This window comes from Pseudonocardia xinjiangensis, assembly GCF_012911925.1.
GTDB lineage: Bacteria > Actinomycetota > Actinomycetes > Mycobacteriales > Pseudonocardiaceae > Pseudonocardia > Pseudonocardia xinjiangensis.
The window spans coordinates 1-56,617 of the sequence record NZ_JAAXKY010000018.1; the positions used below are offsets into that span (position 1 = coordinate 1).

Below are 56,617 nucleotides of genomic sequence, written 5' to 3' on the forward strand. Positions count from 1 at the left end.
GTGCTGGGGACGGTGGGGGCCGGCTCGTGGGCGGGCGAGCGGCCCTGCGTGTGGGCGAGCAGCGAGTCGACCACGTCGGTGAGCTCACCGCGGCGGCCGAACGCCCGGCGCTGCACGGCGGCGCCACTGCCGCGGGCCAGCGTGGCCTGCGACAGCTCCAGCACCTGCTCCCAGTCACCGAGCTCCTCCAGTTGCGGGCGGAGCTGGTTGACGAGCTGGCCCACCAGCAGCGGCGGCGCCACCAGCGCCGGCCCGACGAGGTCGACGAGGTCGCCCTCCAGGCCCGAGCGGGCCGCTCGCCAGGTGGCGGCCCTCAGCAGCTCGTGGCGCGACTCGGGCAGCGGCACCCCGGCCGCGAAGTCCTCCCTGGCCTTGCCGACCAGCGCGCGGAAGAGCCCGGCGATGAGCACCACGTCGTCCACCTGGGGACAGGCGTCACAGACCCGCAGCTCGACCGTGGGCAGGTGGGCGCTGGGCCGGATGTCGAAGTAGACCATCCCGGGGTCGCTGATCGTGCCGGACGCGATGAGGTCGGCGACCATGGCGTCGTACTCCGCCGCCGTGGACACCGTGGCAGGCGGGCCCGCGGTGGGCCAGCGCGACCACACCATCGACCGGTAGCTGGCGTAGCCGGAGTCGTGACCTCGCCAGTACGGGGAGCTGGCCGAGATGGCGAGCAGCAGCGGCAGGTAGGGGGCGACGCGGCGGACCACCTGCACGGCCTCGTCGCGGTCGGGCACGTCGACGTGGACCTGGGCGCCGCAGATGTGCTGCTCCCGCACCAGCATCTGGTACTCGTGCTGCATCTTCTCGTAGCGGGCGCCCGCCGAGATGGCGTCCCCGGCCAGCTCGGCGAGCGGGACGGTCCCCGCTGCCACCACGCCGAGACCGAGCGGCTCGGCCACCGACTCCAGGGTGGAGCGCAGCCGGTGGAGATGGCCACGCAGCTCGTCGAGGGTGCCGCAGACGGGCGTGTTCGTCTCGACGAGGGAGCGCTGCAGCTCGGGCGCGAACTCGGCGCCGTCGAGCTGCGCGAGCAGCGCCTCGACCTCGGGCGCGGCGTGGCGCGTCTCCAGGTCGACGACGTGGAACTCCTCCTCGACGCCGAGCAGGGGGAGATCGCTCATGACGGCGACGCTAGGAGACGCGTGTTACGGCCGTGCTGCTGTGGTGCTACTCCGAGGTGCCTGCACACGCTTGCACTGTGCCCGTTCGTGCGCGGGACGACACACAGCGACACCCGGTCATGCTCGTTTCGTGTGATCAGCGGTAGGCGGCGTCGAAGAAGGCGAGCTCCAGATCGACGGTGCGGGTGAACAGCTCCCGCACCCGCTCCCGGTCGGCCGGTTCGAGGCCGGTGGCCACACGGTCGAACTCGGACCGCAGGAACTCCACCCACGTCTCGAACGCGGAGCCCCGGTGCAGCTCGATCCACTCCCGCTGGAGCGGCTCGTCGGGTGCGGTGGCGTCGGGCCGGGTGGCCCAGTCCAGGTAGACCCACTCGGCGACGAGCAGCACGGTGAGGCAGGAGGCGTAGTCGGCGCTGCGCCGGGCGGTGTCCATCAGCTCGATGAACCCCACCGTGGGCGCGAGCAGCACGGGCTCGGTGCGGTCGGGGAGGGGGACGTCGAGCACGTCGAGCGCCCTGGCGAAGAAGTCGTTCTCCGGGCCGGCCACCACCCCGAGCTGGCGGGCGTGCACGATCCGGGCCTCCGGCCGGTCGGCGGTGGCGACGGCGGCCCCCATCAGCGCCACGAACGCGTCGACGAACTGGTGGTCCTGCACGAGGTACGTGGTGAGCACCGGGGGTGGGACCTGCCCACGCCAGATCTCGGTCACGAACCGGTGCCCCACGGCCGCGTCCCAGGTGGTGCCGGTCAGCTGCCGCAGCTCCGCACTGAACATCACCCCACGACCCTAGGCCGTGCCCGCCCGCAGCAGGCCGTCGACCAGCCGGGGTGCGACGGCACTCGTGTCCAGAGCCGCGGCGAGCGTGACGTCGGCGCCGTAGCCGTCGGCGACCAGCTCCCGGCCCGAGCCGGTGGCGGCGAGCACGGTGGCGAGCCCGCGGGCGTGTGCCGTGGCGAACTGGGCGGCGGCGAGCTCGGCCTCGGGCGAGCACTCGGCTCCCGGCAGCGCCGCTGCGATCGCCCCGGCGCCGAGCGCGTCCTCCACGGCGACCCGCAGGGTGCCGCCGGGCCAGCGCTCCCCGGCCGGGACCAGCCCGATCGGCCCGCCCACCGCCAGCGCCGCTGCCGCCGTGGCCGAGGCGTTGCGCAGGCACCCGGCGATCAGCACCGCCCCGCTCCCGGCGACCGTGGCGCACAGCGTGGCCCCGTTGGGGGAGGGCAGCCCCAGCTGCGTGCCGGCAGGGAGGCCGACCAGCGAGGACGGCCGCAGTGACGGCCCGGTGCCCGACCGGGGGCCTGCGGGCTGCACGCCCAGGGAGCGGGCCTGGGCCTCGGCGGCGCCGGGGCCGGCGTAGCGCTGCGGGAGAACCGCGGCGCCCCGCCCGACCGCGACGTCGACCGAGGTGCAGAACGACAGCACGTCGACGACCACCACCACCGCGCACTCGGCGGCCAGCAGCTCGGCGCCCTCGAGACCCCACTCCAACCGCACCCCGTACTCGCGCTGGCGGTGCTCCGGGCGGGCGTCGACGGGCATCGCGCCACCCTAGGTCCCGATCTTGTGGCGAGCGACCGAGATCGACGTGGTGGGGGTGGCGAGCGGGGCGGCCGCAACCCCGCTCACGTCGATCTCGACGGATGCACCTGCCCCGGGTGAGGTGGCTGGTGACCGAGGCGGGGTGCGACCACCCGCAGGAGCGGCAGGGCGATGAGCAGCGCGGCCGCAACCAGGAGAGCGCTGACCCAGACCGGTCCGAGGTCGCCGGCACCGCTTCCGAGAGCCACTGCCGCGACGACAGGGCCCCCCGCTGCGCCGATGTTGAGCGCCGCGGTCGCGTACGACCCGCCCATGGTCGGGGCGCCCGCCACCTCGTAGAGCACCCTGGCGATCACGGTGCTGCCCAGCGCGAAGGACAACGCGCCCTGCACGAGGACGAGGACCAGGAGCGCCACCGGGTGGCCGGCGAGGGTCGCCAGCGCGACCCAGCCCAGCAACAGCAACGGCCCGCCGACCACGATCACGATGCCGGGGCGCTGATCCGAGAGCCGACCCGCCGCGGTGACACCGACGAAGGAGCCCACACCGAAGAGCACCAGCGCGACCGGGACCCAGAGCTCCGGCAGGCCGGCGGTCTCGGTCACGATCGGTGCCAGGAAGGTGAACGTGGCGAAGGTGGCGGCGTTGACCAGCGCGCCGATCAGCATGACCAGGACCGGTCGGGGCTTCGCGAGCTGGGCGATCTCGGAACGCAGGGAAGGGCCCGCCGGAGCCATCGGTGCGGTCGACCGCGCGGGGACGCCCCGCACGATGCCGACGGCAGCGGGAAGGCAGAGCAGGGCGACCGCCCAGAAGGTCGCCCGCCAGCCCAGCAGGGTGCCGAGCACCGCGCCGCCCGGAACCCCGGCGACGGTGGCCACCGTGGTTCCGGACAGCAGGACCGCCAGCGCACGTCCCTTCTCGTCCGCCGCGACGAGCGTGGCCGCGGTGCTCAGTGCGACCGCCAGGAAGCCTGCGTTGGCCAGGGCGGCGATCGCCCGGGTGAGGAGGAGACCCGCGAAACTTGTCGTGAGTGCGCCCACGACATGGGCGGCGGCGAACACCAGCACGAAGCCCAGCAGGGCGGCCCGCGCAGGCCACCGGCGCGCCAGCGCCGCCATCAGCGGCGCGCCGACGATCATTCCGGCCGCGAACGCTGAGGTCAGAAGGCCGGCGGCGCCGACAGACACGCCAAGGCCGGTGGCGATGTCCGGCACCAGGCCGGCGAGCATGAACTCCGACGTGCCCATGGCGAAGACAGCCACGGCGAGCAGGTGGAGAGGAAGAGGCATCGAGGACTCCGGGGTGAGAGAACCAGAAGGAGGCGTCTCGTCACCGCGGCCAGCGCCCAGGAGGTACCCGCAGCAGCCACCCCCGTGCAGCACGGGCTGCCGGGGTGCGAACTAGGAATTCAGTGGGTTCAGGGGGCCGACGGCGTGACCGGCAGCCCCACCCTGGATGCCTCAGGGCTCGACATGCCGCAGACCGTACTCACCGCGGCCGCTCGTCGCGCAACCGGTTACACGTCGATGGGCGAGCCCAGTGACACCACCTGGTGCGGGGGGAGGCCGAAGTACGCGGCGGGGCTCACCGCGTTGCGGCTCATGACGCAGAACAGCCGCTTGCGCCAGCGCGCCAGCCCGGGCTCCCTGGTGTAGGTGATCGTGATGCGGCTGAGGAAGTAGGTGGCGTGCTTGAAGTCGAGGTCGAGGCCCTTCTGGCGGGCGAGCCGCAGCGCGGCCGGCACGTAGGGCTTGTCCTGGTAGCCGAACCGCACGGTGAGGTGGAAGATCCCGTCGTCGGGGACGCAGGCGTCGTCGATCTCCAGGCGTTGGGACCGGGGCACGTGGGGGACCGCCACGTTCTGCACGTTGAGGACCAGGACGTGCTCGTGGAGGACGTGGTTGTAGCGGACGTTGTGGCGCAGCGCGAGCGGCGTGGTGCCGGCGTTCGCGTTGAGGAACACCGCGGTGCCCGGCACGCGGATCGGGGGGTCGTCGGAGGTGGCGACCCCGCGGACGAAGTCCTCGAGCGGGCCCTCCTGCTCGGTGCGCTTGCGCGTGACGATCTCGCGGCCGCGGTGCCACGTCATCAGGATGACGGCGACCGTGATGCCGATGATGAGCGGGAACCAGCCGCCCGAGAGCACCTTCGTCAGGTTCGCCGCCAGGAACGCGAGCTCGACGATGAGCAGGCCACCGGCGCCGATGACCACGAGCCACATGGGCGTGCCCCAGCGCCGCCGGGCGACCACGAAGAACATGACGGTGGTGATCGTGAGGGTGCCGGTGACGGCGATCCCGTAGGCCGAGGCCAGTGCGGTGGACGACCCGAAGCCGATCACCAGGCCGATGACGGCCACGAACAGCACCCAGTTCACGGCAGGCACGTAGACCTGCCCGGCCTCCTTCTCGGAGGTGTGCCGGATCGTGAGGAACGGAAGGTAGCCCAGCTGCACGGCCTGGCGGGCCATCGAGAACGTGCCCGTGACGACGGACTGGGAGGCGATCACGGCGGCCGCCGTGGCCAGTATCAGCAGCGGGTACTGGCCCCACGATGGCGCCAGCCGGAAGAAGGGGTTGTCCGCGGCGCGGGGGTCGGAGAGCACGATCGCCCCCTGACCCAGGTAGTTGAGGATCAGCGCGGGGAACACCACCGCGAACCAGGCGTTGCGGATCGGACGGCGGCCGAAGTGCCCGATGTCGGCGTAGAGCGCCTCCGAGCCGGTGATCGCCAGCACGACCGACCCGAGCGACAGGAACGCCGTGGGGAAGTCGTGGAAGAAGAAGGCAACGGCATAGGTCGGCGACAGTGCCCGGAGGATCCCGGGCTGTGCGATCACGTGGACGAGCCCCAGCACGCCCATCACCACGAACCAGAGCAGCATGACCGGCCCGAACGCCTTCCCGACCGCGCCGGTGCCGAAGCGCTGGCAGTAGAACAGGGCGGTCAGCAGGACGATCGCGATCGGGACGACCCACATCTTCAGCCCCGGACTGGCCACCTCCAGGCCCTCCACGGCGCCGAGCACGGAGATGGCGGGCGTGATCATCCCGTCGCCGAAGAACAGCGCCGCTCCGAGGACGCCCAGCCCGATCAGCAGCCACCGCGTCCGGGCGGCGAGTCGCTTCACCTGCTGGATGAGCGAGATCAGCGCCATCGTGCCGCCCTCGCCGTCGTTGTCGGCCCGCGTGACCAGGCTGACGTACTTGACGCTGACGATGATCGTGATCGTCCAGAACACGAGTGAGAGCACGCCGTAGACCGTGCCGGGGTCGGGTGTGAGCCCGCGGGTCTCGGTGAAGGTCTGCTTCAGCGCGTAGAGCGGGCTCGTGCCGATGTCGCCGTAGACTATTCCCAGCGCTCCGAGCGCCAGCACGCCCGCCCCGGTCTTCCGCGCCGCGGACGACGGTCCCTGCGGCGGAGCGGGGCCGGGCGAGTCCGGAGCGGTCTCCGGGGTCGAGACCATCAGGCGAGGTAGCGGGTCAGGTGGTCCATGTGCGCCCATTCTGCCCCTCTGACGTGCGCAAAGGGACTGAGCGATCCGTCACCGGATACGGTGACCGGTTTCCGCGCAGGAGTATCCGCCGAGCGCTTCCACCTCGGCGCGGAACGCGGGGCGCTCCAGCAGGGCCCACAGCGGCGCGAGCATCGCGTCGTCCAGACCCGACGTGCGCAGCACGAGGTCGTAGGGCTCCCGGGCGACGGGCACGAAGTCGAGGCCGAACGCCCGGGCGGCGGCCAGGATGCCGAGCCCGGTGTCGGCCCGGCCCGCTGCCACCGCGGCGGCCACGGCGAGGTGGGTGTGTTCCTCCCGGGAGTAGCCGGTGACGGCGGCGGGGTCGAGGCCGCGCTGGGCCAGTTCGTGGTCGAGCAGCGCGCGGGTGCCCGCCCCCCGTTGCCGGTTGACGTACCGCACGTCGGTCCGCACCAGGTCGTCCACGCCGGACAGGCCGAGCGGGTTGCCCGGGGCCACGATCAGCCCCTGGTCGCGGTGCACGAGCCGGATGACGGCGATCTTGTCGCCGTCGAGGATCTTTTCCACGTACGGCAGCGTGTACTCGCCGGTGGCCGGGTCCAGCAGGTGCGAGCCCGCGATGTGGCAGAGGCCGTCGCGCAGCGCCACGAGCCCGCCGAGCGACCCGACGTTGGACGAGGCCAGCGTGACCAGCGGGTCGTCGGCCCGCAGCGCTGACGCGGCCACGTCCAGCACCAGGTCGTGGGAGCCGATGGCCACGATCGTGCGGCCGATCTCGCCGAGGCCGCGCAGCAGTTCGACCCGCACGTGCTCCCCGGCGTGGTGGCCCTCCAGCCCGGCCGGGACGACCAGCAGCCCGTCGGCGCGGACCAGCGATGTGAGCACCCCGGCGCCGCGGGGCAGCGGGGTGGCCACCACCTCGCCGCCGACGCGCCCGAGCCGCACCCGCACCCAGTCGTCCATCCCGACGTTCGAGGCGAGCTTGCGGGCCAGCCGGGCCGTGGTCGAGGGCCGTTCGCGCGGTGCGGCCCCCTCGAGCGCGGCGAGCAGCGGGACGGCGAAGATGTCGAACGTCAGCGAGGCGGACACCGGGTAGCCGGGCGCGCCGAGCACCGGCGTCGCGTCCACGGCGCCGAGCACGACCGGGTGCCCGGGCCGGACTGCCACGCCGTGCACCGCGAGCGTGCCCGCGCCCGCGACGACCCGTGCCGTGTAGTCGTCACGGCCCGCGCTGGAGCCGGCGACGAGCACCACCAGGTCGGCCTCGGCGGCGGCGGCCCGCAGCGCTTCGGTGATCACCGCGGGGTCGTCGCGGACGATCGGCGTCACCCGTGCCTCGCAGCCCAGCTCGCGCGCCTGCGCCGCGAGCATCAGCGAGTTGGTGTCGAGGATCTCGCCGGGGGCGGGCTCGGTGCCGATCGGGCGGATCTCGTCGCCGGTCGGGACGATCACCACGACGGGCGCACGGCGCACGGTGAGCTCGACGGCTCCCGCGGCCGCGGCCGCGGCCACGTCGACCGGCCGCAGCCGGTGGCCTGCCGGGAGCAGCAGCTCAGTGGCGCTGATGTCCTCCCCGATCGAGCGCACGTGCTGGTACGGCGGCGTGGCCGCGCGCACCTCGGCGGTGCCGTCGGCGCCGCGGTGGACGTGCTCGCGCATGACGACGGCGTCGTAGCCCTCGGGCAGCGGGTCGCCCGTGTCGACGACGGCGAAGTCGGCGAGCAGCACCGGTGTGGTCTCCGCCGCGCCCACCGTGTCGGCGGCGTGGACCGCGATGCCGTCCATGCCGGCGGAGTCGAACGCGGGGGAGGAACGGTGGGCCCAGACCGGCTCCGCCGTCACGCGCCCGACGGCGTCGCCGACGGGCACCCGCACCACGTCGACGCGCGCCGGACAGCCCGCGGCGGCGCAGCCCTCACGCCAGGCGTCGAGCGCCGCGGCGGCGGGGACGTCGGACACGAACGGCGAGTCGGCGACCACATGAGCGACGGTACGACCCTGCGGGACGGCGCCGCAGGTCGGGGACCGCCCGGGAGGCGCGCGCCCCGTCAGGTCGCCGGGGCGACCGCCTCGGCGACCAGCTGGTCGAGCAGGACACGCAGCCGGGCCAGCGTGTCCTGGGCCTCGGTGAGGTCGTAGCCGGCGACCAGCGCCCGCGGATCCCGGAAGGCGACACGCGTGGCGTCCGCCCCGGCCCAGACCAGGATCCGCAGCGGAAGCTCGATCCCGACCCGCGGGTCGGCCTGCATGAGCCCGGTGCCGACCGCGGGGTTGCCGAAGATCAGGACGACCTCGTCGGCCAGCTCCAGGCCGGCGTCGCGCGCGGCCCCCGCATGGTCGACGACCGCGAACAGCGCCACCCCGCGGCGGTCCAGCCCCGCGCGGATCCGCTCGACGGTGGCCGGGACGTCATGCGGCGAGGTCTCGACGATCAACGCGTCCACCTGCATGTCCTCAACGGTCCTCGGCGCTGGGCTCGGGCACGACGTGGACCGCTGCCTCCTCGGCCGAGGCCCCGGCCCCGTCGGGACCGACGTCGAGGGCGAACAGCTCGTCGTCCTCGTCGGTGGCCTCGCCCTCGTCCTCGGCAACGAGCCGGCCCGACCGGGAGTCCCCGACCTCGTCGTCGACCAGCTCACCGTCGGTGTCGCTGCTGTCGCCGAGACCGTCTCCCTGCAGCGGCTCGACGTCCGGCAGCTCCCTGGCCAGTCGCCCGCTCAGGCTCTCCCCGGTCTCCTCCTCGCTCGCGGTCGTCCCCCAGTCGTCGACGGCCCACGGGCGCTCCGGAGGCGAGTAGCCCTCGTCGAGCGGGTCCGCCGGGCCGGTGGTGTCGAGGGTGTCCTCGGCGTCCAGTTGCTCGAAGACGTCGTCGTCCAGTTCGTCCGGGTCAGCCATCTCGTCTCAGTCCTCTCGTTCGCACCGTGGTCGGAGCCCATCGTCGCCCCGTGGGACCACCGCCACATCGCCTGGCCCCGCGATATCCGGTGAATCGTCCGCATTCGGGGGAAGCAGGTCGCTTCTTCGGGGGATGTCGGTGGCAGCAGGACCGACGAGGCTCGGGGCATCGAGTGAGAGGAGGTCCGCGTGATGTCGGGTTGGCTGAGTCAGGTCATCGACCAGGACTACCTGCTACAGGCACGGCAGATGCAGGCGTTGTCGTTCGCCGTGCACATTCCCCTGGTCTGTTTCGGCATGGCGCTGCCCACGCTGATCCTGTTCCTCGAGTGGCGGGCGATGCGCACCGGCCAGGAGGTGTACCGCACGCTGGCCCGGCGATGGAGCCGCATCCTGGTGGCGTTGTTCGCGGTCGGGGTGGTCACGGGCACGGTCCTGAGCTTCGAGATGGGGCTGCTGTGGCCGCAGTTCGTGGGCACGTTCGGATCCGTGTTCGGCCTGGGATTCGCGATCGAGGGGTTCTCGTTCTTCGTCGAGGCGATCTTCATCGGCGTCTACGTGTACGGCTGGGACCGGTTATCGCCGCGTTGGCACTTCGCGAGCGGGATCCCGATCGTGCTGACCGGCGTGACCGGCTCCTTCATGGTGATCACCGTCAACGCGTGGATGAACAACCCGTCGGGTTTCCGGCTGCAGAACGGCCAGGTGGTCGATGTCGACCCGGTACGGGCCCTGTTCGCGAACCCCTTTCTGTGGCACGAGTTCGTCCACATGTACATCGCGGCGTTCATGGTGACCGGGTTCCTGATCGCCGGGTGCTACGCGGTGAGCATGTTGCGCGGCCGGACGACGCCCTACCACCGGGTGGCGCTGGCCGTGCCGCTGACGGCCGCGTCGGTGGCCGCCCCGGCCCAGATCGTCGTCGGGGACTGGGCCGCCCGGACGGTCGGCGAGCAGCAACCGGTCAAGCTCGCTGCGCTGGAGGGGCTCGGCGCCACCACCAGCGGAGCGCCGGTGCATCTGCTCGGCTGGTACGTCGACGGTGAGGTCCGGTACGGCATCGAGATACCGAGGCTGCTGTCGTTGCTGGCCTACCACGACCCGGACTCGACCGTCCGCGGGCTGCTGTCGTTCCCGCCGGAGGACCTGCCGCCGGTCAACGTGGTGCGGATCGCCTTCCAGACGATGGTGGGCATCGGTTCGGCGCTGGCACTGCTCGCCGTGATCTTCCTCTACATCCGGATCCGTGCGCACCGCTTGCCCGCCTCGCGCTGGTTCTACCGGGCGGTGGTCCTGGCAGGCCCGGCAGCGGTCGTGGCGCTGATCGCGGGCTGGGTCACCACTGAGGTGGGCCGCCAGCCATGGGTGGTCTACGGCGTCATGCGCACGAACGAGGCGGTCACGGCGGCGAGCGGGATCCCGATCGGGTATGCGGTCCTCGCCGCGATCTATCTCGGCGTGGTGGTGGGCGTCGGCTGGATCCTGCACCGGCTCGCCATCCGGCCGCTGCCTGCCGACCCGCCGCCGCGCGAGCTGGTGGAGGAGGGGGTCCCGTGACAGTCCTCCAGGTTTTGCCGATGGTCGCCGTCCTCGTCGGCCTGGTCCTCTACACCGTGCTGGCCAACGCCGACCTCGGAACCGGGGTGTGGCAGCTCACGGCGGGAAGCGGGGAACGGGCGCACCAGGTCCGCGCCCACATCTACCGCGCGATCGGGCCGATCTGGGAGGCCAACCACGTCTGGCTGATCTTTGTACTGACCGTGCTCTGGACCGCCTACCCGCAGGCGTTCGCCTCGCTCGCCTCGACGCTGGTGGTGCCGCTGTTCATCGCCGGAATCGGCATCGTGCTGCGCGGCACCGCGTATGCGCTGCACGGCGCCACGAACGGCCCCGGCGACCACCCCGAGGTCGACCTGGTGTTCGCGCTGTCCTCGCTGATCACGCCGTTCGCGCTCGGAGCAGCGGTCGGTGCGGTCGCGTCGGGACGGGTGCCGGCCGGTCCGGTTCCGGGAGACATCATCACGAGCTGGCTCGGCCCGACGTCGTTGCTCGTCGGGGTGCTGGCTGTGGCGGGCGGCGCCTTCCTCGCAGCGGTGCAACTGGCGGCTGAAGCGGCCCGCCTCGGGGAGGTGGAGATGGCCGAACGGTTCCGGTTGCGGGCCCTGCTGAGCGGGGTGGTGGCCGGGATCGTCGCGATCGCGGGAGCGTTCGTCGTGTCCGTGGACGCGCCGGCGCTCGCCCACGGTCTGCTCGACGGCGCCGGTCGGAGCGCCGTGGTCGTCTCCGCCGTCGCGGGCGTCGCGACGCTCGTGCTGGTGTGGACCAGGCGGGCGCATGCGGCCCGTTTCGTGGCCGCGGTGGCGGTGGCCGCGCTGGTCGCGGGCTGGGCGCTGGCGCAGGGGCCGACCCTGCTGCCCGGCCTGACCGTGCAGCAGGCGGCTGCGCCGTACAACACATTGCTGGCGGTCACGGTGTCCATCGTGGCGGGGGCGGTGATCGTCGGGCCGTCGCTGGCGTTGCTGTTCGGGCTCGTGCTCGGGGGCCGGATGGACCGGCCGGTCGACGTCCCCGAGACGGCCGTCCCGGCCCGTCCGCCGCGGGACCGGCGGATGCTCGGCCGGGGCGCCGTCGGGCTGTTCGTCGCCGGTGCCGTGCTGGTGGTGTTCGCGTCCGGAGCGGTCCTGATGACCGTCGGCCTGTTGCTCGTCCTCGTCGCGGTGGTGGCCGGTTTCGTGGCCGTCGGTCCCGCTGACCTCGGTCTCGACACCGATGACGGGACCGGTTCAGGGACGCTCTTTACCTGACCTCCCGGACGTACAGTGGGGAGATGGCGGAGTTCCGCACGACGATCCACCTCCCCTCGATCACGTCGATGCTCGGGCAGGCCGGCCGGCCGCTGCTGGAGTTCACGCTGATCCCGCTGGCCCTGTTCTGGGTGCTGTTCACCCAGGTCGGGTTCGACGGAGGGCTGTTCGCGGCCCTGGGCTGGTCGGCGCTGGCGATCGGCCGGCGGCTGGTGCAGCGGCAGAAGCTGCCCACCATCCTGCTGATCACCACGGGGTTGCTGGTGGTCCGCACCGCGGTGGGGCTGTGGACGGGGAGCGCGTTCCTGTACTTCCTCCAGCCGACCGTCCAGAACTTCGTCTTCGCGCTGGCGTTGCTGGTGACGATCGGCCTCGATCGGCCGCTGCTGGCGAAGCTCGCCGACGACTTCTGTGCCTTCCCGGAAGCGTTGAGCTCGCACCCGGGAATCCGGCGGTTCTTCAAGCGCGTGTCGCTGCTCTGGGCGGTGGTGTTCCTGGTCAACGGGGCCACCACGATCGTCGTGCTCGCCACGCAGACGGTGGGGAACTTCCTCGTGGTGTCCACCGCAGGCTCGTACTCGGTGGTCGCCATGGGCATCGTGCTGTCGCTGTGGTGGTTCCGCCGGTCGCTGGCAGGGCACGGCGTGCGGCTGCGCATCGGGGCGCCCACGGCGGCCTGAGGCCCCGCTCGCCGGTCATTCCTCCGGAGCCGACTTCCCCGCCAGCGCGGGCCACGCGCGGTGGACGATCGCCGCGACCGGAACGGCGACCACGGCGCCGACGAGGCCGCCCAGCACGGTCCCGGTGGCGAGCACGAGACCGATCGCCAACGGGTGCAGCCGCACGTACCTGCCGACGATCAGCGGCTGCAGCAGGTGCGCCTCGAGCTGGCCCTCGGCGATCAGGACCGCGATCAGGATCAGCCCCGCCAGCAGGCCCTGGGTGCCCAGCGTGACCACCACGGCCACGCTGCCGGCGATCAGCTCGCCCACGATGGGGATGAAGCTGCCGAGGAACACCAGCACGCCCAGCGGGATCGCCAGTGGCACGTGCAGCAGGGAGACCACGAGCCCGATCACGACGCCGTGGATGGTGGCGATGATCGCGGTGCCGTGGACGTACCCGGTGAGTGTCGTCCAGGCGATGTGCCCGGCCCGGTCCGCCCGGGCGGCGGCACGGGGCCGTAGCGGCCCGAGCAGCCAGCGCCACACCCGTTCACCGTCGTAGAGCAGGAAGAACGTGATGAAGACCGTCAGGACGAGAGCGGTGGCGATCTCCACGGCGAAGCCGGTGCCGGTGGTCAGGTAGGCGAGCAGCTGGCTGCGGTTCTCCTGCACCCACCGCACCAGGTCCCCCTGGAGCTCGGCCAGCTGGGGTTCGCCGACGCCGAGACGCGCCAGGGTGGCCCCGAGCTCGCGGATCGTGTGGAGGAACTCCCCGGTCAGCGACGGCAGCTCCTGGGTGAAGCGCAGGTCGATCAGCCACCCGAGACCGGCGAGGCCCAGTAGCGCCACGAGGAGGGTCAGCAGGGCCGAGAACGGCCCGGGGAGGCGACGTTGCAGGAGCACGGCCAGCGGGCGCACCAGCGCGGTCACGAGGAGCGCCACGACGATCGGCACGAGCACCAGCCAGAGCAACGCGAGCACCCGCACGACCAGGTAGGCCACGACACCCAGTACGAGCAGCCGCCACGACCAGCCGGCCGCCAGCACGAGGCTGCGCGGGACCCCTCGACCAGGTACCGGCCGAGACGACGCCGCTCCGCTGCTCCCAGCCGTTCGCGGAGATCGGAGCCGGGCCGCCCTGCGGTCGTTCATGCAGCCAGTTCACGCACCTCGGTCACGGTGTAGACCATCGATGAGCGGAAGCCCGCGCCGGTGCGCACCGGCGCGAGATCAGCCAGTTCCTCACCCCGGGCCGGGAACAGCTCGATCTCGCCGGTGCCTGCCCACACGTCGGCGACCTGCTGCCCGCTGGACACCATCATCACCAGCTCGTGCACGGCGGGCTTGTCGTACTGGCCTGCGGCCAGCTTCTTCGGGAAGCCCTGCACCCACCCGCGGGCCAGTGCCAGGTCGTTGTCGACGTAGATGTACGGGCACCAGGAGACCGGCTGGTCCTTCCACCCGGCGTCGACCAGCACGAAGAACTCGCGGTACTGGCTGCGCACCGGGTCGAGGTACTCCTCGTTCTCCCCGGAGAACTGCCAGTCGACGAACAGCGCCACGACGTGCCCGGAGGAGTCCAGGTCCGGGCTCAGCCCGTCCGGGAGTGTCGCCTCGGCCGCCGCCGGATCGGTCCAGAACTCCACCGCGACGATGTCACCCGCATAGTGCCACGGCGGAGCGGAAGCCAGGTTCGCGTCCCCGCGCGGCGACAGCGGAACCGTGTAGCCCTTCACCATGTGCACCTCCGGCGCAATGAATCGGCCTTTCCGGGCCGCCCAAGCCTGCCCACCGATCAGCCGCAGGACATCCCACATGCGGGGTATGGCCGGTCAGCCACGCCACTGACGAGGGCGTGGCCGACCGGCGATGAAGGGTCGAATCTCCCGCTCCCCAGTGGAAGGTCCGACCGTGGCTCAGGCACCCCGGAGGCCCAGTTGCCATTGAATCTGCCTGCGTAGCAACTCTCCGACATCACCCATGCGTGGTATTCGCCCGAGCCCAGGTCGGACGCACATATACGGTCGCCGGCATTGGTGCAGGAATGGCAATAGCGACGCAAAGGGCCGACCATGAATGTGCGGAACGGGCCCGAAGGCGCTCGGGAATGGTCGCGGTCAGCGGTAGAGCGTGACCTGAACCGGCGAGCCCGCGGCCAGACCCGTGGCCGCCTCCGGCACCACGAGGCAACCGTCGGCGCGGGTGAGCACCGACAGGAGTGCTGACGGGCCGAAGATCGGGGTGGCTGTGCCGTCCTGCACGGCGACCTGCACCACGTCGAGCCGGCCCGCGGCCGATGGCAGGTCCCGGGAGAGGCGGGCGGGGGTCGACGGCTCGGGCGGCGGCACCGGGCAGCCCGCGAGCCGCCACACCAGCGGCACGCCGACCAGCCGGAACACCACCAGCGCGGAGAGCGGGTTGCCCGGGAGCCCGATGAGGGGAACCCCGCTGCCGCACTCGGCCTTGCACTCCGCGAGCAGCGTGGGCTTGCCGGGCTTGATGGCGAGCCCGTGGCACCAGATTTCGCCCAGCGCGGCCACCGCACCTGCCGTCTCGTCGCGGGCTCCCACCGACGACCCGGCCGAGACCACCACGAGGTCCGCCTCGCGCAGCGTGTCGCGCAGCGTCGCCTCCAGCGCGCCGGCGTCGTCTGGCACGATCCCGGCGAGCACCGGCTCACCTCCGGCGTCCCGCACGAGCCCGGCCAGCGCCGACGCCGTGGCGTCGCGGACCTGGCCGGGACGCAGCTGTGCCGTGGACGGGGGCACCACCTCGTCGCCGGTCGAGATGATCGCCACGCGCGGGCGGGCGTGCACCCTGACCGTGGTGACGCCGGCCGCGGCCAGCAACCCCAGGTCGGGGGACCGCAGGGGTCTTCCGCCCGGCACCAGCGGCGCCCCGGCGGCCACGTCCTCGTCGGCACGCACGATCCCGTCGAGCGGCGCCACCGGCCGGGTCACCTCGATCGTGCCGGGCATCGTCTCGGCGGTGTGCTCCACCATGACCACGGCGTCGGCGCCGTCGGGCAGCACCCCGCCGGTCGGCATCGCGACACAGCCGCCCGGCCGCACGGCCACGGTGGGAGCCATGCCCATGCGGACCGCCCCCACCAGGTCCAGGTACGACGGCAGCCCCTCGGACGCGCCGTAGGTGTCGGCGGCGCGCACCGCGAAGCCGTCGACGGTGGACCGGGCGAAGCCCGGCAGCGCCGCGGCGGCGGCCACGTCCGCCGCCGGGACCCGGTGCAGGGCCTCGGCGAGCGGGACGTCCTCGAGCGCGGTGCGGCGGGCGGGCCGGAACCCCGCCAGCGCCTCCGCGACCGTGCGGGTGGTGAAGAACTCGCGGCCACTCACCTGTCTGGCTGAGCCGCCGAGCCGTTCGGCCTGGGCTGGTCGCGCGCCGCCGCCCCACCCTTGTCGATGCCGAGCACGCTCACGACCGGACCGAGGGCCACCTGCCCGAGCCCACAGATCGACGTCTTGCGCATGGCCTCCTCGAGCTGCAGGATCCGGCCGCGCTGCGTCTCGTCGAGCGTGGAGCTCCCCGACTCGATGACGCCCCGGAGCAGCTCGTGCGCCTTCGTCGACCCCACGCGGCACGGCACGCACTTGCCGCACGACTCGTTGCGGAAGAACCGCAGCACGTTGGTGGACGCCGCGAGCAGGTCGGTGCCCTCGGCCAGGACGACGAGCGCCCCGGAACCGAGCATGGTGCCCGCCTCCGCCGCGGTGCCGAAGTCGAGCCGCAGGTCGAGCTGGTCGGGGCCGATGAAGTTGGACGACGCCCCGCCCGGCTGCACGGCGCCGACCTCCGCTCCGCCCGTGACCCCGCCTGCGAGGTCGATCAGCTCGCGGACCGTGGTGCCCATCGGCACGCAGTAGACGTCGGGCCGCTCGACATGGCCCGACACGGCGAAGAACTTCCAGCCCACCGAGTCGCCGACGCCCTGGTCCTTCCACCACTGGGCGCCGCGCTGCACGATCACCGGCACGTCGGCGAACGTCTCCACGGAGTTGATCAGCGTGGGCCGGCCGTGCAGGCCGTAGTTGCCGGGGAACGGGGGCTTGTTGCGCGGCTCGCCGCGGTGGCCCTCCATGCACTCCAGCAGCGCGGTCTCCTCACCGAGGATGTAGCCGCCGGGGGAGACGAAGATGTCGATGTTCAGCCGGCGCCCGCTCCCACACGCGTCCGGCCCGACCACACCGGCGGCCCGCAGCGCGTCGATCTCCTCGCGGAGCACGTGCTCCTCGGGGCCGTACTCGTGCCGGATGAAGACCCAGCCCTCCTCGGCCCCGACCACGGCCATCCCGAGCAGCAGGCCCTCCAGCACGAGGTGGGGCTGCTGGGCCAGGATCTGGCGGTCCTTGAACGTGCCGGGCTCGGACTCGTCGGCGTTCACGATGGCGTACTTGGTGGTGCCGGGCTGGGCACCGCGGACCAGGCTCCACTTCTGCCCGGTGGGGAACCCGGCGCCACCCATCCCGCGCAGCCCGGAGTCCTTCAGCGTGGCCACGATGTCGTCGGCGTCGAGCTCGCCCGCGAGCAGCGCCCGCAGGGTGGCGTAGCGGCCGTCGACGCCCGACCCGGCCGGGTAGGGGTCGTTGGGCCACGGCTCGACACGGGTGGCCGCGGCGGCGTCACCCACCCCCGAACCGCGGGCGGCGTCGACGAGCTCGTCCACCTCGGCGACGGGAGCCGGCCGCTCGTTCACCGCCACCGCGGGCGCACTGTCGCAGCGCCCCAGGCAGGACACCTCGACGAGCTCGACGTCCGCGTCGGCGCCGTAGCGCTCGCGCAGCTCGGCCGTGCGCGCCTCGCCGTCGCGCAGCCAGCACGGCAGGTCGTGGCAGACGTGCAACGCCACCTTCACCGGCGGCTCGGTGCGGAAGTGCGGGTAGAACGAGATCAGGCCCTCGATCTCGTACCGGGGCCTGCGGGCGTCCCGGGCGAGCTCCTCCAGCTCCTCACGGGGCAGCCAGCCCAGCCGGGCCTGGATCGCGTTGAGCGCCGGGATGAGCGACGGTCCGGGGAACTTCCCGGCCCGTGCCTCCACACCGGGGACCCGCTGGGAGCGGACCTCGGCCGCGCGGTCGGACAGCTCGGTCATGCACGTGCTCCTGCGGTCGACGGGGTCTCAACGTGCGCTGCGCCGAGGGCCTCGACCTGCACCGCGCAGAACTTGAACTCGGGGATCTTGCCGGTGGGGTCGACCTCGTCGATCGTCAGGAGGTTGGCCGCCGCCTCGCGGAAGTGGAACGGGATGAAGCAGTTGCCCAGCTGCTCGCGGTGCGAGATGCGCACGAGCAGCTCGATCGCGCCGCGCCGCGACCGCGCCCGGACCATCTCCCCGTGGGCGAGCCCGCGGTCGGCGGCGTCCTTCGGGTGCATGTACACCTCGGCGACCGGGGAGATCGCGTCGAGGGCGTAGGACCGCCGCGTCATCGAGCCGGTGTGCCAGTGCTCCAGCAGCCTGCCGGTGTTGAGCACGAGCGGGAACTCGCTGTCGGGCAGCTCCCGGGGCGGCAGCCACTGCGCAGGCACCAGGTGGGCCAGTCCGTCGTCGGTGTTGAACTTCTCGTCGAACATGACGACGGTGCCGTCGGTGTGCTCCGGGTCGTCGTTCGGGTAGAGCTTCCCGGACAGACCGAGGTTGTCGTACGCGAGGTTCTTGTACGACGGCATCAGCGCCACCATCTCGTCGAACACCTCGCTGGGGCTCTCGTAGTTCCAGTCGAGCCCGATGCCGCGCGCGATGTCCTGCACGATCTCCCAGTCCGGCCGGGCCTGGCCGGGAGGGTCCATCACCTTGCGGCCGAGCTGCACCCGCCGGTCGGTGTTGGTGTACGTACCGTCCTTCTCCAGGTAGGAGGTGGCGGGCAGGATCACGTCGGCGAACTCGGCCGTCTCGGTCAGGAAGATGTCCTGGACGACGAGGAAGTCCAGCGCGGAGAGCGCCTTGCGCACCTTGTTGATGTTGGGGTCGGACAGGAACGGGTTCTCCCCGAGCATGTACATGCCGCGGACGCCGCCGGGCTGCAGTACCGACTTGATGATCTCGGTGACCGTCAGGCCGCGGTTCGGGTCGAGCGTGGTGCCCCACGCCTCCTCGAAGTGCCGCCGGGTGGCCTCGCGGTCGACGCCCTGGTAGTCGGGGTAGAACATCGGGACCAGCCCGGCGTCGGACGCGCCCTGCACGTTGTTCTGGCCGCGGAGCGGGTGCAGGCCGGTGCCCGGCCGCCCGACGTTGCCGGTGATCGAGCACAGCGCGATCAGGCAGCGGGCGTTGTCGGTGCCGGTGGTGTGCTGGGAGATCCCCATCCCCCAGTAGACGACGCCGGCGTTCGCCTCGCCCCACGTCCGCGCGACCTCGCGGATGAGGTCGGCGTCGACGCCGGTGATCTGCGCGGCGCGCTCCGGCGGGTAGTCGGCCACGGTGCGCGCGAGCTCGTCGTAGTTGGACGTGCGGCCCGCGATGAACTCGCGGTCGATCAGCCCGAGGCGGATCACCTCGTGCATCACCGAGTTGTAGAACGCCACGTCAGTGCCCGGCTTGAGCTGGACGAAGATGTCGGCGTGCTCCGCCACGGTGGACGCGCGCGGGTCGACGTAGATGATCTTCGTGCCGCGCCGGCGGGCCTGCTTGAAGAACGAGCTGGCCACGGGGTGGTTGGCCGTCGGGTTGGAGCCCGTGATGATCACGACGTCGGCGTTGGCGACGTCCCCGTAGGTGGTGGACACCGCGCCGGAGCCGACGCCCTCGAACAGCGCCGCCACCGAGGAGGCGTGGCACAGCCGCGTGCAGTGGTCGACGTTGTTGGTGCCGAACCCGGTGCGGATCAGCTTCTGGAAGAGGTAGGCCTCCTCGTTGGAGCACTTCGCCGACCCGAACCCGGCGATCGCGCCGGGGCCGCCCTCGGCGTGGATCTCCTTCAGGCGCCGGGCGATGAGGTCGAGCGCCTCCTCCCAGGTGGCCTCCCGGAAGTAGGGCAGCACCTCGTCGTAGTCGACGAGCCCGCCCGGCTTGCGGCCACCGCCGCGCTTCCCGCCCGGGTCGTCCTTGCGGCCGCCGCCGCTGCGGTTGCCGCCGTCGCCGCCGCGGCCCCGGTCGTTGGTCGCCCCGGTGGCCGAGCCCTTGCCCTCGCCGCGCACGTCGGCCGACAGCGCGCTCTTCGGGTAGGCGGAGTCGATGCGGATCAGCGGCATCGTGAGCCGCTGCGGGGAGGCGGCGTAGTCCCAGCCGTAGCGGCCCTTGACGCACAGCCTGCTCTGCGAACCGGGCTGGTCGCGGCCCTCGGCGAAGGCGATGGCGCCCCGCTCGCGGTCGACGTAGTAGGTGAGCGCGCAGCCCACGCCGCAGTAGGGGCACACCGAGTCGACCGCGTCGAGCTTCTCGCGCGGCTGGATCGGGATGTTGCGGATCGACTTGTTGGTGAGCGCGCCGGTCGGGCAGGCCTGCACGCACTCGCCGCACGTGACGCAGGAGCTCGCGCCCATCGGGTCGTTCAGGTCGAACGCGATGCGCGTGGAGTAGCCCTTGCCGGAGCGGCCGATCACGTCGTTGCCCTGGATGTCGTCACAGGCACGCACGCACCGGTCGCAGAGGATGCAGGCGTCGTGGTTGACGTCGATCACGGGGTTGGACGAGTCGACCCCGCGTCCCGACCCGCACGGCAGGTCGGTGGTCTCGCGGGCGACGCCGAACCCGTCGGCCAGCGAGAGCAGCAGGTTGTCGCCCGTGGTGGTCTGCTTGGGGTCCTCGGCGCGCGGCGGCTGGTCGGACACCAGCAGCTCGGTGAGCGTGGCGCGGTTGCGCTCCAGCTCCGGGGTGGAGGTCTTGACCTCCATGCCGTCCTCGCAGGGGCGCACGCAGGCCGCCGCGAACACGCGCCCGCCGGTGTCCACCACGCACATGCGGCAGACACCGACGGGGTCGTAGCGCTCGTTGTGGCAGAGCACCGGGATGTCGACGCCGACCTGCTTCGCCGCGTCGTAGATCGAGGTGCCCTCCTCGACGGTGACCTCCCGGCCATCGATCGAAGTGGTGACCGTGCGTAAGCTGGTTGCCGGTTCCTGCACCGCTGTCATCCTGGGCCTCCATCGGTCAGGTACGTGACACCGACCTTAGTCGACTGTATGCAATCCGCGCATCCCCGGCCTAAACCGACCGGGTTGCCACAATCGAGACTAGTTGCACCGGCACCGGACGGCTCCCCGCGAGGCCGGAAATCATGGCAGGAGCAGGCCCCAGTACGCCGCCCACGGCACGAAGGCCGCACCTGCCGCGAGCAGCACGCCGAGCCGTGCCCGGTCCCCGCCGATCCCGGCCCGTCGCCGCTTCGCCACCACGGCGCCCGTGGCGATCCCGGCCCCGACCGCGACGACGGCGAGTAGCTGAAGAGCCAGCCACGCGACAGGTCGCCCGACGAGCAGTGGACCCGGATCCACGGTCCGGCCCGCGGTCACCTGGAGGAAGCCGAGGTAGCCGAACATGCCCACCACGGCGGTGAGCCCGGCACCGGCCAGCACCCGGGCCGGCCAGGCCGCACGGGGCCCGGGCCTGCCGCGCAGCCGCCGCCAGCCCGCGGTCAGGCCGAACCCCGCGAAGCCGGCCAGCATCAGGGCCACCACACTCAGCTGCACCCCAACTGACTCGTACCAGGCCAGTGGTGCGACCTCCACCGTCGGCCGGGTCTGCTCACCGGTGCCCGCCACGGAGGTCGGGGGCGGCCTGCCGTCGGCGACGTCCGCGATCCAGGACGACACCAGGTCCACATAGCCCGGAGCGAACTGGCCGCCCTTGTCGAACCCGGTGGACGTCGTGCGCAGCGAGTGCTCGGCGCCCTCCACCGTGCGGAGCGTGTAGTGCCGGTTGCCGGCCTGGTCGAGCGCCGCCCGGTACGCCTGCACGCTCTCGACGGGCGGGGTGAGCCGGTCCTGCGCGCCCCAGATGCCGAGCACGGGCAGCGTGCAGCTGCGCAGCGGAGGGCCGGGGTCGTAGTAGGGCTCGGGGAACATGCCCATGCCCGTGATCAGCCGGTAGGGCGTGCGGGCGTGGGCGTCGACGAGCGACCCCCGCACACCGGCGTGCTCGATCTTGATGGTGTCGGCCCAGCTCTGCTGGCGCAGCGGCGCCACCCCGTTGGCGCCCACCACCACGAGGAACGCGATCTCGGGCGAACGCGACGCGGCCAGCGGTGCGACCCAGCCGCCCTCGCTGAACCCCATGACGCCGACCTGGGCCGGGTTCACCTCCGGGCGCCGTCGCAGCTCGGCGGCGGCGGCCACGGTGTCCTCGGCCAGCCGGGTGTACGAGCGCTGCAGGAGCGAGTAGCCCTGCGTGCGCTTGTCGTAGGTCAGGGTGGCGACGCCGGCACGGGTCAGCGCCTCCGCCTCGGCGCGGTACTTCTCCCTCGGGCCGGGTCCGGCGCCGTGCACCAGCACCACGCCGGGCAGGCCGGGCCGGGCGGCCGTGGGCACGCGCAGGGTGGCCGGGAGGACCAGGCCGTCGCTGGTGGGGATGCGCAGTTCGGTCTCCTGGACGCCGGCCGGCGCCGGCGGTGGTGGTGGCGGGGAGGGGAGGGTCGGCGCCCCGGGCAGCACGATGGCTGCCGCGGCAGCCAGTGCGGCGAGTGCGCGTCGATAGGGCGGCATGGTCGGGCTCCTCGGCTTGCAGCGGATAGTGTGCAAAGAAATCTGTGCACATGGAACTCTGCTAGCTTCGGCGCCGTGGTGGATCAGGGAGAACCCCGAGAACTCACCGATCCAGCGGCCCTGAGAGCGTTGGGGCATCCGCTGCGGCAGGCGATCCTGCGCCGGCTGCGCCGCACCGGCCCGGCGACCTCGACGTCGCTGGCCCGCGAGCTGGGCGAGAACACCGGTGCCACCAGCTACCACCTGCGGCGGCTCGCCGAGCACGGGTTCGTGGAGGAGGTCCCCGAGCGCGGGCGCGGCCGGGAGCGCTGGTGGCAGGCGCGCTCCGAGGACCTGCGGTTCCCGCCGCGCAGCCGGATGTCCGAGGAGGTGCGGGCGGCGTTCGACGAGCTCGGCCGGCTGAACGTGGCCGACGACGTGGCGGCGTTCGCCCGCTTCCAGCGCCGGCGCGACGACCTGGGCGAGTGGGGCGACGCCCTGCTGTTCGCCCGCGGTGCCCTGCGCCTCACCGCGCCGGAGCTGCGCCGGTTCTGGGAGGACTACATGGCTCTCTACGAGCGATACGCCCGTGCCACCGACCCGCCGGGCGAGGACGCCCGCCGCGTCCTGGTGCGGTTCGTGGCCTTCCCCGACGTGGAATGAGCGGTCCTCGCCGGCGGGGCCGGTCGGTCGTCAGCGCAGGCGGTACCAGGTCCCCTCCGCGCTCGTGCGGTACCGCACGTAGTCGCGCGCGAGGACCTGCTGCAGGTCCTGGCCGCGGTCGGCGACCCACTCCCTGGCGTCTGCGTCGACCATGACGACGGCGGGCTCGACGGCGCCGACCTCCGTGGCGACCTCCCGCCACTGGCCGTCCGTCATCAGGTCGTAGGTCCAGCCGTCGAACCGCACGACGAGCGGGGCTCCGGCGAGCATGTTGTAGAGCGGGTCGCCGACGACGTACAGGCTGCCCCCGGCCCTCACCCCGGCCGCGGCGAGCTCGGTGCGGATCGTGTCGTACCCGGCCACCCGCTCGTCGATCCGGTCCCGGCTCGCCGCGGTGAACCCGCCGCCGTCGAGCACGGTCGGGAGTGCCCAGCTCGCGGCGTGGGCGAGCATGGGCAGGCAGAGCGCGGCCAGGAGCACGGCCCACCGGCCCCACAACCGCGGGGCGAGCACGTCGAGCCTGCGCAGCGCGAGCACCACGAGCGGGGCGCTGACGAAGTACCACTGGTACCACCAGGCGAACTGGGTGGCGATCGCCAGCACGTCGAGCAGCACGAACGCGCCCATGGCGAGGTCGAGCGGATCCCGGCGGCGCCAGGCCGTGGCCGCCTGCCAGGCGGCGAGCACCACGACCGGGAACATCCACAGGACGTACCGGCCAAGGCCTTCGAGCACGCGCGCCGGGTCGCGGGATCCCGGGGCCGATCCCATCTCGAGGGCCTCGACGAGCCAGACGTGCAGGGCCGCGCCGAACGCGCCCTGCGTGGCGAGCCAGGCCAGCGTCAGACCCACCGGGACGAGCGCCGCCGCGACGACCACGGGCACCGCGGCGAACCGCCTGCGGCCACCGAGATGCAGCACGAGGTACACGAGCAGGGCCAGCCCGACCACGCCTGCGAGCAGCAGCTTGAACACGCCGACGACGCCGACGCACAGCCCGGCGAGCACGATCCGCCGCCAGGTGGGGGCCCGCCGCGGCTCGGCCGCGACCAGGGCGAACGCCCCGGTCGCAGGCACCAGGCAGAGCATCTCCAGCTGGCCGAAGTCGCCCGGGCCCGCGGCGAGCAGCAGCACCGCCGTGGCGAGCGCGGTCAGCATCCGCCGCACCCACGGGGTGGTGAGCCTCCCGCGCAGCAGCACGTGGACGCACGCCCCGAACGCGAAGGCCGCGACGACGTCGAGGGCCCGGGTACCGATCTCGCCCAGCCCGGTGAGGTCGGCCAGCCCGTACCAGAGGAACACGCCGGGCTGCTTGATGTCCCAGATGTCGGTGTAGAGCGCCTGCCCGTGCAGGATCTGCCGGCCGATCAGCGCGTACACCGCCTGGTCGCCGCGGAACGGCCAGGTCACGACGATCCAGCTCAGTGCGCCGAGAACGATGAGGGTGAGGGTGACCTCGGCTCGCCGCCGCTCCGCCCGCCGGTGGCGCCCGCGCCCCGGTCGCGTCCTGGGGGACGTGCTGCGGATCGGCCCACCGGCCGGTTCCATGGCCGGCACCCGGATCGGGCCCGTGACGGGGTCGAGGCCCCGCTGCAGCGGTATGTGGGAGCCCGGGCGTGCTGCCTGCCGGAGCGCCACCGCCGCGCCCTGGCCCGCGGACGCCCGTTCCACAACCGTGGATCTGTCCTGCTCCATGGGTCTCCCGATCTCGCCGGCGGTGCCTCTCCCGGGATCGGTGCCTGAGAATCCACCGTTTCGAAGATCGGTCCGAATGACCGAGGGATCACCTGACCGTACGAGCGCGGCGCCCGTCTCCTTTGTCCGGATGGAGACCTGCGGACCTGGTGGGCGGGGTGCGGGCGCAAAACGGACACGATCACGCATCGGCGACAACCTGAGAGCGGACGCACCGATCGCCGAGCCGCTGTGCTCGTCGCAGGATCCGGGGACCCTGCGACGAGCACACCCCTCGGCGCGAACGGCCTTGCGGCCGCTCCTCTCAGCCCGCGGCCAGCGCCACCGGGACGGCTCCCGGCTGGTCGAACTGCGTGCTGTGCAGCTCGGCGTAGCGGCCGTTGCGGGCTATGAGCTCGGTGTGAGTGCCCCGCTCCACGACCTGACCGGCCTCCAGCACGAGGATCTGGTCGGCGGCGCGGATCGTGGACAGCCGGTGGGCGATCACGAGTGCGGTGCGGCCCTGGAGCGCCTCGCCCAGCGCCTCCTGCACCGCCGCCTCAGAGGTGGAGTCGAGGTGGGCGGTGGCCTCGTCGAGCACCACGACCCGGGGCCTGGCCAGCAGCAGCCGGGCGATGGTGAGCCGTTGGCGCTCCCCGCCGGAGAGCCGGTAGCCGCGCTCACCCACGACGGTGGCGAGGCCGTCGGGCAGCGACGCCACCAGGTCGGCGAGGCGGGCCCGGCGCAGCACGTCCCACAGCTCCTCGTCGTCGGCCTCGGGGCGGGCGAGCAGCAGGTTGGCGCGGATCGACTCGTGGAACAGGTGGCCGTCCTGGGTGACCAGGCCCAGTGCACCCCGGATCGTGTCGAAGGAGAGGTTGCGGACGTCGACGCCGCCCAGCCGGACCGCTCCGGCGTCGACGTCGTAGAGCCGGGGGAGCAGCTGCGCGATCGTGGACTTGCCGGCGCCGGACGAGCCCACCAGCGCGATCATCTGCCCGGCCTCGGCGGTGAACGACACGTCGTGCAGAACCTCCTCGCCGCCCCGGCGGTCGAGCTGGGCGACGTCCTCCAGCGACGCGAGCGACACCTTGTCGGCGGCCGGGTAGGAGAAGCGCACGCTGTCGAACTCCACCGACAGCGGGCCGTCGGGCAGCGGCAGCGGGCGGGCGGGCTCCGCGATGAGCGGCGGCAGGTCGAGCACCTCGAACACCCGCTCGAAGCTCACCAGCGCACTCATCACCTCGACCCGGGCGCTGGCCAGCGCCGTGAGGGGTGCGTAGAGGCCGGTGAGCAGCAGGGCGAGCGCGACGACGTCGCCGGCAGCCATCCCGCCGGTGATCGCGAAGTAGCCACCGAGCCCGTAGACCAGCGCGAGCGCCAGCGCGGAGACGAGCGTGAGCGCCGTGACGAAGACCCACTGCACCATCGCGGTGCGCACGCCGATGTCACGCACCCGGGCGGCCCGGGCGACGAACTCCCGCGTCTCCTCGGCGGGACGGCCGAACAGCTTGATCAGGGTGGCGCCCGGCGCGGAGAACCGCTCGGTCATCTGGGTGCCCATGGACGCGTTGTGGTCGGCGGCCTCCCGCTCGAGGTGGGCGAGCCTGCGCCCCATGTGCCGGGCCGGGAGGACGAACACCGGCAGCAGCACGAGCGCCAGCAGCGTGACCTGCCACGACAGCGTGAGCATCACGATCAGCGTGAGCGCGAGCGTGACGAGGTTGCCGACCACCCCGGACAGGGTGTCGCTGAACGCCCGCTGGGCACCGATCACGTCGTTGTTGAGCCGGCTGACCAGTGCACCGGTGCGGGTGCGCGTGAAGAACGCGATCGGCTGGCGCTGCACGTGGTCGAACACCGCGGCCCGCAGGTCGAGGATCAGCCCTTCACCCAGCGACGCGGAGAGCCAGCGCTGGATGATCCCGCTGATGGCCACGGCCACCGCGATGACCGCGATGAGCCCGGCCAGACCGACCACCGTGCCCAGCGGGCCCCGGTTGACGATGGTGTCGACGACCCGGCCGGCGAGCACCGGCGTGGCGACCGCGAGCACCGCGCCGACGATGCTGACCAGGAGGAACGCCCCCATCCGACGGCGGTGTGGCCGCACGAACGCGACGATCCGGCGCAGGGTGGCCATGGAGAACGGCCGTTTCTCCTCCTGCGCGTGTGCTGCGTGGTACATCGACTGCCACGCGACCATCTCCATGCTCATGAACTGCTCCTCGCTCCGGTCGCGGCACCCGCTGTGCACACGTAGGACATGGGGAACCGCCGGAACTCATCGGTGCGGCACCACTTCGCGTCGTGAGTGTGGCGAACCGGTCCGACAGTTTCGTCCGGTTTCCCGTGTCCTGACCGACACTAGAAGCTGAAGTCAGGTTGAAGTCAACTGCCCCGCCACCCTTGACCGGCACGGCCCCGAGCGGGACGATTGTGATCTGCGTTACAGAACACTCGGGGAGTTGTCATGACCGAGGTGGAGCGCACGGCCAATACCCGCCCGCTGGGCGTCAGCAGACCCGATCTCGCCGTGGTGGACCTCCCCACCCCGGAGGAGGTGTTCCGGGTCCCGCGGATCGGTGCCCGCCAGCTGGTGATGTACGTGGTGGGCCCGAGCCTCATCGTGCTCGGGATCTCGATCGGCAGCGGGGAATGGCTGCTCGGACCGCAGGCGGTGGGGCAGTACGGGTTCGTCGGCGTCGGCTGGGTGATCGTGGTGTCCGCGGTGCTGCAGACCTTCTACAACGTGGAGTGCGCCCGCTACGTGGTGGCCACCGGGGAGGCACCCGTGGTCGGCTGGGGTCGGGTGCCGCCCGGCAAGGCGCTGTGGATCCCGCTGTCCGTCTTCGTGGTGATCTTCGCGTTCATCGCGGGCGGCTGGGCCGCATCTGCGGGCCAGGGCCTCTTCGCGCTCGTCAACGGGCGGGTCGCGACCGCTGCCGAGGTGCAGCAGACCCGCTGGTACGCCATCGGGCTGCTGGTCGTGGTCTTCCTCATCACCGCGGCGGCCCGCCGGATCAGCAGGGCGTTGGAGCTGTCCAACTGGGCGATGGTGGGCTTCATCCTGGTCGCGCTGGTCGTCATCGATCTGGTCGTCGTTCCGTGGAGCGTGTGGTGGGAGGGCATCCGCGGGTTCGTCACGCCGGCGGCCCCACCGGCGGGAATCACCGCCACTCAGCTCGGCGCGCTGGCCGGGTTCACCGCGCTGGCGTCGGGACTGAACTGGTACGTCATGGGCCACTACCGCGACAAGGGCTACGGCATGGGCCATCGCACCGGCTACATCGCCGGGATGCGCGGTGGGCAGCGCGAAGTGCTGTCGGTGGGCGTCACCTTCCCCGACGACGAGCGCAACACGAGCCTGTGGCGGCGCTGGTACCGGCTCCTGATGGTGGACATGTGGGGCGTGTTCTTCGTCGGGGCGATGCTGGGAATGCTGCTCCCGACGGTGCTGATGTCGCAGGCGGTGGCGTTGTCGGGCGAGCAGCCCACCACGGCCAACGTACCGACGTTCGTGGCGAGCGCGCTGCAGCCCGAGTACGGCTCGGGCATGTTCTACCTGCTGCTCCTGCTGGGCGTGCTCATCCTGTTCTCCACCCAGCTGGGGATCTTCGAGGCCATGGTGCGGGTGGTCACCGATGCCGCGCCCGCGGTGAGCCCGCGCATGCGCGCGCTGATCGAGGGCGACCCACGGCGCTTCTACTACCCGTTCATGATCGTGCTGCTGGTGGCGATATCGGCGATCCTGCACCTCGCGGTGCCGGTGACGCTGGTCCAGTTCTCCGCGAACATGTCGAACCTCGGTGCGCTGATCTACCCGTTCCTGCTGATCTACCTGAACAGCAGGCTCCCGAAGGCGGCCAGGCCGCGGCCGTGGCACTACGTGATCCTGCTGCTCAACTTCCTGTTCTTCGGGTTCTTCTTCGTCAACTTCGTCGCCGACGCCTTCGGCGACCCGCTGATCACGTTCTGACGGCAGGCAGTACCGAGGTGGCCGTCCCTGTCGTCAGGGGGTGAGCAGCAGGTCCGCCACGTCGGAGGGGTCGGGGCGGCCCTCGACGTCGAGGCCGCGGCCGGTGTAGTAGCCCTCGACCATCGAGCGCAGGCGTTCCGCCGTGAGCGTCGCGGTGCGGCCGGAGCCCAGCTCGAGCGGCGTGTCGAGCATGCGCCGGGGGAGCGTGTCGTCGTCGGTCGTGGCGCCCTCCCGCAGGTTGAACACCCGCTTGGCCAGCACGATCCGGCGGGCCACCGCCCGCAGCTCGTCGGCGGTGACGTCCCATCCGGTGACGGACCGCAGGAGCGTCGCCCACTCGTCGAACGGCTCGGTGAACACCCCGCGCAGGAACTTGCAGAGGATCATCGAGTCCATCACGGCGGCGCGGTCCTCGGTGCCGATCGCGGCGGCGACGTGCGCGGAGCCGCCGGTCAGCCGGTCCAGGTCACCCGACAGGTCGGCCTCGTAGGCGCCGGAGCGGTTGTGGTCGGCCCCTCGCGCGTTGACCGCGAGCCCCAGCGCCATCGACTGCAGCGACCGCGGCTCGTACCCCGGCAGCTCCAGGCCCTTGACCTGGGGTGCGAAGTCGATCGACCCCTGCCCGACGACCGATGCGGCCGCGCGCGAGCCGAGGGACAGCAGCTCGCCGAGCCCGTCGGACCGGGAGCCGATCAGGTCGAGCGCCCGCAGCAGCGCGGGGCCGTCGCCGAACCTCAGCCACGGCGCGTCGATCAGGCCGCGCTCCACGCACTCCATGGCCCACGCGATCGTGCCGCCCGCCGAGATCGTGTCGATGCCGAGCTCGTCGCAGCGGGCGCTGGCGGCGAACACGTCGTCGGGGTCCGACACCCCGCACAGGGGGCCGAGCGCGAACACGTTCTCGTACTCCATGCGCTGGCTGCCCCCGCCCTTGCGGGAGTAGATGTGCTCGCAGCCGATGGAGCACGACGCGCAGCTGTTGCGGGCCACCCCGCGCATCTCGTGCAGCTCCTCGGCGGCCAGCCGGGGCGCCTCGGCGAAGGTGGCGGCGGTGAAGTTGCGGGTCGGGAGCGTGGACACGGCGTTGAACGCCAGCAGGTTGGCCAGCGTGCCCAGCTCGCGGTACTTGGCGGTGGCCGGGCCGAAGCTGCGCTCGCGCAGGCTCTTGGCTGCGGCGAGCACCGCAGCGGGATCGGCGACGTCCACCCTCGTACCGGCCTTGACCAGCACCGCCTTGATGTTCTTCGCGCCCAGCACGGCACCGAGGCCGCCGCGCCCGGCGTGCCGCCCGTCGTGGCTGATCGTGGCGTACCGGACGCCGCGCTCCCCGGCGGATCCGATCGCCGCCGTGCGCCACCCGCGGCCGAACCGCTCGCGCACCGCCGACTCGGCCTCCGCCGCCGGCATCCCGGCGAGCTCGGGCGCCGCCTCGAGACGAGCGCCCGACGCGTCGACCAGCACCACCGACAGCTCGTCGGCCCGCCCGCGCACGACGATGGCGTCGTTGCCGGTGAGCTTGCCGGAGATCGCGAACTGGGACGACGCCAGCGCGTCGGTGATCATCCCGGTCAGCGGCGACTTGGCGAGCACCGCGAACTTGGCGCTCGTGGTCAGCGGGGTGCCCACCAGCGGTGAGAACACGAACGCGAGCGGGGCCTCGGGAGCCAGCGGGTCGACGCCGGGGGGAGCGAGCCGGTGCAGCAGCCAGGTGCCCAGCCCGACCCCACCGAGGTACGCGCGGAGGACCTGGTCGTCCAGCTCGAGTGGTGTGCCTGTGGCGCCGGCGCCGCTCACGTCGACGACCATGGCCCGTCCGAAATATCCGCCTGCCGTCATGGTGAAGACTGTATGCCGATGTTGGCGCCGCTGCTCGCGCGTTCGGTGCCGGGGGACGGGTCAGCCGCCCGCGTCGGCGGACAGGAAGGCGACCGTGTCGCCTGCCACCAGCGGCATCTCCGCGTCGCGGGTGATCTGGTCGCCGTTCAGGGCGGCGACGACGTGCCGGTCCAGCGGTAGCCCGACGGCGGCCGCCGCGGCGCCGAGAGTGGCCGCCTCCACCACGGTGGGGCCGCGCTTGCCACCGGACGCGAGCGCCCCGAAACGCTGGACGGTGATCTCCGGGGCGGGCCGGGCCCGCGCGACGCGGTAGTCGTCGGGCTCGTTGACGTTCAGCACCGAGTCCAGCTCCGGGTCCAGCGCGCGCAGCCGGGGGTCGGCGAGCAGGCCGGCGTCGTCGATGCGGCGCACCCGGCAGTGGTCGAACAGCATCGCGAGCTTGAGCTGCCCGTGCGTCACCATCCCGGCGACGACCGGCGCGAGCGCCGTGCGGTACGCGGCCGCCAGCGGCTGGCGGTGCCCGCCTGCGTGCGGCAGCACGACGTCGACCTCGGCGTCGAGCGCGGACAGCACCCGCCGCACGTATGCGGGGTGCAGGAACGGCAGGTCGGTGGAGCAGACGAACGCGATGCGCGCGCGGTCCGACAACGCGGCGAGCCCGATGGCGATGCCCTGCATCGGCCCGCGGCCCTCCACGGGGTCGTCCACCGTCTCGACACCCGCCGGCAGTGCGGGAAGGGCCTGGCCCGGCGCCCGGACCACGACGACCGGCCCGTCGACGGTGCGCGCCAGCAACCCGGTGGTGCGGCGCAGCAGGGTGGAGCCGTGCCATTCGAGCGCGGCCTTGGACTCACCCATCCTCGAGGAGCGGCCGCCGGCGAGCACGATCCCCGCGGCCGACCCGTCGTCGGGTGCAACGCTGTGGCTGCTCACCCCCACGATCGTAGGCGGTGCGACGTCCGGTGGAGATCACCGATGTCTGAGAGCCTTGTCCGCGGGTACGGCTGCACTGCCCGGCACCCACCCCCGTGCGGCATCGGCAGAACGAGACAGAGGAGTTGGCGTGACGACGACCGAGCACCCCCGCCGTGGTCGCGGCACCGCGATCGGCGAGGGTGTCACCTGGGCAGCGCGATGGAGCCTGCGGCTGCTCCTGGTGTCCGCGGGCGCCTGGCTGATCTGGATGGTGATCGGGCTCCTGTGGTCCGTCATCTTCCCCGTGATCCTCGCCGTGATCGTCTCGACGGTGCTGTGGCCCCCTGTCGGGTGGCTGCGCAAGCACCACTTCCCCCCGGCGCTCGCGGCGGCCACGGTGCTGCTCGCCGGGCTGGTCGTGCTCGCCGGGCTCATCGCATTGATCACCACGTCGGTGGCGGGCAGCATCCCGGAGATCACGCAGAGCGCCAGCAGCGGCATCCAGTCGATCCAGCAGTGGCTGTCCGGGCCGCCGCTCAACCTCGCCCAGGGCCAGCTCGACGAGGTGCTGCGGACCGCGACCACCGAGCTGCAGCAGAGCATCTCGGCGATCACCACGAGCGTGCTCACCGGGATCGGGAGCGTGGCCTCCGGTGTGATCACCGCGGTGCTGACCGTGGTGCTCGTGTTCCTCTTCCTCAAGGACGGGCCCCGCTTCCTGCCGTGGCTGCGGGCCGTGGCGGGCGAGGGCGCGGGCGGTCACATGGCCGAGGTGCTGCGCCGGGTCTGGAAGACCGTTGCCGACTTCATCCGCGTGCAGGCGATCGTCGCGCTGGTGGACGGTGTCCTGATCGGACTGGGCCTGCTGATCCTCGGGGTGCCCCTGGCGATCCCGCTGGCCGTGCTCACGTTCCTCGGCGCGTTCGTCCCGATCGTCGGCGCGATCGTGGCCGCCGCGCTCGGCGTGCTGGTGGCGCTGGTGAGCAACGGGTTCACCACGGCGCTGATCGTCCTGGCGATCATCGTGGTCGTGCAGCAGCTGGAGGGGAACGTGATGCAGCCGATCCTGCAGGGGCGCAGCCTCCGGCTGCACGCCGCGGTCGTGCTGCTCGCCGTCACCGCGGGCGGCACCCTGTTCGGCATCGCGGGGGCGTTCCTGTCCGTGCCGGTGGCCGCCACGGGCGCGGTGGTGCTGCGCTATCTGAGCGAGCGGATCGACGCGCGGGCATCGGGTGCGTCACCGCCGCCACGGGTGGATCCGCCGTTGGAGACCGTGCAGACCGTCCTCGCGATGCCGGGTGGCCTGATGCCGGACGGGTCGGCGCCCGACCCGGACGCTCCCGTCCCCACCGCTCCCGCCACCCACACCGAGGACGTCGCCCCCGAGGACGAGGCCGAGGCCTCGAAGAAGGACGAGCAGCGCAGCTGACGCCGCCCCGTTGCAGCAAAGCCACTTTCACGCAACGAGGTTGCCGCAACGTGGCTTTGCTGCAATCCCCCGGGCGCGCAACCCCGTCGACGGCGGCTGTTGCCGGCATGGGGCAGTATTTCTCGTGTGCGCGTCTACCTCGGTTCCGACCATGCAGGCTTCGAGCTCAAGGCCCATCTGGTCGCGCACCTGACCAGCCTGGGCCATGAGGCGATCGACGTGGGGCCGGCCACCTACGATCCCGAGGACGACTACCCGCCGTTCTGCGTGGAGGCGGCCCGGCGGACCCTCGCCGACCCGGGCACGCTCGGCGTCGTCGTCGGCGGTTCGGGCAACGGCGAGCAGATCGCGGCCAACAAGGTGCCCGGCATCCGGGCCGCGCTCGCCTGGAGCGTCGAGACCGCGACACTGGGCCGTCAGCACAACGACGCCCAGGTCGTCGCCGTGGGCGCGCGGATGCACACCCTCGACGAGGCGGCGGAGTTCGTGGCCGCGTTCGTGGCCACCCCGTTCTCCGGGGAGCCCCGCCACCAGCGGCGCATCGACCTGCTCGCCGACTACGAGCGCACCGGCACCCCGCCCCCGCTGCCGCCCGGTCAGGTCCCGGCTGCCCCGTAGCAATGCCCGAAGGCCACACGCTCCACCGGCTCGCCCGCCTGCACCGTCGCCGCTTCGCCGGCCTGCCCGTGGCCGTGTCGAGCCCGCAGGGCCGCTTCACGGCGAGCGCCGCCGTTCTCGACGGCCGGGTGCTGGTGCGCGCCGAGGCGCACGGCAAGCACCTGTTCCACCACTACGGTCCGGATCTGGTCGTGCACGTCCACCTCGGCCTGTACGGGCAGTTCAGCGACGAGCCGCTGCCGGCGCAGGCCCCGCGTGGCCTCGTCCGGATGCGGATGGTCGGAGCCACGCACTACGCCGACCTGCGCGGACCCACGGCGTGTGAGCTGATCACCGCGGCCGAGGCGAGGGCGATCCGCGCCCGGCTCGGTGCCGACCCGCTGCGTCGCGACGCCGACCCGGACCGCGCCTGGGAGCGGATCTCCCGCTCCCGCGCCCCGCTGGCCACCCTGCTCATGGACCAGTCCGTGATCGCCGGGGTGGGCAACGTCTACCGCGCCGAGGTGCTGTTCCGCCACGGGCTCGACCCCCAGTTGCCCGGCCGCGCGCTGGACAGGACGCAGTGGGACGCACTGTGGGCCGACCTGGTCGCCCTGATGCGCGCGGGCGTGCGCCGGGGCCGGATCGACACCGTCGCCCCCGAGCACGACCCGCGCCGCACCGGCCGCGCGCCCCGCCAGGACCGGCACGGCGGGGAGGTCTACGCCTACCGCCGCGCGGGCAGCCCCTGCCTGGTGTGCGGCACGCCGATCGCGCACGTCGAGCACGCGGCCCGGAACCTGTTCTGGTGTCCCACCTGCCAGCCCGCGGTGAGCGCCTGACCCGCAGGTCAGTCCGCGAGCAGGGCCGTGAGCTCGGCGGGCGCGGTGATCATCGCGTCGTGGCCTGCGGCGATCTCGTCGAGCCGCCAGGACGGGTCCGCGCCCGCGGCGGCGGCGAACCCGGCGAAGCTGTCGTGGCCGGGCTTCACCGTGCAGTGGACGAAACGGCGCGGCACCTCAGGCACCGGGCCGGACGGCAGCGGGTCGGCCAGTGCGCGCAGGGGGTGCGGGCGCAGCCGGGGTCGCACCCAGTCGCGGTCGGCGGGATCGGTGACGGCCCAGCCGTCCATCCCCGTGTCCGGGTCCAGGACGATCCGGTCCAGCGCGTCCACGACGGAGGTGAAGAACTGGCGGCGTTGCGGGGCGAGCGTGTCCAGGATCGACTGCCCGGGCTTCGGCACGAACGCGTCGAGGTACACGAGCTCGCGGAGCCGGTGGGCGCAGCGCTGGGCCACCCCGGTGATCACCGCGCCGCCGGCGCTGTGCCCGACGAGCACCACGTCCTGCAGGTCGTCGATCTCCAGCACCGCCACGACGTCCTCGACGTGGGTCTGGAGGCCCGTGTCGGGGCCGTGGAGGTGAGCGCGGTCGCCCACTCCGGTCAGGGTCGGGGCATGGACCTCGTGCCCCTTCTCCACCAGCAACGGTGTGACCCGCCGCCAGCACCAGCTGCCGTGCCACCCGCCGTGGACCAGGACGAACGTGGTCATGAGCGCCGACCGATCATGGCGACCATTGTGCGCTCGTCACCACTTCGGGGGCCCTGGCAGGCTTCAGCGGTGCCGACGGAAGCCCGGACCACGGACAGAGTCGCCCGCTATCTCTATCTCGCCCGGCACGGTGAGGCCTCGGCCGACGAGACCGCGCTGACCGAGAAAGGCCGCCGCCAGGCCGTCCTGCTCGGCGAACGGCTCAGGAGCACACCGCTGTCCGCCATCCATCACGGGCCGCTGCCCCGAGCGGAACAGACTGCCCGGCTGATCGGCGAGCAGTGTGCCGACGTCCCGCTGCGCTCGTCGGAGCTCGCGGGGGACTACCTGCCCTACCTGCCGCAGACACAGGAGCTGCCCGAGGACGCGGCCGGCTCCCTGCTCGGCTTCCTCGCCGGCTTCACGGAAGCAGAACGCGAGCACGGCCCCGCGCTGGCCACGCAAGCGCTTGCGGCGTTCACCGGACCGGTCGAGGGCGACCGGCCCCGTCACGAGCTGGTCGTCACCCACAACTTCCTCGTCGGATGGCTGGTACGAGCCGCCCTCGACGCGCCCGAGTGGCGCTGGATGGGCCTCAACCACGGCAACGCCGCTCTGACGGTGATCCGCTACGCGCCCGGCAGGCCGTCCTCCGTGCTCGTTCACAACGACATGCGGCACCTGCCCGCCCACCTGCGCTGGACCGGATTTCCCCCCGAGATCCAGGTGTGACGGCGTTCGTCACCCCTGCTGGTGGACCCTCGATCGGCTGGTTCTGACGGGCAGCTCGGCCATCGCGTTCACCAGCAGGGAGGGATGGCGGGCGGGGTCGGCCGCCCCGTCGGCCAGGTGCAGGTCGGGGAAGCGGGCGAGCAGCGAGCCGATCGCGATGCGGCCCTCGAGCCGCGCGAGAGGTGCACCGAGGCAGTGGTGGATGCCGTGGCCGAACGCGAGGTGCTGGGCGGCTTCGGCGCGGGCGATGTCGAACCCGCCGGGGTCCTCGAACCGGGCCGGGTCGCGACCGGCCGTGAAGAGCACCGGGACCACCACCTCGCCTGCGGGGATCGTGACGCCGCCGACGTCGACGGGTGTGGTGGTGACCGACGGGATGGCCACCTGCAGCGGCGGGTCGTACCGGAGCATCTCCTCGATCGCCACGGGCAGCCGATCCGGCTCCGCGCGCAGCAGTTGCCGTTGCTCGGGATGCGAGAGCAGCGCGTGCGTACCGAGGACGATCAGGCTGGCCGTCGTCTCGTACCCGGCCACCAGCAGCAGCTTCACCATCGACGTGAGCTCGTCCTCGGAGAGCCGATCGGTCCCGTCGCGCACGGCGATGAGGTCGGAGAGCAGGTCGTCGGCGGGAGCGGCCCGCTTCTCCGCGATGAGCCCGCGGACGTACCCGACCAGCTGCTCCACCGCGTCGACGTAGGTGTCCGCGGGATACACCGAGCCGTTGATGACGATCGTGGTCCAGTCCCGGAACGCCTCCCGGCGCTGCTCGGGCACCCCGAGGAGCTCGGTGATCACGGCGATCGGCAGGGGGTAGCCGAACACCGCGGCGAGGTCGACCGGCTCACCGGCGCGTCCGGCGGTGGCGACGTCGTCGAGGAGCGCGTCGGTGATCGCCTGGATCCGGGGCGCCATCGTGTCGATCCGCCGACGCGTGAACGCGGCCGACACCAGCCGCCGCAGCCGGGTGTGGTCCGGGGGATTGCTGGTGAGCATGTGCGTGTTCTGCGCCGCGTTGAGCTCCGCGGGGGTCTGGTCGAAATGCGGACCGCCGGGACGCTTCGCGATGCCGGGGTGGGCCAGCAGCGCCCGGGCCTCGGCGTACCCGGAGACCAGCCACACCCGGACACCGGTGAACAGCACGGTCTCCTGCACCGGACCGGACGCCGTCAGCTGCTCGTAGGCGGCGCGGCGGGCAGAGGTGGTGGTCTCGGTGAAGGGCGATGGGCCCGTTCCGACCGTCATGATCGCCGACGCTACCGCCCCGCGCGGCGCCGGAGCGACCATCTCGCCCTGGTCAGAAGTCGCCGAACCCGCCGCCGCCGAAGTCGCCTCCGCCGTCGAAGCCGCCGAAGTCGCCGCCCCCCGGATCGCCCCCGTCGATGCCGCCGCCGTCGTCGCCCCCGACGTCACCCTGGGCGTCGTCGTAGCCGGCGCCGTCGGAGAACCCATCGGCGTACGCCACGCCTGCCATGCCCGAGAACATCGCGCTGAACAGCAGTGCCGAGCCGATCCCCCAGGCGCCGGCGACCAGGGCCGGGCGCCACCACGGCTCGGAGTACCAGCCGCGCGGCACCGGCCGACCGGCGACGTCCCCGCCGGGGTAGTAGTGCCGGTTGCGCTCGGACGGTGCGGGGGAGGCGCTGTAGGAGTGGCCCTCGAGCTCCACGTCGCGCTCCTCGGTGACGGCGCCCGCGCGCTGCTGCCCGGGCAGCGGGGGCAGCTCGGGTCCGGGATCGAGGTCCATCGCGGTGCGGGCCGCGCGCACGTAGTAGAGGCCCTCGTAGGCGGTCTCGGTGACCTGCCTGGTCTGGGTGGTGCTGCGCGCCTGCTCCATCTGGGAGCCTGCCGCGGTGTAGCGCTCGGCGGCGTCGGCCAGCGCCTGCTTCGCCGCCTCGTTGGTGCCGACGAGGTTGAGCACCTGCCCACCCAGCCGTTCCACCCAGCGTCGTGCCTCGGACTTCGCGTCCTCGAGCTCCCGCTCCCGGGCGGCCGCGCGCTGCCGGATGAGCCAGGCGGCGCCCGCCACGATCAGCACGAGGACGACCACGGTGAGGATCGTTCCCGCCATGCCAACCAACTCCCTCATAACGCCTCAAGCTGGACAACGCCGGTAGGAAAGGCATCGTTCCCCTAGGCTCCCATCGTGGGAGACCCCAAGGCGATCGACTGCTGGATGACCGACATGGACGGCGTGCTCGTGCACGAGGGCAGGCTCATCCCTGGAGCCGACGCGTTCGTCTCGCGGCTCCGCGAGGTCGGCAAGCCGTTCCTGGTGCTCACCAACAACTCCATCTACACCCCACGTGACCTGCAGTTCCGGCTGCGCACGAGCGGTATCGACCTGCCGGTGGAGTCGATCTGGACCTCCGCGCTGGCCACCGCCACGTTCCTCGACGACCAGCGGCCGCAGGGCAGCGCGTACGTGGTGGGCGAGGCCGGCCTCACCACGGCGCTGCACGAGATCGGCTACGTGCTCACCGACAACTCGCCCGACTACGTGGTGCTCGGGGAGACCCGCACGTACAGCTTCGAGGCGGTGACCACGGCGATCCGGCTGATCGCGGCAGGCGCCCGCTTCGTCGCCACCAACCCCGACGCGACCGGCCCGTCCAAGGACGGGGTGCTGCCGGCCACCGGTGCGGTGGCCGCGCTGATCAGCCGCGCCACCGGCGTCAGCCCCTACTTCGTCGGGAAGCCCAACCCGCTGATGATGCGGGCGGCTCTCAACCGGGTGCAGGCCCACTCCGAGACCACCGTGATGGTCGGTGACCGCATGGACACCGACATCGTCGCGGGACTGGAGGCCGGGATGCGCACGATCCTGGTGCTGACCGGGATCATGCAGGCCGACGAGATCGACCGCTTCCCCTACCGACCGTTCCGCGTCGTGCCCTCGATCGCCGACCTGGTGGACGAGATCTGAGTCATCGTCACGCTGCAAACCCCCCGGTCACAGCGGTACGGCTACTTGCGGCCCGGAAAATGACAGGCTTGTGATTTAGCATCGGTCGCATGGACACGTCGAACACAACCGGCTGGTGGAACTGCCTGGGCTGCAGCGTCGAGGTGGAGCTGCCGGTCACTGCAACCTCCGGGTTCCAGGTGCCCTGCCCCGACTGCGGCGAGGCCATGACCGAGCAGTGGCAGTGGGACGCCGCCGCCTGAGGCGGCACGAGTGGCCCGGCCGTCAGGCCGGGCACAGCTCGAGCTCGTAGTCCTGCTCCACCACGTCCACGCCGAAGCTGCGGTTCGGCTTCTCGGCCACCATGCGGAAACCCGCCGCCAGGTAGATGTGCCGGGCGCCGGTGAGCACGTCGTTGGTCCAGAGTCGCAGCCGCCGGTATCCGGCGTCACGGGCGAACGTCACGCAGGTGTCGACCAGCCGGGAGCCCAGCCCGTGGCCGCGAGCGTCGGGATGCACGAGCAGTACCCGCAGCTTGGCCGTGCCCGGTTCGTCGTCCGCCACGCAGAGCACGCAGCCCACCCGCTGGCCGTCAAGCTCGGCGATCCACCCGCGCTCGCACCTCTCGTCGTTGGCGAGCGCGAAGTCGGCGACGATCTCCGACACGAGTGCCTCGAGGGAGGTGTCCCAGCCGAACTCCTGTGCGTACAGCTCGCCGTGCGTCTGCACCACCCAACCCAGGTCGCCCGGCTCACCGAGCGGCCGGATCCGTACGTCTCTCATTGGATCCCTCTCACTGAAACGAGTGTTTCAGTACAAGACTGAGCCAATGACCGCCGATCCGCAACCCCCCTCCGCTCGACGTGAGGAGCTTCTCGAACTCACCTACCGCTACGCGCTGCGCCACGGCCTGACGGGGATGTCGCTCCGGCCGCTCTCGGAGGCCATCGGGTCCAGCCCGCGCGTCCTGCTCTACCTGTTCGGCTCGAAGGACGGACTGGTGCAGGCGCTGCTCGCACGGTCCCGCAGTGAGGAGCTCGACCTGCTGGCCTCGGCCTCTCCGACGGGTCGCCCTGTCGAGGTGATCGGCAGGCTGTGGGACTGGCTGGCCGATCCTGCCCACCGCGACCTGCTGCGGCTCTGGATGGAGGGCTACATACGCTCGCTCGTGGAGCCGGACGGCCCGTGGAGCGGGTTCGCGGCCCGCAGCGTCGAGGACTGGCTCGACGTCCTGCGTACCGTGCTGGGCCCGGACCGGACGGCCGCCACCGCAGTGCTCGCCGTGCTGCGGGGAGCGCTGCTGGACCTGCTGGCCTCCGGGGACGTGGATCGCACCACCGCCGCCGTCCACCGGCAGTTGGCGCTGCTCAGCTCCTGACGGGTGACCACCGTCGACCACCACCTCGACCGGCTGTTCAGGCCGTCGGGAAGTGCGACTTCGAGATCGCCCCGTGCACCCCGACCGTCCGGTCCACCACCTGCGAGACCGTGAAGTTCGCCGCCGCGGACAGGTATGCGTAGGCGGTGGGCCGGTCCATGCCCTGGTCGTGTTCGAGGAAGTCGAGGGCGTTCACCACGGCACGGCGCATGGCGACGTTCAGGTCGGTGCCCTGCCCGTTCGCCGAGCCGTCCGGGTCGGACAGGCCGATCGGCACCCACACGTCGGGCGTCTCCGCGAACGGGTAGCGGTAGGCGACCGAGGGAGCGTCCCCGGAGCCGGGCTTGCAGACGGTGAGCCGGAAGGTCGCCCGCAACGACCCCTCCAGCGCGGTGAGGGCCACCTCGCCGTCCCCCATCGCCAGGTGCGGGTCGCCGACGTAGAACAGCGCGCCCTCCCCGTGGACGGGCAGGTAGAACGCCGAGTCCGGGCCCAGCAGCCGGATGTCGATGTTGCCGCCACCGAGCGTGGGCGGGATCGAGTTGAGCTCGGGCGCGGTCTCGCCTGCCGCAGTCGTGTGCGCCACGCCCATCGTCCCCATGAACGGTTGCAGGGGGAACACGACCTCGGCCCGGCCCGACCCGAACGGCATCACGCCGACGGCTCCGCCCCCCTTTCCCGTCCGGACGCTGGTGAAGGTCGAGACGTTGCCGTAGCGCAGGGGGTCCTTCGTCGCCCGAGCGTCCGTGGCGACGGGCGGCATCACCTCCTCGACGGTGATGCCGGCGGGGGCGCCCCCGTCGGCGGTGCGGGCCAGCGCGCCCTTGCCGTGCCGGCTGGAGACCACGCCGTAGGGCACGCGCGGGACGGCCGACAGCGTCTCGACCTTGAGCACGTCGCCCGGTTCCGCCCCCTCGACGAAGATCGGCCCGGTGATCACGTGCGGGCCGTCGACGTCGAAGTTGCGCGGCGTGCGGTTGTAGTCGCGGGCGATCGCGACGGCATCGGTGAGCACGCCCTCCGGCGCCACCTGGTGGCGCCCGAAGTACGCGATCGGGTCGCGGCCCTGGTCCTCCAGGATGCCCTCGTGCGAGACCGTGTCGATGGTCACGGTCTCGCCCGACGCGATGCGCAGGGCCGGGGTGGCGCCGATCGCCGGGACGTACCCCCAGCGCACGGCCTCGGGCGTGGAGGGCAGGTAGTGGTCGCCGTCGATCGGGCCGGTGCCCGGCTGCAGCGGGGCGGCCGGCACCGATGACCGGGTGCCTGCTGCGGCGGGCGAGGCTCCGAGCAGGGAAGATCCCATCGTTGCGGCGGTGACGGCGGTGGCGGCCCGCAGGAACCCCCTCCTCCCGATGCCTTCGACGATGAGTGCGCGTGCGACGATCGGATCGGGCGAGATCATCGGGTGATCGTCATGTGGTCCCGTATCGGTGGAGTTACCCGAGGTGTCGGCGATGTGAAGTGTCCCGATCGCCCCACGTCACCCGACGGAACGCGGCGTGTCGCGGGGGCGCGGGACAGAACCGCCTGCGACGTGGTTGGATGGGTGCAGGTCGTTCAGTTTCGGTGTTCGTGTGATGCACGCTCGCGGGAACAGGTTGGTGGGGGAGTCGGCGTCGACGTGACGTTGATCAGCCCATCAGGGTCGGCCGGGACGCGCACGGTGCGGGTCCCACCGTCTGCTAGGAGCACATCGCATGGCGCAGGGAACTGTGAAGTGGTTCAACGGCGAGAAGGGCTTCGGCTTCATCTCGGTCGACGGGGGCGGCGCTGACGTCTTCGTTCACTACTCCGAGATCGACGCCTCGGGCTTCCGTAGCCTCGACGAGGGGCAGCGCGTGGAGTTCGAGATCGGCCAGGGCACCAAGGGCCCGCAGGCCACCGGCGTTCGCGTCGTCTGATCCACCTCGCTCACCAGGAGCCCGTCTTCCCCAGGGGAGGCGGGCTCCCGGCGTTGCGGGGCTAGGGGGGTGTCCCGCGGATCTTCGATCGCGATAGCCGCGCCCAGGCGGCCCCTGGCGACACCGCAGAACCGCCCGAATACGCCCGGTATGAGGGCGATCCAGCGGCGCCGCCAGGAACCACCTGGATCACGGCTCTCATCGACCAAGATCCACAGGACACCCCCTAGGGGCCGATGTCCTCGGCGGTGATGGGCTGCCCGGGCAGGGGTGCGCCGGAGGACGGCGCGCGTAGGCCGTCGAGTATCAGCGCCATGCAGCGCTCTGCCGCCAGTCCGGCGACCGTGTCGTGGGTCTTGGGCACCTGCCGCACCAGCAGCGCGAACACCATTGCGACATCACCGGTGTCGATGTCGCCGCGCAGGGTGCCTTCCGCCTGTGCGGCGTGCACCACGGTGTCGAGCACCTCGATCAGCGCCCGGCGGAGCTCATTGCGCTCCTCGTCGTCGCGCAGCACGATCCTCGGCGGCGACGTCATGGCGAGCTGCATGGTCAACCGGAGCTCCTGGGACTGGTGCAGGAAGCGGACCAGCGCTTCCCACGCCGTGGGTTCCTCCGCCACCGCCGCACGTGCCTCGGCCAGCGCCTTCTCGAAGCTGTCCCGGGCCACGGCCTGGATCAGCGCCTCCCGGTCGGGGAAGCGGCGGTAGAGCGTGCCGATGCCGACGCCGGCGGCACGCGCGATCTCCTCCATCGGCACATCCGGCCCCTGCACGGCGAACCACTGCTTGGCCGCGGCCAGTATCTGGTCACGGTTGCGGCGTGCGTCGGCCCTCAGGCCCGTCACCGGATCCGCGGTCATGCAGATCACCCCCCGTAATTCGCCCGGATTGTTGCACGGGGTCCGGTTGGCTCCGTGGACGTGCTCCGACTAGGTGGACGAAAATCCTCCGCTTGCGTACCGTGGACAGCGTAACCGGAGGTCAATCCTCCACATGGTAGGCGTTCCGATGGGGGTACCGCGATGACCGAACTGGTCGACCAGCAGGTTCCGACGTTCCCGATGCAGCGCACGTGCCCCTTCTCCCCGCCTGCGGCGTACGAGGAGCTGCGCGAGCAGTCGCCGATCGCCCGCGTCCTGCTGCCCACCGGGCGCCACGCCTGGTTGGTGACCAAGCACGAGGACGTGCGGACGGTCCTGGCCGACACCCGGTTCAGCTCCGACCGCAACCACCCCGACTTCCCGCGGTTGATCGAGCTGCCGCCGGACAGGCCGATGTTCTCGCCCTCCCTGATCTCCATGGACCCGCCCGAGCACGGTCCGGCCCGCCGCGCCGTGGTGGGCGAGTTCACCGTCAGGCGCACCCGGGCGTTGCAGCCGCGGATCCAGCAGATCGTGGACGAGAGCATCGACGCGATGGTCGCCGGCCCCCGGCCGGCGGACTTCGTGCAGGCGTTCTCGTTGCCCGTGCCGTCACTGGTGATCTGCGAGCTGCTCGGTGTGCCCTATGCCGACCACGAGTTCTTCCAGTCCCGGTCGAAGCTGCTGATCACCCGCACCACGAGTGCCGAGGATCGGTTCCGTGCGGTGGAGGAGGTGCGCAACTACCTGGACGAGCTGGTCACCTCGAAGGAGCACGAGCCCACCGACGACCTCCTCGGCCGGCAGGTGTTGAAGCAGCGCGAGAACGGCACGGTGGACCATGCGGGACTGGTGGGGATGGCCTTCCTGCTCCTGATCGCCGGGCACGAGACCACGGCGAACATGATCTCGCTCGGCACCATCGCGCTGCTGCAGAACCCGGACCAGCTCGCGATCATCAAGGCCGACCCGTCCAGGACCCCGGACGCCGTCGAGGAGCTGCTGCGGTACTTCAGCATCGCCGACACCGCGACGGCCCGGGTCGCCACCGCCGACATCGAGCTCGACGGAGTCCGGATCAAGGCTGGTGACGGCGTGTTCGCGCTCAGCTACGCCGCCAACACCGACCCGGAGGTGTTCGACGACCCGGACAGCCTGGACGTCGCGCGCGGAGCCCGTCACCACGTGGCCTTCGGCTTCGGCCCCCACCAGTGCCTCGGGCAGAACCTGGCGCGGGCCGAGCTGCAGATCGTGTTCGACACGCTGTTCCGCCGGCTCCCCGACCTGCAGCTGGCCACCCCCATCGAGAAGCTGACGTACAAGGACGACGCCGTCGTCTACGGCGTCGAGCAACTGCCGGTGACCTGGTAGTCGTCATGACCGACATCGCCGTGGTCACCGGAGCCAGCCGGGGGGCGGGCAAGGGGATCGCCGTGGCGCTCGGCTGCACCGGTGCGACCGTCTACGTGACCGGCCGGAGCCGGTCGTCCACCGACTCGGCCTACGGCGGCACGATCGGGGAGACGGCGGCGCTCGTGGACGAGGCCGGTGGCACGGGCGTCCCTGTGCCCGTCGACCATTCCGATGACGAGGCCGTGGCAGCGCTGTTCGCCCGCATAGGGCGGGAGCACGGGCGCCTCGACATCCTCGTCAACAACGCGGCGAAGGTGTCGGGCATGTTCGCCGGGGGGTTCTGGGAGAAGCCGCTCGACGCCGCCGACCTGATCACGGTCGGCCTCCGTTCGCACTACGTGGCCGCCTACTACGCCGCGCCCCTGCTGATCGCCAACGGGCGCGGCCTGATCGTAAACACCGGGCACTACGGCGCCGTGGCCTACCACCACGGTCCCGCGTACGGGGCACAGAAGGCCGGAAGCGACAAGATGGCCGCCGACATGGCGAAGGAACTGCGCCCCTACGACGTCGCTGCCGTCTCGATCTGGATGGGCGGGCTCGACACCGAGCGCGCCCGCGCCGACATCGCCGCTCTGCCTCCCGAGGCACGACCGGCGGGCCGGCGGGAGTCCCCGCAGTTCACCGGCCGGGTGATCGCGGCCCTCTACACGGCCGAGGACCTCATGCGCTACTCGGGCAGGGCGCTGATCGGCGCCGAACTGGGCGCCCGGCTCGGCGTCACCGACGTCGACGGCAGCGCGCCGCTCTCCCTCCGCTACGAGAAGGGTGGCCCACCGGAGCTCCACCCCAGCCTCTGGTGAGGCCGCATCAGCGGCCCTCGCCGTGGAACCGGCGCAGGGCCGCCAGCGTCTCGGCCGGCTTCTCCTCCGCGAGGAAGTGTCCGCTGTCGAGCGCATCACCGGTGACGTCGTCCGCCCAGCCGCGCCAGATCGTCAGGGGGTCGTAGCCGCCGCCCAGCCGGCCCTTCGCGCCCCACAGGACCTGGATCGGACAGGCGATCCTCCGGCCCGCGCTGTGGTCCTGCTCGTCGAGCAGCCGGTCGTACGTGGCGCCGGCGCGGTAGTCCTCGCAGATCGCATGCACGACCGCGGGGTTCCGGGCACATCTGACGTAGTCGGCGCGGGCCTCGGGCCGGAAGTTCGGCGCGTCGGCGCCGAACTGGGAGTCGAAGAAGAACCATTCCGGGTCGTGCCCGATCAGGGTCTCGGGAAACGGATACGGCCGGGCCAGGAACGGCCAGTGCCAGTAGTCGAGCGCGAAGTTCCGGTCGGCGTGGGCCCACGCCTCGCTCGTGGGGACGATGTCCAGGACGGTGAGCCGGCGAACGGCCTGCGGGTGGTCGAGGGCCAGACGGTAGGTGACCCGGCCGCCGCGGTCGTGGCCTGCCACGTCGAAACTCTCGAACCCGAACTGGTGCATCAGGCCTGCGACGTCGCGGGCCATGGCGCGCTTGCCGTAGCTCGCGTGGTCGGGGACGGACTCGGGCTTGCTGCTGTCGCCGTAGCCGCGCAGGTCGGGCGCCACGACCGTGAAGTCCTCGGCCAGCCCGCCCGCGACCTGGCCCCACATCATGTGTGTCTGCGGGTACCCGTGCAGCAGCAGGAGGGGAGGGCCGGAACCACCGTGGCGCACCCGCAGGGACACCTCGCCCACGGTGATCTGCGACAGCTCGAAGCCCGCGAAGGCTCCGTCCTCTTCGGACGCCAACGTCATGCGTGCTCCCTGGAATTCGTCATGCGCGATGCCGACGCAATTCTACGCGGGAATACATGGGGCCATTCGCGACAATAGTGGGAACTGTCACGTGCGCCGTCAGGTGCTGCCTTTCGCGCCCGTTGCCCGGTAGCGGCCGTCGAGAAGCTCGGCGAAGACGGCTGCCGCCGCGTCGACGCGAGCGGGGTCGGTGGCCACGAGCCGGTCGAGCGCCAGCCCGTCGAGGGTGTCCAGGATCAGGTCGGCCACCGGTGCCGCCCGCTCCGGCGCGATGCCGAACGCGACCAGGCCGGACTGCAGGGGCGCCCGCCAGGGTCCGCGCAGCCGCTCGGGGGCTGCGCGGAAGCGTTCCGGCTCCTGCACGGCGAGCACGCAGATCTCGAGATACAGCCGCGTGACCCGGGCCGCCGCCGGGGTGCTGAGCGCGGCCCACAGGTGGTGCACCAGGTCGGCGAGACCGCGCACGTCCGGCCCCGGTGGCTCCAGCGACGCGGCGAGGCGCCGTTGTGCGAGGGCCAGGACCTCGCCGACCAGGCGCTCCTTGCTGCCGAAGTGGTAGATGAGCATCCGGTCGCTGGTGCCGAGCGCTGCCGCGAGGGGCCGCAGCGACAACCCGACGAGCCCGTGGACCAGCACGTAGTCCAGGGCACCCTCGGCGAGCTCGGCGCGACGATCCACCGCTGAACCGTAGCAACCGCTTCACCCGTCGGCGTAGCGTCTGCTACGTTTCGGCTGTAGCGACCGCTACGTCGGGCGAGTCGATCGGCGGGGCCGCGATGACGTACAGCTGGTGGGGCGCCGCTCTGGCCCCGGTGACGTGGGGCGTGATCGCCGGCCTGACCACCCCACGGGGCCCACTGACCCCGACCGAGGCCCTGATCAGCGTCGGCGTCAGCCTCGTGGTCGGCGGCGTGGCCGGCCGGTGGAGCCGGTCGCGGTGGGCGATGCTGGTCGCACCGGCCCTGTTCGTGATCACGGTCGAGATCGTCCGAACCGGTGCCGTCGGGCCGACCGTCGACGCCCCGCACGCCAGCATGCTGGGTGCGGTCGCGCTGGCCGCCGGGCGAGGGGTGCACGGGCTCCTGACCGTGCTGCCGATGGTCGTCGCCGCCGCCTACGGCGCCGGACCGGCCCGCCGCGGCCGCCTGGGCCGCTACCTCGGTCGGGCCATGATCGGCGGGCTCGCCGCCGTCGTCGTACTGGTGACGGGCGCGGTGGCGCTGCCGGCACGAACGGACCCGATCCCCGGCGACCGCGGCATCGCCGAACTCGCGAGCGTCGACGCCGGCTCTCATCAGCTCGGCCTGATGATCCGCGGCGCCGACACGACCGGGCCGGTCCTGCTGTTCGTGCCCGGTGCGCCGGGGGCAGCAGAACCGGGTGCGGTCCGCGCGCACCTCTCCGGACTGGAGCAGCACGTCGTCGTCGCCACCCTGGACCGGCGCGGCGGCGGCAGTTCCTACCCGGCGATCGAACCCACGCCGACCATGACGCTGGACGACGAGATCGACAACGTCGTCGCCGCCACGCACCACCTCAGGCGGCGGTTCGACACCGACCGGATCTACCTGCTGGCCCATTCCGGAGGGTCGATCCCGGCCGCTTTCGCGGTGCAGTGCCACCCCGAACTGTTCAGCGCCTACATCGGCGTCGGCCAGGCCGTCGACACCACCGAGGCCGACCAGGCGCAGTACGCCGCGACGCTCGACTGGGCTCGCCACCACTACACCGATCTCGCCGCGGCCCTCACCGCGGTGGGCCCACCCCCGTACGCCCGGATCTACGACTACGAACCGCTGATCCTCGCCGAGAGCAGGGTCTTCCCCCACGCCGGTGGGCAAGGCGGACTCGACGAGAGCCTCGCGGCGTCGGAGTACACGGTTCTCGACAAGGTCCATCTCTTCGCGGGCCTCGTCGACGCCCACGACGTCTACTACCCGCGGATCCGGGACGTCGACCTGCGTACCGACATCCCGCGGCCTCGAGGTGCCCGTGTACTTCGTGGACGGCGTCGACGAGGTGCCCGGCCGCGTGCCGCCGATGCGGCAGTGGTTCGCGGGACTCCAGGCGCCGCACAAGGAACATGTCCTCATCAGCAGCAGCGGGCACCGGTCGTTGTACGAAAGACCCGCGGAGTTCACTGACATCCTCGTCAGCCGCGTGCTCGGCGGCCCGGCGACATAGGGCGCCGGTGCTACCTCAGCTCGCCTTCGAGCAGGCCCATGACGACCATGTCGTACCAGGTGCCGTCCCGCCGGAACGCCTCGCGCAATCTGCCTTCCTCGACGAACCCCACCTTCTCGTAGACATGGCGGGCGGCGTGATTCTCGGCCACGACACTCAAGAAGATCCTGTGCAGGCGCATCTTGTCGAAGCCGTACCGGCACATGGCACGCATGGCCTCGGTGGCGTAGCCCTGGCCCCAGTAGGACTTCTCGCCGAGGTAGATGTCGAGCTCAGCGCAACCGAGTTCGGGTTCGGCGTCGCGCAGCCGGACGATCCCGATGAGCTTCCTGTCGGCAACCACCTCGACGCCGAAGAGTACGTCGCGATAGGAGTTCGGCTCCCGGCTTTCCATCCGTCGTCTGGTCTGCGCGAGTGACGAGCCGTATCCGTCGTTCATCCACCGCATGACGTCCGGGTCGTGGTTCCACCGCCACAGGTCGTCGGCGTCACCAGGCTCCATCGCCCTCAGCCGGATCCGAGCTTCCTGTCGTGCTCCCATGCCCTGCCTTTCAAGGTGTCGCCCAAGCTGAAGGCCACGGTCAGCAGCAACGTGAGGATTCCCCATCCGGTCCAGACGATCACTTGTGCTCTTTGCGTCGGCAAGAGTGATCGAGGAGGGTATAGACCGCATCCACCAACCTTCGCACCGGGTGATCAACTCGGGCGAGGAAAATCGTTCGACTTCTCAACGGCTGCGAACTCGACCTCGATTCGTATTGATGTCTGAGGACACGCCCGCCACCACGCCAGGCGTGCACGCGTCCGTGTCATTGCTGGCGACCATCGGAGGAGGCGGCGGTAGCGCACTGTCCGAGTGCTGCAACGGGAACCGGGGCTGCTCGACTGCTACCTACCGCTGGTCCGAGCGGCCCACCTGCCTATCGGACCACGTCTGACCATGGTCGGGGTGGCGGGATTTGAACCCACGGCCCCTCGCTCCCAAAGCGAGTGCGCTACCAAGCTGCGCCACACCCCGTCGGGTGAAGTCTAGGCGGTCGTCCCGGGACTCGTGACGCGGAGTCCTCGGACCTGCCCCAGCCGACCGTCCTGTTCGGAATCCGTTCCGAGCGGCGGGCTCAGGACCGACCGTGGATCCCAGAACGGGGGCGGCCGGCGGGCCGCACGACGGCGCCGCTGGTCGGCGGTGACTGGTGACCATCGAGGCGCGGGACGGGGGCGTTGCGGAGTCCGCTACGCTGGGCAGGTCCCCGAGTCGATGGGGGACACGCGGGCGTAGCTCAATGGTAGAGCCCCAGTCTTCCAAACTGGCTACGCGGGTTCGATTCCCGTCGCCCGCTCAGCGTCTCTACCAGCAAGAACAGCCGCCCTTCCCGATCTTGGGAGAGGCGGCTGTCTGCTTGCGTGCAATTAGCGTGCAATTAGTTCGCGTCGGACCGGGCGGCTGTCGGGGGCGCGGACGACGTGACGATGGTGCTCAACCGATCGGCGATCTGGCGGTCTCGCTCGCGTGTGGCGTGCTGGTAGATCAACGCGGCGCGCATCGAGCCGTGGCCCATCCGGTGCATGAGTTCGCGTGTGCTGGCTCCGGCAGCGGCGGCGAGCTGGTTACCGGTATGGCGCAGGTCGTGGAAGTGGAACCCGCGTGGCAGTCCCGCCCTGACCACCGTCTGCGTCCACGCCGTGCTGCGGTGGAAGTTGCCTCGACGCAGTGGGCCGTCCCGGTCGCCGAGGAACACCAGACCCTCGGCTCCTGACTCGGCGAACGAGTCCAGGTGCTGGCGAAGCTCGTCGACGAGTACGTCCGGCAGGGCGATCGACCGGGCGCCGGCCACGGACTTCGTGGGGCCGGGCACCATCTGACCGCGTCGGGTCTGCGCGATGCGGCGGTACACGTGCACGACGCGTCCCTCCAAATCGAGGTCACAGCGCCGGATCGCGATCAGCTCTCCCCAGCGGAGCCCGGTCAAGGCGGCGGCGAGGACGAGCACGCGGTACCGGGCAGGGACGAGATCGGCGAGGCGGTAGACCTGCGCGACGGTCGCCGTCGGGCGCTCCGGCGTCCGGTGCTGGCCCGCGCCCTTGATCCGGCACGGGTTCCGCTTGATCCGGCCGTCATCGGCCGCAGTGTTCAAGATCGCGCGGAGTAGCCGGTAGGCCTTCGCGGTCCGGTCCTCCGAGCGCCCGTCACGGAGCAATGCCGCCGCCAGGACCGCACCTGATCAGTGGTGAGCTGCCCGATCTCCACAGCACCGAGGTAGGGCTCGACATGATGCCGGAACAGGCTGTCGTACTCCTCTCGCGTGCGCAGACTGATCTTGTGCTCGCTGATCCACTGCTCGCCGAACTCCTGGACGGTCCCCGTGCTGAGGTCCGGGTCGGTCCACTCGCCCTGCACGAGTTCGGACTCCGCCATCGACAGCCACCGTTCGGCATCCTTCTTCCGCCCGAAGGTCTCCGGCGCTGGTCGACGGCGCCCATCGGGTGCCAGGTAGGAGGCCTGGAACCGGCCGGACGGGAGCTTGCGGATCAGCCCGAAGCGTCGGTGCCTGGGCTTGTTACCCCGTGCCATCAGACGACCCCCCGCACGTGCCGCCGGACCGACTGCGCAGTGATCGGCTCGACGCATCCTTGGGCCACGAATGCCCGAAGGTCGGCGACGGAGAACCGGATGTGGCGACCGACCCGGTAGAACCGGATGCGCCGTTCGGCGATCAACCGCCTGACGAAGCGTTCGGATGTCGACAGGTACGCAGCAGCGCCCCGCACCGTCAGATACTCGCCGCCGTCGTTCCTCATGCCGCCCTCCTGGTTCGGGTGCTGCGTCGCTGCTGTCGGTTCCGTTCGGCGATGGCCACGGCGAGCTCGCGTTCGGCGTGGGTGTGGTGTCCGATGTGGACGAGACGCCAGTCGTTGACGACGGTGACGGTGGACAGATCGAGCGGGATGGTGTTGGGGTCGTCGGTGTCGCGGTCGAGCTGGGCCAGGTCATCGGCCAGCCGCCACGTCCTCCGGTCGGCTCGGAGCGCGCCGAAGGTGGTCGAGTACCGCTGGCTGTCTAGTCCCAGTTGATGCTTGACGTTTCGGTCCCAGCTGATGCTTGTCAGTGGATCTAGGAAACGTGGGTGGTGGTGCGGGGCCGGTAGGCCTTGATGCTGCGGACGGGTTGGTCGGTGGCGCGCCGGTAGGTGCGCTGCTGTCCGTCGGGGGTGTCGACGGTCAGGGTGGTGTCGCTGACGTGGACGGTGACCACGGCCCCGGCCTGGGCTCGGCCCAGGCTGATCGGTTGGCTGGCCACGGTGATCACGCCCGAGGCGGAGACGCGGCGTTGGACGGTGACCGGTTCGGTGCGGGGGCGTGGTGGTGGCTCGGCGGGGCGGACGCTCTGGACGCGGTGGGCCTGGTCCCAGGTCAGCGGGTTGGGGCGGGTGCGCAGAAGCTCGCGGGTCTGGGGGTCGAACACCAGCAGCACGGTGGGTTCGATCCGGACGCCGACCCGGCGCCCGGCGAGGATCTCGGCGATGAACACGCTGTGCTGGCCCAGGGTGATGTTGCCGTTGCGGTTGACGGTGCGGTCGACCTCGAGCGCGGTGGCGGCTGGGTCGAGGGGCGGCAGTGGAGAGGGGCCGGCGGGGCGGCCGCCGCGGGCGGCGAGCGCGGTCAGGTCCGCCGACGACAGGTGCGAGCGGACGGTCTTGATCCGGGTCCCGGCGGCGAGCAGGTGGATCAACTGGTGGTCGGCCCAGAAGGTGATCGTCTGCCCGACCCGGGCTGGTCCGAGCCAGAATTGTTTGCCGCGGACTCCAAGGTTGCCCCCGGTCGGCACGACGCGTTCGAACTCCACCGGCCCACCCCGATAGAGCAGGTCGGTTCGTGGGGCGGTGGCGTTCTCGCGAACCGCGCCATCCTCCTGCGCGACTGCCAGCTCAGCTACCGATTCGGCTGCCGGTTCAGCTGCCAGGTCGAGTGTTGGTTCGAGGGCTGGGGTGAGGATGGCTGGGACGCGCAGCGGCAACCCCGCGTGCACCGCAGCTGTTGCTGCAGCGCGTTCGGTCTGGCCGGTAGCGAACCGGGTGGCGGGGTAGGCGTCGCCGATGCCCTGGTGGGGGCGGTCGCAGTTGTAGTCGGTGACCCAGGTGTCGATCGCGGCCTGGACCGCCAGGACGTTCTCGAACGGTGGGCGGTCGTTGAGCAACTCCGGGCGCAGGCTCTGGTGGAACCGCTCGACCTTTCCCGTCGTGGTCGGGGAGGCGGGTTGGGTCAGGCGGTGGGTGATGCCGTTCTCCCGGCAGATCCGGTCGAACAACACCTCCCCACCGCGGCCGAACCGGTCGGTGAACTGCTTGCCGTTATCAGTAAGGATCTCCTCGGGCATCCCGTAACGGCGCAGCGCCTCGATCAGAGCCAGACACACCGCCCGCCCCGTCGCCCGCGCCACCACCGCGGCGATCACGCAGAACCGGGAGTGGTCATCCACACCGGTCACGACTTTGACCTCGGTGCCGTCGACCAGCAGGATCCCGCCGACGATGTCGATCTGCCACAACGCCATCGGCGCCGACCGTTCCCACCGCACATAGTCCGCACGCTTCTTGCGGCGTGACCGCGGCTCGATCAGACCGTGACGGACCAGGATCCGGTGCACCGTCATCCGCGACGGCACCGGATCCACCCGCCCGCCACGACTCAGCTCGTGGACCAGCCGTCGTGGCCCCCACCGCGGGTGCTCCCGGCGCAGCTCACACACCACCGCCTCCACCTGCGGCGGCGCCTGATGCGGACACGAGGCCGGCCGCCGGGACCGGTCGGCCAACCCGCTCAGACCATCAGCGCGATACCGCGCCAACCAGGTGTGCACGCTCTGGCGCGACACCCGGTGATGCGCGGCGACATCCACGACGGCTTCTCCTGCCAGCACCGCCAACACCGCGCGATACCGCTGCTCAACGACCGACAACTCGACCAGGGCCAATCCCGGCCTCCCCGCACCCCGACATCACACGACAGGGCACAGCGAAGCCGATCACGACCACCGTCAAGCATCAGGTGGGACCGGAGTGTCAAGCATGTCCCGGGACTACACAGTCAGTCATCGAGCGTGCGTGTTCAGACTCTCCATACCTGTTCAAGGCGGCGCCTCCGGCGCCGCACGGCGCTGTCCCGTTGCAGCCGCAAGCGCTCGCCCGGGGCGTGCGGCCTCCGGCCGGTCCCCGCGCGGCGCGCGGCTGGCGGGACGTCCGGCCGACGCCGAAGGCGTGCCACGACGCCATGTTGAGTGCATCCACTACGCTTGGATCGTGGCTTATAGCGCGACCGTTCGACGACTTCTCATCTCATGTCCGGGAGATGTTCCTCCGGAGGATTTGCGGACGGTGCAGAAGGCGATCAATCGATGGAACGGCATCTACGGCCCCAGCTTCGGAAGCGCTGTGATACCTATTTCGTGGGGCAGCCACGCGGCCGCAGAATTTGGCCGTGCGCCACAAGCCGTACTGAATGATCAACTAGTCGACGGATGCGATATCTGCGTCGCACTCTTTGCTAATCGGATGGGAACTCCGACCGCTGTCGCAGAATCGGGCACGGCGGAAGAGATTCAACGTCTGCATCAGTCTGGCCGCTATGTCGGCATTCTCCGCTCGCGGCGCTTCGTTGATCCAGCAACCGTGGACCACACGCAGGCACAATTGCTGGATAACTACCTTCTTGGCATCCAGCAACAAGCATTGGTCTTAGAATACCGAACGGATGCCGAGCTCGAGAATCATATTGACGCAATTCTTGTCGCCGCGATCACGCGCGATCGCACGCGCTCCGATGATCAGGTAGACGCAACCTTTGATGTAGCTGCAGGCGATTCCAATTACGCTGCCGAGGTATGGCCACGAGTAGAGTCGGCGGACCGGGTAAGCACGTCAAGTAACGGCCGGGTCCGCACCCGGCGCAATTGGTATCTCGTCTTATCAAACACGGGCAAGCGTCCTGCTCGTGAGGTCCGATTCTCTCTTGAGAGCGATAGCGCGGACGGCGAGATTTGGCACGTGCACACAGATAATGCCGAGGGAGTGCCGAACATCGAGGTCCTTGCTCCCCATGGCCATGACGCGCGATTTCCAATCCTTGCAACTATGGGAAGTGCTTCACAAGTTCGATGCAGAGTTACCTGGATTGACGACCGAGGCGAGCAGGAAAACATTGCAACTTTGCGCCTCAGTTAGCTCCATGCATTCACCTTTACTTAGTCACCCGTGCGACCGCCAATGATCGCGTCCGCGGGGCCATCTCCCTTGATGCGCCATCCCAGCCGCCAAAAACGACAGGTCGTCGGTGGGTGCCGAAGCTTAGAAAGGGCGTGCATGCAGCTCTCAGATGCCGGGCTACCAGGGCTATTTCATGCCGCAGACCAGGTATCACTTTCCGCGCAGCGCCAGTTCCTGTTGGCATCCCGCCTCAGACTGTTCTTTCTGATCGCCGCCGCCGCAACCGGTGCAATGTCGATACAGGGCGCACGCGGCGTTGACTATGCAGCCGTTGGTACTGTAGCAGCGTTGGTGGGCGCGATACTTGTCGAAGTTTGGCTGCTTGCAGAACGCCCGGAGCGGCGTTGGTATGACGGTCGCGCTTTGGCTGAGTCAGCAAAGACTCTCGCGTGGCGCTTTGCAGTGCACGGTGCACCTTTCGATTCGTCCATCGACAGCTCGACGGCAGAGCGACTACTCGTCGAGCAGCTGAGCGCCTTGGTGCGCGATGCACCCACCACAGCAATCGCTCCGGGTGACGGACCTCCCGTAACTACTCTCATGAGGACGCTTCGCGCGGCCGACTTCGACCAACGACGCGAAATTTACATCCGCGAGCGCGTCGTCGGTCAACGCTACTGGTACAGCAATAAGGCACAGCAAAACGCCAGTCAGGCTAGTCGGTGGCGGGTAGGCCTGCTCGTTATCGAGTGCATGGGCGTACTTGCCGCGCTCTTTCGCGCAGTCGGCTTGCTCGCGATCGATCTCGCCGGCATTGTCGCCGCACTTGGTGCCGCAGGCATCGCCTGGCTGTCGATCAGGCAGCACGAGTCGTTGGGTCGCGCCTACTCATACGCAGAAAATGAGCTAGCGATCGCCGCCATACGCCTGCAAGAGATAAGTGACGACGCACTGTGGCCCGTCGAGGTTGATAACGCTGAGGAGGCAATAAGTCGCGAACACACCATGTGGCGAGCATCCCGATCGACGATATGATCCGAATTAGGACGCGCAAGAACCCTTCTGAGGACGCAAGGCCTCGCTATCGCGACTGACTCACTGCCGTCCGGAGGCGATTAGAACGGCGGCTCATCGGGCCCGTAATACTTCGGAATGATAGCGCTTATCCATTCACTCAAATTCTTTGAGCCTTTATGTCTGTACATGAGTTCGCGGAGATCGTCGGCGGTAATCTTGCCACTTTTTGCGAGGCTCTGGATGAAGTTGCGCAGCGCCATTACGTCAGTCCGCGCCAAGCTACTATGCCGGACAGGCCCAGCATCTGGGTCATTGGTCCGCAGAAGTTGCTTGAGTCCCTGTATCTCGGAGATAATATCCGCGATGCCGCGCGCTTCGGAGTCGTCCGACTGCGATAGAGTTTGAAGATTCAGCGTGTAGGTGAGGGGAGTCTCGACGGGCTTCCCGTTTCGCATGCTCCCGACCATCCCCACCAATGTCTCCTTGGCTTCATGAACAGAGTCCAGGTCGCGGTGATCCAAGAAAATAGTACGAAGTCCTTGGATGTCGAAGGGTAGCGTCTGCCCCTCGGCTATCAATTGAATGAATGGCTTAGCGACTGCATGACGAATGGCGAGCTCATAGAAGACGTTAGGGTTATGGTCAGTCAAGTCTGCGATAACAAGGTCGCTTTGTAGTAGACCGTCGATTATCTGCGACGTGATCGTGCCTGATTGATCCATCTGATCCGCTCGCTCAATTGAGAAACCAAGCGGCTCAAGGGTGGAGCTGACGACGTGCTGATAAATCTGGTTACTTCGCCTACGAATAGCAGACTCGGGCGGTCCAATAGGGCAAATATAGAAGCACGATTCAGGCCGGTCGCTCGTCTGGCCTCGACTATCCACCCCCAGATTGTGCACCACCGCTCGCCGAGAAGTTCTCGGTGCCCACCGTGCGACGACGGGGCAGAGATCACGACGTGGCGGCGAGGACGGGGCAGGTGTGCGATTGGCGTGCAACCGTCGGGCGTAGAACAAGCACGCCCTCGCCGGGCGGCAGGTCTCCGGGATAGCCGGTCGAGCAGACGCGCGGGGCAGTGCGGCGAAGGCGGGGTGCGGTATCCCGTCGACCTCCCGAAGGGCTACCACACGACGGCCCGGGGGCAGAGCTGCACCGCGTCGGCCACCGGTTGCGACGAGGGTTGCCCCCGGGCCGCCGCGCGGTCGGGCTGCGCCAGGTCGACGGGATGCCGCACGAGTCTCAGCGCGGAAGGTCAAGTGCCGGGCCGGATGCACCTAGAGAGGCACCGCCGCACCCGGCACCAGACCCCGAGGGCTGACACGGACCGTCACGACGACCAGCAGGAACACGCCCGCTGGCTACCGGCTGAGCGGAGACGGGCCGCATTGACACGGACGTCCTCACCCGCGGGGTCACCCGGTACAAATCCGGTACAGAAGGCAGCTGACATGCCGCGGTATTCCGCGACACCGGCCGGTATTCAGGGACAGGTCACGGCATGATCAGCAAGGAAACGCCTGGCCAGACGCAGTTCACCAGCTAT

At 71.0% G+C, this 56,617-nt stretch carries 50 protein-coding genes, 2 tRNA genes and 1 pseudogene; 19 read left to right on the plus strand and 34 right to left on the minus strand.

Annotation, left to right across the window (positions count from 1 at the left end):
* The 8 genes from HF577_RS08235 to HF577_RS08270 all read right to left on the minus strand — a co-directional run.
* Positions 1–1,127: carboxylate-amine ligase (locus HF577_RS08235; protein ID WP_169395159.1), on the minus strand; the 1,127-nt coding region annotated here is incomplete at its 3' end.
* A 136-nt stretch (positions 1,128–1,263) separates the two neighbouring features.
* Entirely contained in the window at positions 1,264–1,905 is a 642-nt protein-coding gene (locus tag HF577_RS08240) for a TenA family protein (RefSeq protein WP_211173969.1), read from the minus strand.
* 12 nt (positions 1,906–1,917) lie between these two features.
* Entirely contained in the window at positions 1,918–2,667 is a 750-nt protein-coding gene (locus HF577_RS08245) for a 2-phosphosulfolactate phosphatase (protein ID WP_169395161.1), read from the minus strand.
* Positions 2,668–2,750: 83 nt separating this feature from the next.
* Complete coding sequence (locus tag HF577_RS08250) at positions 2,751–3,959, minus strand: Cmx/CmrA family chloramphenicol efflux MFS transporter (RefSeq protein ID WP_169395162.1); 1,209 nt, start codon at positions 3,957–3,959, stop codon at positions 2,751–2,753.
* Positions 3,960–4,186: 227 nt separating this feature from the next.
* The gene (locus HF577_RS08255; protein WP_169395163.1) at positions 4,187–6,136 is read right to left on the minus strand and encodes a potassium transporter Kup; all 1,950 of its coding nucleotides are present in this window, start codon (positions 6,134–6,136) and stop codon (positions 4,187–4,189) included.
* A gap of 78 nt (positions 6,137–6,214) precedes the next feature.
* The gene (locus tag HF577_RS08260; RefSeq protein ID WP_169395164.1) at positions 6,215–8,125 is read right to left on the minus strand and encodes a molybdopterin biosynthesis protein; all 1,911 of its coding nucleotides are present in this window, start codon (positions 8,123–8,125) and stop codon (positions 6,215–6,217) included.
* Between the two features lie 68 nt (positions 8,126–8,193).
* Entirely contained in the window at positions 8,194–8,595 is a 402-nt protein-coding gene (locus HF577_RS08265; protein WP_169395165.1) for a DUF302 domain-containing protein, read from the minus strand.
* A 4-nt stretch (positions 8,596–8,599) separates the two neighbouring features.
* Complete coding sequence (locus HF577_RS08270; RefSeq protein WP_169395166.1) at positions 8,600–9,040, minus strand: DUF5709 domain-containing protein; 441 nt, start codon at positions 9,038–9,040, stop codon at positions 8,600–8,602.
* A 192-nt stretch (positions 9,041–9,232) separates the two neighbouring features.
* Here HF577_RS08270 and HF577_RS08275 point away from each other — a divergent pair, with 192 nt between their 5' ends.
* The 3 genes from HF577_RS08275 to HF577_RS08285 are packed head-to-tail and all read left to right on the plus strand — an operon-like array spanning position 9,233 to position 12,524.
* Entirely contained in the window at positions 9,233–10,597 is a 1,365-nt protein-coding gene (locus HF577_RS08275; RefSeq protein ID WP_169395167.1) for a cytochrome ubiquinol oxidase subunit I, read from the plus strand.
* The gene (locus HF577_RS08280) at positions 10,594–11,844 is read left to right on the plus strand and encodes a cytochrome d ubiquinol oxidase subunit II (RefSeq protein WP_211173961.1); all 1,251 of its coding nucleotides are present in this window, start codon (positions 10,594–10,596) and stop codon (positions 11,842–11,844) included. Before HF577_RS08275 ends, HF577_RS08280 begins: the two co-directional genes overlap by 4 nt.
* A gap of 23 nt (positions 11,845–11,867) precedes the next feature.
* A complete protein-coding gene (locus tag HF577_RS08285) occupies positions 11,868–12,524 on the plus strand; it encodes a VC0807 family protein (RefSeq protein WP_169395168.1) in 657 nt (218 codons plus the stop codon).
* A 15-nt stretch (positions 12,525–12,539) separates the two neighbouring features.
* Here the strand turns inward: HF577_RS08285 and HF577_RS08290 are convergent, their stop codons facing one another.
* The 6 genes from HF577_RS08290 to HF577_RS08315 form a co-directional block, all read right to left on the minus strand.
* Positions 12,540–13,556 (minus strand): AI-2E family transporter, encoded by a 1,017-nt coding sequence (locus HF577_RS08290; protein WP_169395169.1) that lies wholly within the window; start codon positions 13,554–13,556, stop codon positions 12,540–12,542.
* A gap of 101 nt (positions 13,557–13,657) precedes the next feature.
* Positions 13,658–14,248, minus strand: coding sequence for an acetoacetate decarboxylase family protein (locus HF577_RS08295; RefSeq protein ID WP_169395170.1), 591 nt, complete (start codon positions 14,246–14,248; stop codon positions 13,658–13,660).
* A 378-nt stretch (positions 14,249–14,626) separates the two neighbouring features.
* A complete protein-coding gene (locus HF577_RS39640) occupies positions 14,627–15,862 on the minus strand; it encodes a molybdopterin-binding protein (RefSeq protein WP_169395171.1) in 1,236 nt (411 codons plus the stop codon).
* Positions 15,859–17,616: an NAD(P)H-dependent oxidoreductase subunit E gene (locus HF577_RS08305; protein ID WP_169395172.1), complete on the minus strand. Its 1,758-nt coding sequence runs from the start codon at positions 17,614–17,616 to the stop codon at positions 15,859–15,861. The genes HF577_RS39640 and HF577_RS08305 overlap by 4 nt, the downstream gene beginning before the upstream one ends.
* Complete coding sequence (fdhF, locus tag HF577_RS08310; protein WP_169395173.1) at positions 17,613–20,594, minus strand: formate dehydrogenase subunit alpha; 2,982 nt, start codon at positions 20,592–20,594, stop codon at positions 17,613–17,615. Before fdhF ends, HF577_RS08305 begins: the two co-directional genes overlap by 4 nt.
* A 141-nt stretch (positions 20,595–20,735) precedes the next feature.
* On the minus strand, positions 20,736–22,160 hold the full coding sequence (locus HF577_RS08315) for an alpha/beta hydrolase family protein (RefSeq protein ID WP_169395174.1): 1,425 nt from the start codon (positions 22,158–22,160) through the stop codon (positions 20,736–20,738).
* Between the two features lie 129 nt (positions 22,161–22,289).
* Here HF577_RS08315 and HF577_RS08320 point away from each other — a divergent pair, with 129 nt between their 5' ends.
* Entirely contained in the window at positions 22,290–22,802 is a 513-nt protein-coding gene (locus tag HF577_RS08320; RefSeq protein WP_246266077.1) for an ArsR/SmtB family transcription factor, read from the plus strand.
* A gap of 30 nt (positions 22,803–22,832) precedes the next feature.
* On the opposite strand, the gene HF577_RS08325 is transcribed toward HF577_RS08320, so the two are convergent.
* Both HF577_RS08325 and HF577_RS08330 read right to left on the minus strand, forming a co-directional pair.
* Positions 22,833–24,497, minus strand: a complete 1,665-nt coding sequence (locus HF577_RS08325) for a hypothetical protein (protein ID WP_169395175.1) — start codon at positions 24,495–24,497, stop codon at positions 22,833–22,835.
* Positions 24,498–24,801: 304 nt separating this feature from the next.
* A complete protein-coding gene (locus HF577_RS08330) occupies positions 24,802–26,664 on the minus strand; it encodes an ABC transporter ATP-binding protein (RefSeq protein ID WP_246266085.1) in 1,863 nt (620 codons plus the stop codon).
* A 285-nt stretch (positions 26,665–26,949) separates the two neighbouring features.
* Between HF577_RS08330 and HF577_RS08335 the strand changes: the two genes are divergently transcribed.
* The gene (locus HF577_RS08335; protein WP_169395177.1) at positions 26,950–28,455 is read left to right on the plus strand and encodes an Nramp family divalent metal transporter; all 1,506 of its coding nucleotides are present in this window, start codon (positions 26,950–26,952) and stop codon (positions 28,453–28,455) included.
* 33 nt (positions 28,456–28,488) lie between these two features.
* Here HF577_RS08335 and HF577_RS08340 read toward each other — a convergent pair whose 3' ends face one another.
* Positions 28,489–30,291, minus strand: coding sequence for an aldehyde ferredoxin oxidoreductase family protein (locus HF577_RS08340; RefSeq protein ID WP_169395178.1), 1,803 nt, complete (start codon positions 30,289–30,291; stop codon positions 28,489–28,491).
* A 60-nt stretch (positions 30,292–30,351) separates the two neighbouring features.
* Complete coding sequence (locus tag HF577_RS08345) at positions 30,352–31,224, minus strand: NTP transferase domain-containing protein (protein ID WP_211173962.1); 873 nt, start codon at positions 31,222–31,224, stop codon at positions 30,352–30,354.
* 130 nt (positions 31,225–31,354) lie between these two features.
* On the opposite strand from HF577_RS08345, the gene HF577_RS08350 reads away from it, so the two are divergent.
* The 3 genes from HF577_RS08350 to HF577_RS08360 all read left to right on the plus strand — a co-directional run bounded on the left by HF577_RS08350 (position 31,355) and on the right by HF577_RS08360 (position 34,074).
* A complete protein-coding gene (locus HF577_RS08350; protein WP_312859013.1) occupies positions 31,355–32,635 on the plus strand; it encodes an AI-2E family transporter in 1,281 nt (426 codons plus the stop codon).
* 126 nt (positions 32,636–32,761) lie between these two features.
* Positions 32,762–33,253 (plus strand): ribose-5-phosphate isomerase, encoded by a 492-nt coding sequence (locus tag HF577_RS08355; protein ID WP_169395179.1) that lies wholly within the window; start codon positions 32,762–32,764, stop codon positions 33,251–33,253.
* Positions 33,254–33,255: 2 nt separating this feature from the next.
* The gene (locus HF577_RS08360; RefSeq protein ID WP_169395180.1) at positions 33,256–34,074 is read left to right on the plus strand and encodes an Fpg/Nei family DNA glycosylase; all 819 of its coding nucleotides are present in this window, start codon (positions 33,256–33,258) and stop codon (positions 34,072–34,074) included.
* Between the two features lie 8 nt (positions 34,075–34,082).
* Here HF577_RS08360 and HF577_RS08365 read toward each other — a convergent pair whose 3' ends face one another.
* Complete coding sequence (locus tag HF577_RS08365; RefSeq protein ID WP_169395181.1) at positions 34,083–34,784, minus strand: alpha/beta hydrolase; 702 nt, start codon at positions 34,782–34,784, stop codon at positions 34,083–34,085.
* A 69-nt stretch (positions 34,785–34,853) separates the two neighbouring features.
* On the opposite strand from HF577_RS08365, the gene HF577_RS08370 reads away from it, so the two are divergent.
* Positions 34,854–35,495 carry a histidine phosphatase family protein gene (locus tag HF577_RS08370; RefSeq protein WP_312859014.1) on the plus strand — a complete coding sequence of 214 codons (642 nt, stop codon included), beginning with the start codon at positions 34,854–34,856 and terminating at the stop codon, positions 35,493–35,495.
* Positions 35,496–35,504: 9 nt separating this feature from the next.
* Here HF577_RS08370 and HF577_RS08375 read toward each other — a convergent pair whose 3' ends face one another.
* A complete protein-coding gene (locus HF577_RS08375) occupies positions 35,505–36,737 on the minus strand; it encodes a cytochrome P450 family protein (protein ID WP_169395183.1) in 1,233 nt (410 codons plus the stop codon).
* Positions 36,738–36,789: 52 nt separating this feature from the next.
* Entirely contained in the window at positions 36,790–37,563 is a 774-nt protein-coding gene (locus tag HF577_RS08380) for a hypothetical protein (RefSeq protein WP_169395184.1), read from the minus strand.
* Between the two features lie 114 nt (positions 37,564–37,677).
* Between HF577_RS08380 and HF577_RS08385 the strand changes: the two genes are divergently transcribed.
* Both HF577_RS08385 and HF577_RS08390 read left to right on the plus strand, forming a co-directional pair.
* Positions 37,678–38,418 carry an HAD-IIA family hydrolase gene (locus HF577_RS08385; RefSeq protein WP_211173972.1) on the plus strand — a complete coding sequence of 247 codons (741 nt, stop codon included), beginning with the start codon at positions 37,678–37,680 and terminating at the stop codon, positions 38,416–38,418.
* 89 nt (positions 38,419–38,507) lie between these two features.
* Positions 38,508–38,660: a hypothetical protein gene (locus HF577_RS08390; protein WP_169395186.1), complete on the plus strand. Its 153-nt coding sequence runs from the start codon at positions 38,508–38,510 to the stop codon at positions 38,658–38,660.
* Between the two features lie 22 nt (positions 38,661–38,682).
* Here the strand turns inward: HF577_RS08390 and HF577_RS08395 are convergent, their stop codons facing one another.
* Entirely contained in the window at positions 38,683–39,180 is a 498-nt protein-coding gene (locus HF577_RS08395) for a GNAT family N-acetyltransferase (RefSeq protein ID WP_169395187.1), read from the minus strand.
* Between the two features lie 46 nt (positions 39,181–39,226).
* Between HF577_RS08395 and HF577_RS08400 the strand changes: the two genes are divergently transcribed.
* Positions 39,227–39,775 (plus strand): TetR/AcrR family transcriptional regulator, encoded by a 549-nt coding sequence (locus tag HF577_RS08400; protein ID WP_169395188.1) that lies wholly within the window; start codon positions 39,227–39,229, stop codon positions 39,773–39,775.
* 37 nt (positions 39,776–39,812) lie between these two features.
* On the opposite strand, the gene HF577_RS08405 is transcribed toward HF577_RS08400, so the two are convergent.
* Positions 39,813–41,180: an acetamidase/formamidase family protein gene (locus HF577_RS08405; protein ID WP_169395189.1), complete on the minus strand. Its 1,368-nt coding sequence runs from the start codon at positions 41,178–41,180 to the stop codon at positions 39,813–39,815.
* Positions 41,181–41,475: 295 nt separating this feature from the next.
* Between HF577_RS08405 and HF577_RS08410 the strand changes: the two genes are divergently transcribed.
* Positions 41,476–41,679: a cold-shock protein gene (locus HF577_RS08410; RefSeq protein WP_169395190.1), complete on the plus strand. Its 204-nt coding sequence runs from the start codon at positions 41,476–41,478 to the stop codon at positions 41,677–41,679.
* A gap of 226 nt (positions 41,680–41,905) precedes the next feature.
* Here HF577_RS08410 and HF577_RS08415 read toward each other — a convergent pair whose 3' ends face one another.
* Positions 41,906–42,541: a TetR/AcrR family transcriptional regulator gene (locus tag HF577_RS08415; RefSeq protein ID WP_169395191.1), complete on the minus strand. Its 636-nt coding sequence runs from the start codon at positions 42,539–42,541 to the stop codon at positions 41,906–41,908.
* A gap of 162 nt (positions 42,542–42,703) precedes the next feature.
* Between HF577_RS08415 and HF577_RS08420 the strand changes: the two genes are divergently transcribed.
* Positions 42,704–43,912 carry a cytochrome P450 gene (locus HF577_RS08420; RefSeq protein ID WP_169395192.1) on the plus strand — a complete coding sequence of 403 codons (1,209 nt, stop codon included), beginning with the start codon at positions 42,704–42,706 and terminating at the stop codon, positions 43,910–43,912.
* 5 nt (positions 43,913–43,917) lie between these two features.
* Positions 43,918–44,757 (plus strand): SDR family NAD(P)-dependent oxidoreductase, encoded by an 840-nt coding sequence (locus HF577_RS08425; RefSeq protein ID WP_169395193.1) that lies wholly within the window; start codon positions 43,918–43,920, stop codon positions 44,755–44,757.
* A 7-nt stretch (positions 44,758–44,764) separates the two neighbouring features.
* On the opposite strand, the gene HF577_RS08430 is transcribed toward HF577_RS08425, so the two are convergent.
* Together HF577_RS08430 and HF577_RS08435 are read right to left on the minus strand one after the other, a co-directional pair.
* On the minus strand, positions 44,765–45,670 hold the full coding sequence (locus tag HF577_RS08430) for an alpha/beta fold hydrolase (protein ID WP_169395194.1): 906 nt from the start codon (positions 45,668–45,670) through the stop codon (positions 44,765–44,767).
* Positions 45,671–45,769: 99 nt separating this feature from the next.
* Positions 45,770–46,348: a TetR/AcrR family transcriptional regulator gene (locus tag HF577_RS08435; RefSeq protein WP_169395195.1), complete on the minus strand. Its 579-nt coding sequence runs from the start codon at positions 46,346–46,348 to the stop codon at positions 45,770–45,772.
* A gap of 98 nt (positions 46,349–46,446) precedes the next feature.
* Here HF577_RS08435 and HF577_RS08440 point away from each other — a divergent pair, with 98 nt between their 5' ends.
* Complete coding sequence (locus tag HF577_RS08440) at positions 46,447–47,814, plus strand: alpha/beta fold hydrolase (protein WP_211173964.1); 1,368 nt, start codon at positions 46,447–46,449, stop codon at positions 47,812–47,814.
* Positions 47,815–47,864: 50 nt separating this feature from the next.
* Here HF577_RS08440 and HF577_RS08445 read toward each other — a convergent pair whose 3' ends face one another.
* Together HF577_RS08445 and HF577_RS08450 are read right to left on the minus strand one after the other, a co-directional pair.
* A complete protein-coding gene (locus HF577_RS08445; RefSeq protein ID WP_169395196.1) occupies positions 47,865–48,395 on the minus strand; it encodes a GNAT family N-acetyltransferase in 531 nt (176 codons plus the stop codon).
* Between the two features lie 400 nt (positions 48,396–48,795).
* A tRNA-Pro gene (locus HF577_RS08450) sits at positions 48,796–48,872 on the minus strand.
* Positions 48,873–49,123: 251 nt separating this feature from the next.
* Between HF577_RS08450 and HF577_RS08455 the strand changes: the two genes are divergently transcribed.
* Positions 49,124–49,194 (plus strand) — tRNA-Gly (locus tag HF577_RS08455).
* Between the two features lie 81 nt (positions 49,195–49,275).
* Here HF577_RS08455 and HF577_RS38015 read toward each other — a convergent pair.
* The 5 genes and pseudogenes from HF577_RS38015 to HF577_RS40090 all read right to left on the minus strand — a co-directional run.
* Positions 49,276–49,989, minus strand: coding sequence for a tyrosine-type recombinase/integrase (locus HF577_RS38015; protein WP_246266078.1), 714 nt, complete (start codon positions 49,987–49,989; stop codon positions 49,276–49,278).
* On the minus strand, positions 49,986–50,270 hold the full coding sequence (locus HF577_RS38020; protein ID WP_246266080.1) for an N-terminal phage integrase SAM-like domain-containing protein: 285 nt from the start codon (positions 50,268–50,270) through the stop codon (positions 49,986–49,988). The genes HF577_RS38015 and HF577_RS38020 overlap by 4 nt, the downstream gene beginning before the upstream one ends.
* A gap of 155 nt (positions 50,271–50,425) precedes the next feature.
* Positions 50,426–50,653: an excisionase family DNA-binding protein gene (locus tag HF577_RS08465; RefSeq protein ID WP_169395197.1), complete on the minus strand. Its 228-nt coding sequence runs from the start codon at positions 50,651–50,653 to the stop codon at positions 50,426–50,428.
* Positions 50,650–51,264: a replication initiator gene (locus tag HF577_RS40085; RefSeq protein ID WP_407692192.1), complete on the minus strand. Its 615-nt coding sequence runs from the start codon at positions 51,262–51,264 to the stop codon at positions 50,650–50,652. The genes HF577_RS08465 and HF577_RS40085 overlap by 4 nt, the downstream gene beginning before the upstream one ends.
* Positions 51,265–51,422: 158 nt before the next feature.
* Positions 51,423–52,811: pseudogene (locus HF577_RS40090) on the minus strand (IS481 family transposase); the annotation flags it as partial.
* A gap of 415 nt (positions 52,812–53,226) precedes the next feature.
* On the opposite strand from HF577_RS40090, the gene HF577_RS08475 reads away from it, so the two are divergent.
* Together HF577_RS08475 and HF577_RS08480 are read left to right on the plus strand one after the other, a co-directional pair.
* Positions 53,227–54,072, plus strand: a complete 846-nt coding sequence (locus tag HF577_RS08475; protein ID WP_169395199.1) for a hypothetical protein — start codon at positions 53,227–53,229, stop codon at positions 54,070–54,072.
* A gap of 138 nt (positions 54,073–54,210) precedes the next feature.
* Complete coding sequence (locus tag HF577_RS08480; protein ID WP_169395200.1) at positions 54,211–55,089, plus strand: DUF4231 domain-containing protein; 879 nt, start codon at positions 54,211–54,213, stop codon at positions 55,087–55,089.
* Positions 55,090–55,169: 80 nt separating this feature from the next.
* Here the strand turns inward: HF577_RS08480 and HF577_RS08485 are convergent, their stop codons facing one another.
* Positions 55,170–55,958 carry a hypothetical protein gene (locus HF577_RS08485; protein WP_169395201.1) on the minus strand — a complete coding sequence of 263 codons (789 nt, stop codon included), beginning with the start codon at positions 55,956–55,958 and terminating at the stop codon, positions 55,170–55,172.
* Between the last annotated feature and the right edge of the window lie 659 nt (positions 55,959–56,617).

Bases quoted from the DNA above. Each gene is read 5' to 3' on its own strand.
- HF577_RS08335 (WP_169395177.1), top strand. From the start codon at position 26,950: ATGACCGAGGTGGAGCGCACGGCCAATACCCGCCCGCTGGGCGTCAGC.
- HF577_RS08390 (WP_169395186.1), top strand. From the start codon at position 38,508: ATGGACACGTCGAACACAACCGGCTGGTGGAACTGCCTGGGCTGCAGC.
- HF577_RS08380 (WP_169395184.1), bottom strand. From the start codon at position 37,563: ATGGCGGGAACGATCCTCACCGTGGTCGTCCTCGTGCTGATCGTGGCG.
- HF577_RS08415 (WP_169395191.1), bottom strand. From the start codon at position 42,541: ATGACCGCGGATCCGGTGACGGGCCTGAGGGCCGACGCACGCCGCAAC.
- HF577_RS08265 (WP_169395165.1), bottom strand. From the start codon at position 8,595: ATGCAGGTGGACGCGTTGATCGTCGAGACCTCGCCGCATGACGTCCCG.
- HF577_RS08385 (WP_211173972.1), top strand. From the start codon at position 37,678: ATGGACGGCGTGCTCGTGCACGAGGGCAGGCTCATCCCTGGAGCCGAC.
- HF577_RS08325 (WP_169395175.1), bottom strand. From the start codon at position 24,497: ATGGAGCAGGACAGATCCACGGTTGTGGAACGGGCGTCCGCGGGCCAG.
- fdhF (WP_169395173.1), bottom strand. From the start codon at position 20,594: ATGACAGCGGTGCAGGAACCGGCAACCAGCTTACGCACGGTCACCACT.
- HF577_RS08255 (WP_169395163.1), bottom strand. From the start codon at position 6,136: ATGGTCTCGACCCCGGAGACCGCTCCGGACTCGCCCGGCCCCGCTCCG.
- HF577_RS08330 (WP_246266085.1), bottom strand. From the start codon at position 26,664: ATGTACCACGCAGCACACGCGCAGGAGGAGAAACGGCCGTTCTCCATG.
- HF577_RS08275 (WP_169395167.1), top strand. From the start codon at position 9,233: ATGTCGGGTTGGCTGAGTCAGGTCATCGACCAGGACTACCTGCTACAG.
- HF577_RS08365 (WP_169395181.1), bottom strand. From the start codon at position 34,784: ATGACCACGTTCGTCCTGGTCCACGGCGGGTGGCACGGCAGCTGGTGC.
- HF577_RS08295 (WP_169395170.1), bottom strand. From the start codon at position 14,248: ATGGTGAAGGGCTACACGGTTCCGCTGTCGCCGCGCGGGGACGCGAAC.
- HF577_RS08480 (WP_169395200.1), top strand. From the start codon at position 54,211: ATGCAGCTCTCAGATGCCGGGCTACCAGGGCTATTTCATGCCGCAGAC.
- HF577_RS08440 (WP_211173964.1), top strand. From the start codon at position 46,447: ATGACGTACAGCTGGTGGGGCGCCGCTCTGGCCCCGGTGACGTGGGGC.
- HF577_RS08250 (WP_169395162.1), bottom strand. From the start codon at position 3,959: ATGCCTCTTCCTCTCCACCTGCTCGCCGTGGCTGTCTTCGCCATGGGC.
- HF577_RS08285 (WP_169395168.1), top strand. From the start codon at position 11,868: ATGGCGGAGTTCCGCACGACGATCCACCTCCCCTCGATCACGTCGATG.
- HF577_RS08245 (WP_169395161.1), bottom strand. From the start codon at position 2,667: ATGCCCGTCGACGCCCGCCCGGAGCACCGCCAGCGCGAGTACGGGGTG.
- HF577_RS08445 (WP_169395196.1), bottom strand. From the start codon at position 48,395: ATGGGAGCACGACAGGAAGCTCGGATCCGGCTGAGGGCGATGGAGCCT.
- HF577_RS08270 (WP_169395166.1), bottom strand. From the start codon at position 9,040: ATGGCTGACCCGGACGAACTGGACGACGACGTCTTCGAGCAACTGGAC.
- HF577_RS08305 (WP_169395172.1), bottom strand. From the start codon at position 17,616: ATGACCGAGCTGTCCGACCGCGCGGCCGAGGTCCGCTCCCAGCGGGTC.
- HF577_RS08405 (WP_169395189.1), bottom strand. From the start codon at position 41,180: ATGATCTCGCCCGATCCGATCGTCGCACGCGCACTCATCGTCGAAGGC.
- HF577_RS08465 (WP_169395197.1), bottom strand. From the start codon at position 50,653: ATGAGGAACGACGGCGGCGAGTATCTGACGGTGCGGGGCGCTGCTGCG.
- HF577_RS08375 (WP_169395183.1), bottom strand. From the start codon at position 36,737: ATGACGGTCGGAACGGGCCCATCGCCCTTCACCGAGACCACCACCTCT.
- HF577_RS08240 (WP_211173969.1), bottom strand. From the start codon at position 1,905: ATGTTCAGTGCGGAGCTGCGGCAGCTGACCGGCACCACCTGGGACGCG.
- HF577_RS08430 (WP_169395194.1), bottom strand. From the start codon at position 45,670: ATGACGTTGGCGTCCGAAGAGGACGGAGCCTTCGCGGGCTTCGAGCTG.
- HF577_RS08315 (WP_169395174.1), bottom strand. From the start codon at position 22,160: ATGCCGCCCTATCGACGCGCACTCGCCGCACTGGCTGCCGCGGCAGCC.
- HF577_RS08425 (WP_169395193.1), top strand. From the start codon at position 43,918: ATGACCGACATCGCCGTGGTCACCGGAGCCAGCCGGGGGGCGGGCAAG.
- HF577_RS08360 (WP_169395180.1), top strand. From the start codon at position 33,256: ATGCCCGAAGGCCACACGCTCCACCGGCTCGCCCGCCTGCACCGTCGC.
- HF577_RS08400 (WP_169395188.1), top strand. From the start codon at position 39,227: ATGACCGCCGATCCGCAACCCCCCTCCGCTCGACGTGAGGAGCTTCTC.
- HF577_RS08340 (WP_169395178.1), bottom strand. From the start codon at position 30,291: ATGACGGCAGGCGGATATTTCGGACGGGCCATGGTCGTCGACGTGAGC.
- HF577_RS38020 (WP_246266080.1), bottom strand. From the start codon at position 50,270: ATGGCGGAGTCCGAACTCGTGCAGGGCGAGTGGACCGACCCGGACCTC.
- HF577_RS08395 (WP_169395187.1), bottom strand. From the start codon at position 39,180: ATGAGAGACGTACGGATCCGGCCGCTCGGTGAGCCGGGCGACCTGGGT.
- HF577_RS08420 (WP_169395192.1), top strand. From the start codon at position 42,704: ATGACCGAACTGGTCGACCAGCAGGTTCCGACGTTCCCGATGCAGCGC.
- HF577_RS08410 (WP_169395190.1), top strand. From the start codon at position 41,476: ATGGCGCAGGGAACTGTGAAGTGGTTCAACGGCGAGAAGGGCTTCGGC.